Consider the following 57,671-nt stretch of genomic DNA (forward strand, 5'->3'; position numbering starts at 1 on the left):
ATAGGTGGAGCAAAGAGACGAGGAATTGGCAAATGATTAATGAAGTGCTTTTAAATCCGGAAAAATGTAAAACTGAACCCAAGCTGGCGGTAGCTGTGTAAAATTCTAACTTATGCGACAACTACGCTGAAAATCACCGTCCTACTCTCTATTTCGCTTTTGAGAAAATCTAATCTCATGGCATTTGCTTCTATTAAACCCTCTTCTCTCCGATGGCTCTCCCGTGCCGGCTTGATATAAACGCCTAATTTCTCGATGTGAATAAGAGGAAGCTCACCAATACCTTCTTCTCCTCCGAAATCTGCAACAGGCCTTGCCACCATGCAATCATCTAATGGACGTGAAACACGAGTCATTTCAACTCCCTCTGATCCTCTAAGCCGCCCCCCTCTGTTATCCCTATAGAGTTGATTGAGAATGGGATAGCTATCGACACGCATTCCGTTCCGCTCAAGATATGGAATGAACTGACTAGACACAAATGCATTTTGACTCACTTGATCATACCGACTGAGAGCCCATGACAATCCTTTCAGATGATCATCATCTAACGTCACACCCTCTTTGATCAGCTTATGACTCTCTCTTAGAATCTTGGATGCCCCACTGTTCCTATGACAAAAAAGCACCCCTAACCCCCCAATGGCAACACCACTTACCACAGCAGCCCCTGCGTAAGCTCCGGCCAATGCTATGACAGCCATGCCTGCTAAAGGAGCTCCGGGAATGAATACAAGAGCGCTGATCAGAGCAATCGCCGCTATGCCAACGATCGCCACCTTAACCATAGCGCTGCACTCAAACGATCCATAAAAAGGTTTCGTCTTCATTGAATCGATTGCAAATAGAGAACCGGAACTCTCATCTAATGGAGATATCGTCATTGATCCATCCACTAATTAATAGAGCCTTGATTGTCTCCTTTAAGCGGTAGATTCTCTTCAGGAGTCCCTCTATGATTTCTTAAGTGTTCCAATCCCAATGTAGAAGCAGCAACTGCTAATGCAGAAACGGCTACGGTTGGAATACCAAAGTATATAAAAGCCATCGCACCAAACCCGGCCAGTGCCCCTCCCGGAACAAAAGCCATAATAGCGATTATAGCAAAAACCCCAAGTGTTATAGCGCTAACCCTAGCCGCTGTTTTTGCTGCATCTGAGTTTAAGAACTGCTGAAGCTTACCTTTGGGTGCTGAATCCATAATAATGGCTCCCCTTGGAGCCGGACCTGAAATTGCGCTCATAATTAAACCTTAGTTAATTTTTATATTATTTATTATAACATAATTTAACTAAACACACTAAACAAATAATTTTAATTTAAAAAACTGCCTCCATGAATGGAGGCAGTTGCTGCGCTGAAGCGCTATGAATCAATAAGCGAAGTTGCGGTGTGAAAAAAAAAGATTAGACCCCTATCAGGAGCCTAATCCTTTTTTTACAACCCGTCATCTAAATCACTTTCTATTCATGGAAGTACTGCACAGGGCCGACGGTAAAGCGGTCCCATCCCACGGAGAATTCAGTCTTTTCCCTACAGACAGAATCACTCTCCCACATCTTATTAATTCCCCCTAAGATTTCTTTACCTTTGTCTGAATCTTTATCTAAATGGTTTGACACTTTTTCTAACTCATTAAATACTGCTTGGGATGTTTCTCTTTTTAATAGCTTTTCACAATACCCTTCTAGCACCTGAACACACTTAGGATTCCGTGACATACTGCGGCTTATTACACCACCACTCAGCAGACCTCTGAAAGCTTCTTTGATTTTAGGGGAAACATAATCTTTACCTAGGACATCTATCATAATTTCAGGTGACTTCTCTATTACCTTCAATATGACTTGCGGTAGCTCTGTATGATGCACAGCTTTCAAAGCCAACTCGATTATGTCATCGTTGCCTTTCTTCTGAATCTCTAAGAGAACTTCAGGAAACTTATCCATTACCTTCAATAGGACTTTAGGATCCTTTAACATCGATTTAAGATCCAGTTCTAAGCGGGCATTTCCTTTTGATAATTCCTCTTTATTCTCTGCTATAAAACCAACTGCCGCCGATGCATCTCGATCCACCTTTTCAGCGACTTTATATCCGTCTAGCAAGGATGCAGCAATAGCCAAGATTGGAATTCCCGATACTACGACCGCCCCGGCAACGATAAGAGCGGCTAGCGGTGCTCCCGGAGCGAAGGCGATAACAGCTATAGCTGCAATCATAACAATAGCAACAACACGAATTACATTAGCTGTTCTCTGCGCTTTGGGATTTAAAGAATTCTCAGGCGCATATTTAGACCCTTTTGCAGCCGCTGCATCCGAAGGGGATAAAAGGGGCCCGCTCTCATTTACCGACGACCTTAAAGCAACTGAACTCATAATTTAACCTTAATTTAATTTTAATATATATTTATTATAGCATAATTTGATTTATTTTTTTATAATATTATAAAAATAATTTAATTTTTTATCAATTAACAGCGATAATAGTCAAAACTTGAATTTAACTGTATAATATTGAACTTAAGTTGTTTACAACTATAAATCACGTATTCAAAAAGCCGATCACCGATAGCCTACTGCAACCCATTGTCTATAAATTATTTATAACCAACTCACCCTCAATCTATTACGGTTCAGCTATTTTTAGCCGTCTGAAATTCCACTTTTCCATCTCCAAGCTATCAGGCGTATAGCAAAGGTTCATGAGATCCTTAGGGATGAACTGTATATAGCGCCGTTGAGCCTCTGTCATTTCAGCCCCTTTGAAATGAGGAGCAAAAAGTTGGGTCGCAGATATCATCACTTTACTCTTTTCGCTTTCATCCCCTTTAAATCGATCAAGTCGAACCTCTATGTCCCTGATCCGCACTGTAAACTCACCAATAGTCAAAGGTTTCAAGGAATCTAACAAACGATCTGATTCCGCTTCAGAAGGCACCTTAGGGAGGTGCGAGCTAGTAGAATTAATAGAAAAATCCGGCATAAATCCCTCGAATTTTTAATTTACCAAACACCAAAGCTCACTTTCATATTCCATATTTAACTGACACTAAATATGTTGCACAAAAAAATTAAATGATTTCCGGAACTGCATCTGTCTCTTTTATGAATGCTTCTAAAAACGCTTCAGATATCTCCCCTCTTGAAGTGAAGGGGGAGTCAGCAGCTTCTTCTTTTAATTCCAATCTCGAACTGTTTACGTCGCTGATGATTTGTGCAGCTTTTCTCGCAAAATCACACTCCCCTGTCTTTTTAGATCGATCACGCAAGTCATGCTTAACAACAAGTGTGTCACCTTTAAGATTGGCACTCACATCCTCACCTCTAACAATTTGACAGTCATACTCAATACTAAACTCAAGATTGCCTCCGGTAGTAACCAAATTAAACCTTTGGGAATGTTCACCTATAACCTGGTGCATATACAGGTCTTTTTCGCCCAATTTACCGCTTATAAAAATAATCCCCTCCGCAATCGATGCCACATGGGCACACTCTAGAGCATACTCCAATATTTCATTTTGTAGCTCCGGATCTGAAACAACAGCCTTAATAGCCTCTTTGTACTTTTCTCTTAAACATCGATATGCGATTTTACCGTCTTCTATCATTGAACCTGATTCCGCTTCTGTTTCTTCCGGATTTTTTTTCCTAGTAAATTCCGGATCATCAATTTTTTTGCCATTAATATTAAATGCTCTCAGTTCAAAAACCTCTCCCGAGTCATCGTCTTTATGAAAATTTCCACGACCTAATTCACCTAAAAATTCGTTATCAACTATATTTCCATCAACCCTTTGCGAAAGACGGTCTTGATGATAAAACTCCAACTCATCTGGAGAAGCATGATCACTCCCAGCTATTGAAGCACTACCATCTAAGTCATCTCCATCTCTACTAATTCCTTCAGAAAACCCACCAACACTCACTGTCTCATTATCTCCACCGTCGGAAGCACTTAATGTTGAAACAGGGCTTCTTTCCCCGGAATCGGCTATCGATCTAGCATCTAGAGCGGCCTCCACATCACATGCATCCCCCGCAATCGCATCAAAAACTGCGGCCGCCTCTAGGGCTTGGTTAGAGCTTTGGTGCTTTAAATAGAAAGCGCCTAAGATAACTGCAGCGGCTACTCCCGACACGATAGCAGCCACTTTATAAGCTGCAACTGTCAGAACTAAAGCGCCTATGACGGGAAGTGTCACGGGATTTGCAATTAAGAGGGCAACAGCCCCAAAAATAATCGCTGTTGCAACAGTCGAAATGACTGCGGCAAGACGTATATTACGGCTTTCATAAAAAGGCTTTTGCTCGCTAACCGGTGAAGAGGAGCTTGTAGGAGAAGGCAAACTTGACACTGACATAGTTTTTATAACTTTTGTTAATTTTTATTATATTAATTGTAACATATCTATAATTATTTTTTAACTATTTTCCAAATGTAAATTCATTGTGAGATCTATCATATGTCATATAGACTGAGCAACTTACGCCAGTCGGGAAGTTACACCCTATATCTACCTCATCATAAGTGCCTTCCACAGTTATTTTATTATCCATTCGTTCGATATTAAACGCTGTACAAGGGCCTAATTTTCTCCCATACCCACTAAGCATAGGCTCGACCGTCCCGGCTATGTATGTCTCATAGGGAGCTTGCAATTGGGGATATTCACCAAAGCTGAATCCACTCGTATTTGATAGGTCTTTAGAAATATTGGAATCGCTTGAGGCATTTTTCCATGAGAAGACCAAAGTAGCTAAGGCCATGATGCCCCCAATAATACCTAGAAGCGCAGGTTTTGTTAGATAAAATGATCCTATCGCAATCACCGAGGAGGCCGACATGCAAACGGCACATGTGACTAAAGGAATCGCCGTAAGAGCAATGGCTGCTAATGCGATCGCTGAAATAAGTACGGTTTTTTTAAGGAATTGTGACTGTTGAGGTTGCAATGATTTAGTCAAATCAACCCTAGAGAGGGAGTCATTAACCCCAAAAGTTAAATGAGCCATATTTAACGGTCCTTATTATATTATTATGTAATAATTATAAACCGTTGATAATTAAAAAACTATAGTAAGTATTATTTTAATTATGTTGTTTTAGGAAATGGAATGTTCATAATATCTTCAGCAGCGATCGTGTGAGGAAAAATCTTTTGTGCTTCTTCTTCATGCCTCTTCGAATCAGAATAGCGGGCTGAGTAATGTGTTAAAACAAGCTGTTGGACTCCTGCGCTTTGGGCAATTTCAGCCGCTTGAGCGGCTGTGAGATGAAGGTACTCTTCGGCAAGATGCTTATGTTCATTGAGATACGTCGCCTCACAAAGCAATAACTTAGCTCCCTTAGCAATCTCGATTGCCGCTTGACATGGCTTAGTATCAAGCACAATGGCAAAGCTATCCCCTTTACGAATCCGGCTCACCTCTTCAATCAAAACCGTTTGATCTCCAATCGTTATTTTTTTATGTTCGAGAAGCTCTCTCATCGCTATCCCGCGAATGCCTCGAGCTTTGAGCTTTTCCTTATCAAATTTAAGTTCATCGGGCTCAGTCACTCGGTAGGCGATGTTGTGAATGCCATGCTTGAGAAACCGGGCTTCAATGACAAAAGATTGATCTTGATGCACAACACCCTCATGTTCAATAGGATGCTCAATAACCTTAATTGTCTCATGGTAGCTTGTGCTATAGCGGAGGCGATCGAAATACTTTTTTCCACTGGCCGGATAATAACAGTGAATGGGATGTTTTACTTTATCGAGGTTGAGGCGCATTAGCATGGAACCGAGCCCCAAGCAATGATCTCCATGGAAATGACTAATAAAAATGCGGGTAACGCAGGGCGGTGCCACATCGGCAAAGATAAATTGCCGCTGCGTTCCTTCACCCGGATCAAATAAAAGCCCTTCATTATTCCAGCGCAAAAGATACGCCCCATGGTTGCGCTTGCGCGTAGGCTGCTGTGAGGATGTTCCCAATATGATGAGATCTCTAACGCTCATTGAATATCTACTTTGAAAGGATTAATGGGAGGCGCCACTCTCATGCTTTTTGCGAGCAAATAGATTTGTTTTCGCTAAAAGAATCCCAACGATTGCCCCCATAAAATGGGCGGTGTTGGCAATTTGAATCGGAAAGTCGGCAACGTTCATTATTTTTAGCAGAAATGATACCAGTTGGAGGGCTGCAATTCCAAGCACAAAAATAGCTAAAAAAAGAGCCGCCCCTTTCTGCAAGGGGTAGCCTTCCCATGGAGCGACCTTTTGCCGTATCCAAATAAACCCGGCAAAACCACAGATCACCCCGGAAAAACCGAGGAAGGCAGGTCCAACCATCAGATACTGAGCGACATTAGAAACGAGGGCAATGATGAGGATCATCAATACATAGCGCCATTTGCCAAGCCTCTCTTCAATCTGTTTACCGAGAAGCCACACCCACATCATATTAAACAAAATATGTAAAAACCCACCGTGGAGTATAATCGGAGTGAAAAGGCGCCAAACCTGCCCATGAAGAATATCAGTAAATAGCGGTGCGGAAAAAGCCCCCTTCGAAGCGGGCCAATTTAATAGAATATAGTAGAAGCCAACCCAGATATGTTGTTGCTTAGCCTCTTCAATGAGAGCCTCTTGTTCTTTCGGTTCCATCTCGAGCTCTACGTTGATGGGGACGGGCCGATTGAAGAGGAGATAGTTTTCAATGGGGGTGAAAAGAGCGACCGGCTCCTTTTGATCGGGGAGATCCTTAGCGAGCTGATAGCGCTGCCATCCTGAGAGGGCAAATAGGATGACGCACAAGAATATGATTCCCTTCGTAAAAGAAGCTACAATATGAGAATAGAGGGGCTTGGCGCTCAGTTTTTGCCGCATCTCTTGCATGCGCGCAAGAAAAACAGGATCCTCAGAAATTTCCACAGGTTCAGTGGGCTGAGCGATTTGAGCATCATCTGCGATATCAAATTTGGAATCATGAGGAGCTTTATTGAATTCTTCAAGAATGGTTTTGGCTTTATCGATATCTTCTTCTTTGTAAACCCAAACCTGATATTTTTCCCCATCGAGCTCAAAAAGGGCATGAACCCCCTCGCTCGATAGGTGGTAATAATAGCGTCGAGCTTGATCTCTTTCTTCAAAAGTGGCAACTAATCGCATAAAAAGGCCAAAAACCTACTGAATCTTGATATTGCCCAGCATCCCAATTTGCGATAAACTTTGCAAGGATTACAAACTCACCCCCATAAATAGAGGCGATTTTTTGACGGTTAAGAAATATGGGCTACGCGTGGTTAACCACATGAACTCCCCGCTTGGATCCGGGGAGATTACAGCCTAGCCTCCCGCTCACAAGAGACGATTTTTTTGATGATATCGGAAGTAGAGAGGGCCGGGATGCGCGGCGCTAAATGGAGTCTTGCCCCTATTTCTCTGACACATTCTGCTTCGATACAATTTTCAGTATATTCAGCTCCATTAACATGGACATCGGGGCGAATTTTCTTGAGGATCTCACGCGGATCTAGTTCATCAAACCAAGTCACGAGATCAACCACCTCAAGAGCAGCCATCATTTGCATTCTCTCTTTGAGAGAAATGATTGGACGATCGGGTGATTTATATGCTTGAATCGAGGCATCGCTATTGAGGGCAACGCACAGCAGATCTCCTTGACGCTTAGCCTCATAGAGAATAAATAAATGCCCCGCATGGAGCAAATCAAAGGAGCCGTTCAACGTGACAATCCGATGGCCATTGGCCTTTAATCCCCGGACATGCTCTATAATCTTGTCGGGATGGATCACCTTTTGGTCAGTAAAAAAATCAAGCGTCATAACTATAACTTAAAATAGAGGTCATTGAACCGGAACCAGTATATGTCGAAAGATGTTATAACAAAAACCAATTCTTCAATTCTTCAATTTATTTCGGTATAACCTCTTTTAATTTTGCAATTCCTTCAGATGCTATCGTATAGGCTTGATCAACCCGGTTCGGTTTATCAGGATAGCGCAGTCTAAGTAAATCCTTTCTAACCATGGATGTAAGAAATCTGGAGCGCAAGGCATCCGGGTTCCTCTGAAGAATATTTCCTAACTGTTTTCGATTAATCCAGCGCCCTTTACATAGTTTTAAAATCATCTGTTCCATGTCTTCCGAAAACAACTTTTTCATTTCCCTTGCAGTCTGAGCGATTATATACATTTCTTCCTCCTCCAAATGTACGGAGTCAGGGTCCAAATGTACGGAGTCAGGGTCCAAATGTACGGAGTCAGGGTCCAAATGTACGGAGTCAGAGTCCAAATGTACGGAGTGGAATTGGGAAGGAATAGAATATCGAGTCCACCGACCTTTACCATTTTGCCGTAAAAGCCCCCTACTCACGAGATCTTGAAGAAGTCGCGTCATATCCGCAGTATGTTTCCCGGTGATTTCACACATTCTCATGTTATCAACATATCCTTCTACATCTGCTGTCACTAAGGCTTGAATTTCTAATGGTTGAAATTGCTCGAATTCAGACCGATAAATATTTTTAAGTCGAATAAGAGAAGTATCAGGGATTAAGCTAATCATTGGAAGAATCCACAGTATTCGATCGGGCTGCACTTGCTCTCTCATAATAGGTTTACGCCAATGCTGAGATTCCCACCCTTTGCATATTTTGTCTACTCCTGATCCAGCTTTTTCAGCTGCACCAATCATCATAAACATGGTTTGTAAAGCCTTATTTCTACATTCGCTTACATTACCACGCCAAAGTTGATCAATAGATATCAATAGGGCTCCGGGATTAGACAACTCAAAACGATCCGGATATTTTTCAATGATGATACCACCCTGACCGGAATAATCAGCATGAATAAGAGCATTTACTAAGGCCTCTCTAATTGCAATATGAACACCACTTTCTCCCCTGCGAAATAACTCAGCATCAAGTTGAAATGGTATTTTCAAGTCAGCATTTAATTTTTGTATGACCCTAATATAAAATTGGTATAAATTTCCCGACCAGGTTCCATCAAGCGTCAAGCGATCAGTCCAACGAACATGTGGATCATTTGATAATTTTTCTCGAAAATCAACTTGATATTGAGGGATCGCTTCCTTTAAAATTTGCTCCTGACCATACATTAAAAGACCTGCAATAGTAACTCCTTCTTGCTCCGTTTCTCGTGAATATCTATAGGCACCTAATTTAGATAAAAATTTTTTATCATCCTCTTCCAACCATGGATGTGTCGGTTTATGAGAAGCAAATCTCTGTCTGTATTGCCTTATACTGGCTAAATCCAAATCATTTATTGTTGCATATGGAATTATACGTTGATCTGCTGAGTATTCAGAACGATCTGCTAACATGTGAATGATCTCTTGTTGCGTACAATGATAATCCCCATCAAAATTCCGTCGATATGTTCCTAAAAAGGGATTTTGTCCTATAAAAATTGGTTTTTGAAAATATTTAGCACGAGGAATATGGATAGATAATATTAATCCCTTAGCTGTTTCAATAACCCTTAAATGCTCTTGACTTAATAAATTAACGCTAACCTTACCGCGATTATTAATTGTATTCCAAAAATCTTTTTTTATTTGATCAATCTTTGATACGCCACTGATTTGCCCATCATTTTCAACCCCTAATAAAATCATTCCGCCAAATGAATTGGCCATTGCACTATAAGTTTCCCACAAACTTTTAGGCAATCCACCTTTGGCTGATTTAAATTCAATATCTTCTCCCTCTTCTAATAGCAATTGAGATCTAATCTCATTTAGACGGATAGAATTTCTAGATGATACCATGATAAAACCATTCACAAATTTATTAAAATTGTGGATGGAATATATAAAATATTATTTATTTTGTCTTTCTTTTCCTTGGGGACACGGTAGCTTTGATTTTTTCTGCATTGCGAGGAAATGCAATGGCAAAAATTTCATCATAGTGATCGACAAAATGAACTGTGAGCCCCTTTTTGAGATACGCGGGGAGCTTATCGTAATCAGGCTTATTCGTTTTTGGGAAAATGATCGTCTTCACACCTGAGCGGCGTGCAGCGATGAGCTTCTCCTTCACTCCTCCAATGGGTAGTACCTTACCTTTTAGGGTAATTTCACCTGTCATGCTCAAATCTTTGAGTATGGGTTGATCAAGTAAGAGCGATAACAGCGAGGTCACCATTGTCACCCCTGCAGAAGGGCCGTCTTTAGGCGTTGCTCCTTCAGGAATATGGATATGCACTTTATAATTATCAAAAAAATTGCCCTTAGGCGCATAGCGTTTAAACTCGCTATTGAGGTAGGTCCAAGCAATTTCAGAAGACTCCTTCATCACATCGCCGGCTTGCCCTGTGAGCTTCATAGATACTTTATCTGAAGGCGTTTTGACCGACTCGATATAGAGTGTCATTCCTCCAAGTGATGTCCAAGCAAGTCCCATACAAACACCGACCGGAGCACGCTCGTAATATTTTTCCGACATAAAGACGGGTTGTCCGAGATACTCTTCGACTTTATCGTCGGTCACTTTAACGGGAGGGACTTTCTTTTTCCCCTTTTCCTTAGATTCAACGAGATCTTTCGCAACCTTACGCAAAATCTTTTTGATATTATTCTCAAGACCGCGCACACCGGATTCGCGCGCATAATCATTGGCAATTTTGCGAATGCCGCCAATGGTGAAATCGACTTCGTCTTTTTTCAGTCCCATTTCTTTGCGGTTGCGAGGGATGAGATATTTTTTTGCAATTTGCACCTTTTCATCCATGATATAGCCCGAAAGACGCATGATTTCCATCCGATCTCTCAGAGGAGAAGGAATGGTATCGAGCACATTCGCCGTGACGATAAAAAGGACATCCGACAAATCGGTACGAACGTCGAGGAAGTGATCTAAAAAGTCCTTATTTTGTTCGGGATCAAGAACTTCAAGAAGGGCAGATGCGGGATCACCTTGATAGCTTGCTCCCATTTTATCGACCTCATCGAGCATAATGACGGGGTTCATGGTGCCACATGCTTTAAGGGCTTGGATCAATTTTCCGGGCATTGCTCCTACATAAGTGCGGCGATGACCTTTGATCTCCGCTTCATCACGCATTCCCCCAACAGAGAAACGATAAAATTTGCGATTGAGCGATTTTGCTATACTCTTTCCAATACTCGTTTTCCCCACACCCGGCGGTCCAACAAAGCAAATAATACTCCCTTTGACACCACCGCAAAGCTGGCCTACGCTGATAAACTCGAGAATGCGCTCCTTGATGTCTTTGAGGCCATAGTGATCCTTTTCGAGCACTTCTTTGGCTTGTTCGAGGTGATGGGTCTCTTCACTTTTCATACCCCAAGGGATAATAGTCAACCAATCTAGGTAATTGCGGCATACGGCATATTCGGCTGATTGAATATCGAGGACACCCAACTTCTCAACTTCCTCGCTAATCACCTCCATCGCTTCGGGGGGCACGTGTAATTTTTCGATGCGATTTTGAAATTTTTCAACATCGCATGTCTTATCGTCCTTTTCAATCCCGAGTTCTTTTTTGATGGTTTTCAGTTGCTCTCTTAAGAAGAACTCGCGCTGTGTTTTAGAGACCGTTGCTTCGATCTTTTGATTGATACTGCTCTGCAATTTGGAAAGATCAAGCTCTTTCTTCAATAGAGCAAGTGCTTTATCGATCCTCTCCGGAATATCAAATGTCTCAAGGACATCTTGCAGCTCTTCTCTTGATGCTGTTGTCAAAGCAACGGCAAAATCAGCGAGTTTACCCGGTTCGGTAAAATCTGAGTGACCAAGAAAAATCTGAAGCTCTTCTTTAAAAAGGGGATTGAGCTTTAAAAGCTCTTTGATCGTCGTGACAATGCTAATCGAATACGCTTTAAGCATTTTAGAATTTTTATCGGCAGGAGGCTCAAGATGGTATTTGACGGAGGCAGAAAGAGCTTTACCCGAAGAGATCGTTTTCTTAATGATCACCCTTTTTTCCATATTGAGGACGACCTGCGCGCCCCCCTGCTCCATAGGGATAATGCGTAAAATACGAGCGGCTACTCCAACTTGGAAGAGCTCTTTTCCCTTTACTTTATAGATATCGACGTCTTCATTATGGGTGAGAAACAATCCAAGTAACTTGTGCTTTGTCCGCGATACCGTCTTGAGAACTTCATAAAAAGGTCCGGGTTCAATCACAAGCGGCGCTGCCATTCCGGGGAAGAAGGGACGTCTAGTCATCGGCAAGATAAAGAGTTTATCGGGAAGCTCATCCGGTTTTAGCGGTTTTTCCGGTTTTCCAATTAAAGCCTCGCCCTCTTCAATAAACTCAGGCGCTTCGCTCTCTGAATCGGGAATAGGCTCCTGCTCTTCTTTCCGGCGCTGTTTCTTTTTCTTTTTTTTGTCTTTATCGTCTTCGCTGTCTTCCAAATTAATCCCTCAAAAAGATTAGAAGCTAATCTATCAGCTCTAAAAAAAAAGCTCAATACCCCCATTTTGAAAATGAAGAATCAAAGAGCCTCAAAAAATCTTTTTTTTACTTTAGCTCGACTTTGTAACTTATTGTGGGCCCGAAGGCCTCGAGATATTTGTTTTCGGAGGAGTTATTAAAACCGGGAAGGGGGTTTTTACCCCTTCCCGGTTTTAATAATCTCCTAGTTCGACCATAGGTCGAGCGTCCGAGAGCAAAAGATCGAGGCAGGCGGGCCCAACAAGTTGCAAAGTCGAGCTTAGCTCATCCCGCCATGAGATTGCAAGCCAAAGAGCTTCCTCATGACAATACGATTTAGCGCCCAAAAAAATTCTATTACCCTAATCGCCATTTTTTGACGAGAAAGAAACTATCCTTTTGGTTTATAATCATTGCCATGTTCATGCTACTGATTGATACCTCTTCTCAGACACAACACCTTGCCCTCTTTCGAGGTCAAAACCTGATCGCCTATTCGAAGACAACCTCAAAATCTCACCAATTGATTGTGGAAATTGAAAAATTGCTAACGGAATCGCATTGCAAAAAAGAAGAGATTCAAGAGATTGCAATTGGAGTGGGTCCCGGATCTTTTACCGGAACCCGTATCGGTGTGATGGTGGCAAAGACCCTTGCCTTTGGACTCAAAAAACCCCTTATCCCTTTTAATTCCATGATCTTATTTACCCCCTCTCTTCCGACATTTACTCTTGTAAGAGATGCTCGATCTTCTCAATATTATGTGATGAAAGGAAAAAAAGAAGGGGAGCAAACTTTGTTTCACCCCCCCGAACTACTCGATTATTGTCCGGACAATGCCTGTGATACAGATCAAGTCCCGATTCATTTCCCTTTTATCGCAGCATACCTATCTCAAGTTCCCAGGGTGCAATACAATGAAGTGGAAGTTCTCTATTTGAAGAATCCGGGATGATTTATCCAAAGTGTGCTCTTTTCCCAAAAGAACACCAAGAAGATGAACGCGGCGCTTTCATTCTTCCGTCCGACTCTTGGTCCAGTAATTGAGCATAATGTTGTTTTCGCCAAGGATCTAGCCTTTCTTCCATTTGCTTAAAGACTTCTCGCGCTAATGGCCTATCCTTTGCCTTTGCAACTTCTATAGCCTTAAAGATCGAGCTATGGTTAAAGGTTAGATCGCCCCTAACCATAACTTCTCTTGCAACCCTTATTGCAGATTCTTTTACTAAATCTGTTTGAGCACTCACTGCGGCAGTAACCGCATATTCTAAAACCGTTCCGGCATCCAATTCGTCATTACCCAATCCACCATCGTCGTCATCCTCATCCGAATCACTATCTGATTCAACGGCTTCTCCTTCACTCACAGCTGCACCCTTAAAGACACCGAGTCCATACACATGCTGTGCAAAACCCATAATATACTCTTGTATGACAGGAGTTTTTGCTTCGCTTACCGCAAATAACAGGCTTTCTAAAATAGCTTTCCTGTGTATTTCGCTGATGTCTGCTCTCTTAAAAATTGCTGTCGCAAAACTTATTGCCTCTTCCTGTAATCCAACACTTTTAGCTTTAGGTATGAGACGAATAGCACCTTGTAAAATCCAAGTTAATTCACTGTGGCTCTCTTCAGTCACACCTGAAAAAATTTCACGCGCGAAAACTATTGCATCTGATTGTATTTCAGCTGTCTTTGCACTCCTTGCTGTACTAAAAGCCACACCTAGAGAGCTTAATATATTACATTGAGCGTTTTCGCCTCCTGCTAAAATTTCTCTAGCAAAACCAAATACGGCATTGCGGATAGCGGCGCTTTCTATATCTTTGGCAACAGAAGCTGCCTTATTAATAATGTCAAATCGCAACAGCCCAATCACCCCACCATGAAAAATTTCTCTTGCAAACTTGAGTATTTCATCTTGGATGTCTACATTTTCCACAGTTCCCATAGCAGGTATTAGGTTAGCCACAATCTGTTCTCGATATCGTGGATTCTCATGCACGATACTACCGGCTATTTCTCTTGCAAAACCAAATGTTAATGCAATGGAAGGCAGCATTGTTTCTTGTATTGCAATAGGAATGATCCGATCAAGTACGCAAAGTTTAGAGTGTGCACTTATTCTATTCGCGAGCACCATTTCGCGAGCAAAACCCAGTAAGCTACATTTTGTTTCAGGAGCTTCTTCCCTTTTACAAACCTCTAAGACGCCCGGTACAAGCCCTGCAATAAAAAGATTATCCTCATCTCTTGCCCTTAATTCTATTAATTTTGGAGTTTCCATAAATTTCTTTATGAAATCGATTGACATTTCTTTTAGGGCTCTCGGTAAAAATCTCAATTGATCCCGTGGGGGTTTAGAGCTTAGACTTTCCTCTAAAACATCAAATATTTCTGTTGCGAAATCGAACACACCCTGCTTCACTGCAGCTTCTATAGCCCCGCATCGCAACTCATCGTCTACACTCGGAAAATGGATCAATTCCCGAATAATGTTTAATAATCCATATTTATTTGCTAAGGATAGTAGTCGATGTATATCTCTAGGTTCCCTAGTTGGTTTTTTTAATATTCTCAATATTTCATCTTCATTCTCTTTAGTATACGGGCAAGAACCCTCGGGTAATCCTTTATACTCTTTAATAAAGGCAAACAACCGCTCTCGGTAATTCAATGCCATGTCTGCTATGTTGCTAATTCTTTGAACGAGTTGGGCACTATTTATTGGATAAAACTCAAGATAAGCCCCATAGCCAAGTTTAACGGCTTTTATAAAATCCAATCGCCGTGCGTCACTTCTCTCTAAATAAAGGCAAATTGGACCGCTACATAATAGCTTTAACGCGGCTTGGATAGGTAGCTGCTCTAGAATCTGATACCGTTCTCTAGATCTTAAAAATTTAGTTATTCCCGAATCTGGAGGGGGTGAAGACCAACCCAACATTGATGCTATCGTATCCGAAACGCTTGCCATAATTAACCGTTAGTTACTAATTATAATTTTAATTATATCATATTTTTTTATTTAAAAAATAGGAGAAGTATGTTTTTAATAAACCATCAGGTCGTTGACTATAAGGATGTTAACAAGAAAAGAGAGGCACAGAATATTAAAAACTAATAATGAGTATGTTAGCTAAAAACAGATTCTGCAACGTCATTAAACCTAGCCCTGCTTTCTCTAAAAATTTCCATTGCTAATGCCTTATCTTTTTCATCTGCAATACCTATAGCTTCCACTATTGAGGATTCTCCAATGATTACGTCCTCTCTCTTTAAAATGCCCCACGCCAACGCTTCTGCATCTTTTTTTATTTCAACGTGATGTGCACTGACTGCAGCTCTTATAGCAAGTATAAAAACACTTCCACCATCCGATCCACACATGGCTCCAACCCTGAAAACCCCCAATTCATAGATATCCCTAGCAAAATCCATCATATGAGCCTGTATTTTAGAGTTTTTCGCCTTTGCCACTGCAGATAACATAGCGCTTAAAGCATTATTTCGGCTTATTTCATCCGTTTCTGCCCTCTCAAAAAGTGCTCTGGCTAAAACTATTGCATCTGTTTGTATTTCAATATTTTGTGCAGATTCGGCAACACGAATCGCAAGTCGTAAAGAATGCGTTAACTGATCCGGATTATCCGGAGAAAGACTAGACAAAAGCTCCCAAGCAAAATCTAATGCCCTTACTTGTGTTTCAGCTGTTTTTGCCTCTTGTGCTACTTCAAGCACAGCTCTGAGCGGCACTGATAAGACGCCCCCACTGTTTGCTCTACTTCTTAATATGCTCTTTGCCAAATTGAGAATGTCATTTTGGATATCAGCATTTTCTACCTTTTTAATGCCGCCTATTGCAGCAATAAGAGCAGTTTTTCGCCCCGCCTCCTCATCCATCACTTCGCTATTAACAATGGCTTTAGCACAACCCAATATTCCTGCCCTTAAATCAGCTTTTGTTTCTAGACTTGCAAGATGGATTATCTCCACAAAGATTTTTAATTGACCCCCTACGCCTATTTCATTCATTTGCATCATATCGCGTGCAAAATCGATGAGCATGCCTTTTCTCGCACCGCTTGTTTCCTTTTCAATGGCTTCTAAGACGCGTAATATAACACCTGAGATAAAATGATAATAGTGGTCCGGAGCCTGGCTTTTCAATAATGGCAATACCGGATGTTGCATAAATTCCATGACGCGATTGATTGGTTGTTTAAGTAAAACATCGGCTAGAAATATGAGTCGATCTTTTGGAAATGCCTCCATCAGGCCCGAATCAAACATTTTCCATGCGAACTTGGCTGCCTTCTTTTCTATCGCTCCAATTGCAATACGGCTTAAATTACCTTCCGCCCAAGGTATCCGAGCACAAACGTCCTCAACAACACCCCCATGAGCAGGGATAGCCTCAATAAGAATTGAGGCGAGATCATTTCTTTTAATTTTACCTTTGCTGATAATTGTTCTCATAAAATCGATGGCATCTTGTCTTATTGCTGCCGCTATAGCCCCGCATCGCAATGGATGGCTCAGTTCGGGAATATCAATGACCTTTCGAACAATATTTAACAATCCATATTTACTTGCTAAGACCACCAGCTGATTTATAGCCGGCGTATTTATAGATGCGCTAGTGATTGGATCCTTTAATATTCTCAATATTTCATCTTCATTCTCTTTAGTATACGGACAAGAATCCTCGGACAACTCTCTATACTCTTTAATAAAGGCAAATAACCTCTCTCGGTAATCCAATGCCATATCTGCTATGTTACTAATCCTTTCTCGGTCATTCAATGCCATATCTACTATGCCGCTAATCCTTTTTCGGTCATTCAACGCTACATCTGCTATATTGCTAATCCTTTTTATTGGATAAGACTCAAGATGATACGCTCCATTTATTGGATAAGATTCAAGATAAGCCCCATAGCCAAGTTTAACGGCATTTATGAAGTTCAATCGCCGTTCATCTTCGTCTAAATAACGACAAATTAAACCAGCGGATAATAGGTTCAAGGCATCTTGAATAGGCAGAAAACTTGAAACCTGAAGCCATTCTCTTCTTAAGCAACTGAGCTTTAAGGGGGCCGCAGGGGGCGCAGCTGCTTCAGAATGATTAAGCCTTCCTGAACCTGATGTTATATCCAATACACTTGCCATAAGCCACCTTCAACTCGGTTTTTCAAATAAAATAGTTAGTTTTTTAATAAAATTATATCAGAATCTAATAAAAACCAGCACTTAATTATAAGACAACCAAATTAACAAACGCAAATCATTAAAAATCAAGGATATATATAGAGTGGTTTTGCTTGATTGCATAATTCAAAAAACATCAAATCATTGACCGTAAGGGATTTAACAACTAATAATGGCTATGTTAGTTAAAAATGGATTCTGCAAGATGCCAAAATGATTTATCCCCCTCTGTGGGCAGGGGAGAGATTGCTTAACCTATCCAAAAAACTCCTTTTCAAAAAGTAGGCAGCCTGTTTGAATGTCTTCTTTTTTGTGGAGAATTTATTATGCATGCCGTGACGACTCAGAGACCCCATACTCATCTTACCTCCCCTCTTGAGAACATTCATTCGCCTATAGTTGAAATGATGTACACGCATCAAAGCTGCAGAAATGAAGGGGAACTATCCTCGTTAACTTGTGCCGCTTCATGCACACCTGCGACAACTAGGGCTGAAAGCGCTTTATTATCTGCAGATTATGACTTCTTTTTAATGATTCTTTGGTCGGAGATTCCGGAAGAGGAAAAGACTGACCTTCTAAAAAGAGGACTTTCCCAAGGCCATTTAATCTGCGCTTATGAGCTTGCTCTAAGTGAATTTATAATCAATCCCACGGAAGAAACGCTCATTCGAAAATCCCTTCCACTGATTGATGAGGGGAACCTGCGTTTACTATTTGATTTGCAGTGCTATCCATCTGATACGTCAACGCAAATTGTACGCATCCGACTGAATAACTGCTATCGGCAAGCCTTAATTCAGACTGCACTTTCTAAAGGCATCGACTTAGAATACCTGATGGAGTGGAAGAAAGAAGATATCAATGCCGCTAGCAATGAAAAATGCAGATCCTTTTTAGAACAAGTGATTTCGGGTGAAATTTTGCTCGCCTCAGCTCAGTGGCTTTTCCCGGATTATCCTATCCTAACCTATTCAGATTCTCCTAAGGCAAAAGCGCGTTTCGCATCTGATCTACAGTCAAAACTGGAATTCGCCTCATATTAAAAATAGTACTAGAGTTATTAACTCCACAGAGATTTAATCTTGTCGAAAAACGATTTGCGTTGAGGGGAGTTCTTTGGCTCTTCTAAGTCAGCGAATTCCTGCAAAAGCTTTTTTTGTTTCTCATTGAGATTGATAGGCGTTTCGATATGAACCCTGACGAGAAGATCTCCTTTCCCCTGCCCATGAACGTTAGGAAGCCCTTGAGCGCGGACACGGAAAATTTTACCTGACTGGGTCCCTTCAGGGATATTAATGCGATAAGTGCCGTCAAGTGGGGTAGGAATTTCCTTTTTACATCCAATGGCTGCATCAGAAAAGTTAAGAGGCAATTCAATGATCACATCATCACCTTCCCTGACAAAGAAATCATCTTCTAAAACCTGCACGTAAACATAAAGGTCCCCCGGAGGCCCTCCACTTTCACCTGCATCTCCATAACCCGACATTTTCAGGCGCATGCCATTATCGACTCCGGCAGGAATGGGGATTTTGACTTTTTGCTTTTTCTTAATTTTCCCGGCACCATGGCAATCAGGGCATGGTTTTGAGATGATTTTCCCGGCGCCATGGCATTCCGGACATGTGCTTGACATGCTAAAAAACCCTCGGCTATGGTGCACATAGCCTGATCCTTGACATGCATTACAAGTCTTGACATCGCTAGCGGACTTAGCACCGGAGCCTTGGCACGTTTCACAATTGATATGATTAGTAATGAGAAGTTCTTTTTCAACGCCACGCGCAGCTTCGGCAAACGAAATAGTGACTGTGGTCTTTTTAGATGCGCCTTGTTGGGCGTATTGGCGACCTTGCCCTCTGCCGCCCGATTCAAATCCGAAAAAAGAATCAAAGATTGAATCGCTAGAGCCACCGCTTGCTTGGCCTCCGAATGCGCCCATGAATGTACGCAAAGCCTCTTCCATTGAAGAGAATCCACCGGAGCCGCCACCAAATCCTCCAGGGCTTCCATGACGGAAAGCATTCTCGCCATATTGATCATACATGCGACGTTTGCTTTCATCGCTCAGTATCTCATAAGCCTCAGAGATTTTTTTGAATTGCTTTTCAGCTTCCGCATCTCCGGGATTTTTATCCGGATGGAATTTGACAGCTTGTTTGCGATAAGCTCGTTTAATTTCATCGGCAGTTGCATTGCGTGCAATGCCGAGTGTTTCGTAATAATCAGCCATAAATATTAGTTGATTATCTTACTTTTTTTAATTTGTATTTAAGCGCTGCTTTTGATTTAGCGCGACTCTTTACAGAAGGTTTATCATAAAAACGATGCGCTTTAGCGGCTTTCATCACACCCTCTTTATCTAATTTTTTCTTGAGGGCTCTGAGGGCCTTGTCAATTGAATCTCCTGTACGAACCTTAACGTAAGTCATTTATAGTTATTCCTAAAGGTTAAAATTAACTCGTAATGTTTTATTTAGTCAATCAAAGCGCTAGTTTACACGAGAAGAAGATATTCCTCAAGAGAAGGATATATACCACTCATAATTCAAGCGTTGTTTTTTTACAAAGCTAAGAAAATGGGATAGTATTAAACCGAATAGGCCAGTATATATGGATTAAGGGTAAATGATATTTTTGAAGGGATAAATGACACAAGCCATTGATAATCAAAGAGAAGATCATATTGTGATTTCATTGTATATCGGTGACATCAATTGCTCGTCTTGTGTCAACAAAATTCAGCGTAAACTACTGGAAATGAAAGGAGTTCAAAAGGCTCAAATTAATTTTGCTACCCGCATTGCAAAAGTAGCTGTTGATCCTACCCTCATTCATCCTCAGGATGTTATAAAAGCGATTGCATCGATAGGCTATCATGCCCGCATTATCGACAAAAAACTCGAAGATTCCATGGCGCAAGGCCATGTCGATGAGCCTCATCAAGAAAAACTCCTCCGCGTTCAGTTTATCACCTCGCTCATCTGCTCTCTTCCCCTACTCATTCCCATGATATTCTATCTCTTTAAGATTGATATTGAACTTAACCGTTGGGCGCAGCTAGGGCTTGCCTCCATTGTTCAATTTTTTGGCGGACTTCCCTTTTACAGAGGGGCATTTAAAGGTTTAAAAACCTGGTCCATCAATATGGACACCTTAGTTGCAATGGGAACCAGCGCCGCTTATTTGTATAGCATCTATCTCCTATTCACAAGTCAATCCCCGGATGTTTATTTTGAAACAAGTGCCGTGCTTATTACCTTAATTTTACTTGGCCGTATCCTTGAAGATCGAGCGAAAGGAGCGGCTATGCAAGGAATGACCGCTCTTTTTAAACTCCAAGTCAAATCAGCGCGCATCCGCAAAAAAGAGAATTTTGTCGATGTCCCTGTTGAAAAAATTGAAATTGGAGACCTTATCCAAGTGAGACCCGGTGAGAAAATCCCCATCGATGGGGAAGTTGAAGAGGGAACATCACATATTAATGAATCTATGCTTACCGGAGAAAGCGGTCAAATCTATAAACACCGCGGTGACTCTGTTTATTCAGGGACAATCAACGGGAATGGGACTCTACTGATTAAAGCGACTAAACCCCTTTCAAACACCGTCCTCAGCCATATCATTCAACTTGTGAAAGAGGCCCAAGAATCCAAAGCCCCGATTGAAAAATTAGCTGACAAGATTTCATCCTATTTTGTCCCTATTGTCGCCATTATCGGTGTTCTGACCTTTATCATTTGGTGGACTATTTTTAATCAGCCCATTGAAGGTCTAACGAATGCCGTAGCAACACTCGTCATTGCTTGTCCTTGCGCTCTGGGACTTGCCACACCGACCGTCATCATGGTAGCAACGGCTAGAGGAGCGCGCGAGGGGATTTTAATCAAAGATGCGACAGCACTTCAAGTTGCACATAAAATTAAAGCGCTGATTATCGATAAAACGGGAACGGTTACAGAGGGAAAATTAAATGTAATCGATACGCATCACTCTGAGCCGGAATTTTTCCGCATTGCAAAAGCACTGTCGAGTCAGTCAGAACACCCCCTCTCAGATGCGATCTATCAATACACTTCAAGTAAGGTGAAAGAACACATTCCCGTTGATTCTTTTGAATCCCATCCGGGGAAAGGTGTATCCGGCATCATCGATTCCAACCCCTATTATCTTGGATCGATCAACTTCTTCAATGAACTTGCTATCGATATGAGCAATTTTACAGAGCAAATATCACATGAAAAGCGAATCATCGTCTGCATTGGAAGGCAAAAGCAAATGATTGGCTACTTTTCTCTACAAGATAGTATCAAACAGGGATCTAAAGAAGCGATGCAACACATTCATAAGATGGGCATTCAAATGTTTTTGCTCAGCGGTGATCGTAAAAGCGTTGTTGAAAATGTAGCTAAAACATTGGGATTTGATGATTTCAAAGGAGAAGTTTTACCTGAAGATAAGATCCGGTATCTGATAGAAAAGCAACAAAAAGGCCTTATTGTTGGGATGATGGGAGATGGAGTCAATGATGCGCCTGCATTGGCAAAGGCCGATGTGGGATTTGCAGTTGGTAGCGGAACGGATATTGCTATGGAAAATGCCGGCATTGGACTGATGCATAGTGATATCCATAACTTATATGCAGCTCTAAAACTCTCTAAGCTCGCCTTTCATAAGATCCGTCAAAATTTATTTTTTGCCTTCATCTATAATATCTTAGGAATTCCACTGGCTGCCTGTGGGTATCTCAACCCGATGATTGCTGCAACGGCTATGGCTCTCAGTTCGATTTGTGTTGTAACAAATGCCGTGCTACTCAACAAACAATCGATCAAATAAAAAACGCCTCTTTGAGTCAAAGAGGCGTCTTTAGATCTAAGCGATCTAATCTTAAAATTGAGAAAAGCAACTTACGCTGGTTTTTCTGCTTCCGGTGCGGCTTCTGCCGGCTTTGATTCAGCTGTGAAATATGCATGAGCTGAAGCACCTGCTTTCGCTGCACTCCATACTGCACCAACTGCACAAAGTGTTGTTAAGGCAATAGGAGCAACTTTTGCTGCCATTGCATTTTTAGCCACTAAATTGCTCAGAATATTTACGTTAACGCCCATTTTAGCCACGTTAAAATAATGAGCCACTTTAAAAGCGACAACAGTCATGAATGTCATTTCAGCTAGGTTACCTACTGTTTTAATGACGCTCCAAGCTGTATCATTAACGTAATCGTTAGCTAATTCTCTAATTGCAGCTGAACTGTTAACATATTGAGTAGAAAGCCATGAAAGCGCTAGAGAAGTTACTACTGCGAATGTTGTTTTTGCGGCATTGAGATCTACTTTAGGTAAGTATGAAGCCAGTGTTGTTGCTGTTGCTACTGGTCGTGCTTGTTGTACTGCCATAATTTCCTCCTTGAGTCTTGGCAAATTTGAAAAATATTTCGCAAGTTTACCAAATCTTTAAATTAGGGCAAGTAGTATTTAATATTTTAATTAACTTTTTTTGACTCAGCATAGGGAAGAAGCCTCAGACTGCATTGAAAAAAAGTTTCGCTACACGACTAATCAATTGATATAGCGTCGCTCTTAATGGGGTAATCATCACTTGTCGGTAAATAAAAACAGAAGCAGCCCCAATCATTGCACCTGCCGCAATTTTTTGAATGCGCAGCAATAGATTTTCTTCTTGTTTTGCAATAGGAGCGGCATCACTTAGCGGCGTTGATATCTTTGCTTCAGCCTCTGAAGGCTCACTTGAAGACGATTCGGCAGCAAGGGAGTATAAGTCGATTGTGACAAGCAGGGAATGACATGCGATCTCGACAATAGTTGCTTTTCTAAGCAACGCAAGCGAGAGGGGAATCACTTTTAGCGCAGCTTGATAATTAGGTTGGGGACATTTCCAAAGCTCAAATAGTTCAAAAACGACTAAAAGACTCCCCATAGCGGTCAGCGCGGAAGTGGTGACTTTCAATAGGGGTGAATATTGGCATGACAACACGGTAGACGATGTTTCGCAAGCAACCTCGTAATAAAAAGGGACAGATGTAAATGAGACTTTCATAGACTGACAACTATAAAACAAATGACTATGAGGCATTATCGCAAATGCACTAACAGACTTCAATATTAAACTCGACTTTGCAATAGAAGAGATTTTTCGATGCTTAAGACATCCCATCGGCTTTAGCCATGGGAGTGATCAAAAATAACTTTGCATTTGAACAGCTTTGTGCTTTATTATTATTGACTCATCTTATCTCGACTGTGCAACTTATACCGAAACGGAATGAAGAATCGGCTTTTTGACAAAAATAGCTTATTGATAGATCAAGAAATTACCGGTAAAAAAACCGATTCTTCAATTTATTTCGGTGTAGAGTTGTCTTATGAAAAAACATTCCGTTTCAAACTATGTTTCTGAATTTGTTCCTAAATTCTGGCTTAGCCTACGGCAGGGCTATTCATTACACTTTTTTAGACATGATCTTCTTGCCGGAGTAACCGTTGGAATTGTTGCTCTACCGCTATCAATGGCATTTGCCATTGCTTCCGGCCTTTCCCCTATTCAGGGTTTATATACTGCTATTATTGCAGGATTTCTCATCTCATTTCTCGGAGGAAGTTATTTTCAAATTGGGGGGCCAACAGGAGCTTTTGTCGTCATTATTTATGAAATCGTCGCTAAAGTCGGCTATGCGGGACTTGTCATCACAACCCTCATAGGGGGACTCATTTTAATTGTCGCCGGTCTCTCTAAAATGGGAGGTCTCATTAAATATATCCCCTACCCTTTGATCACCGGATTTACCTCAGGGATCGCCATCATTATCTTTTTTTCCCAAATCAAAGATTTTTTTGGGCTGCAAATCGAACATTTGCCCGGAAGCTTTATTCCAAAATGCATTGCCCTTTTTTCTGCTATGCCTACTTGGCAGCCTCATACCCTTTTTCTAGCCCTAGGCACTTTGATATTAATTCTGATCATCCGTCAATTCATTCCTATTATCCCTTGGGGCATTACTTCTATCATCATTGCTACGGCTATTTCTTGGGGCTTTCATCTCCCTGTAGAAACCATTGCCAGCCGTTTTGGTGAACTCCCCCGAACACTTCCAACGCCTTCTTTGCCCGACTTCTCATTTGCAATAAACAATTGGAGCTCCTATATCCCGGATGCCATTACAATCGCTTTTTTAGCCGGGATTGAGTCCCTTCTTTCAGCCGTAGTTGCAGATGGAATGACGGGGCGCCATCACCGCTCTAATTCAGAACTTCTGGCACAAGGAATTGCCAATATCAGTTCCATTATATTTGGGGGCATTCCCGCAACAGGCGCCATTGCCCGCACGGCAACAAATATTAAATCAGGGGCCAAAACACCCATTAGCGGAATTATCCACTCGGTGACGCTTTTACTTATTTTATTATTTTTAGCTCCGGCTGTCAGTCAAATCCCCTTAGCGGCTCTTTCTGCCGTGCTGGTAATGGTTGCGTGGAATATGAGTGAAATTCGCCATTTCAGACACTTATTTAAAGCACCGGCAGGAGATATTATCGTCCTACTCACAACCTTTTTTTTAACGATTGTTGTCGATCTTGTAGTGGCAATTGAAGTGGGAATGATCACAGCAGCTTTTCTATTCATGAAGCGCATGAAAGATCTCTCTAAAATTGCACCGCTCGCAAAAGTTAAAGAAGAAATGATTGAACACGAAGAACTTGATCCTGATTTTATTGAAAATAAACAAATCCCCCCTCATATCGAAGTATATGAAATCACCGGCACCTTTTTCTTTGGTCTCGCAGATAGCCTCAAAAGCGTTTTATCTAACTTAGAATTTTCCCCTAAGGTGTTTATTCTTCGCCTACGTAAAATCGACGTTATGGACGCAAGCGGCCTGCATGCATTAATGGAGTTTTATTACCAATGTGAGCGAAAAAAAACGATTTTAATCCTATCCGGAGTTAGAGCCCCCTTATATCAGTCCCTGAAAAAATTCGGTCTGATTGATCTTATTGGGAAGGAACAAGTGTTATCGCATATTGATCCCTCTTTAAAACACGCTCAGACACTGATCAATGCTATGGAATTAAAGCAATAAGGCGCATCGGAGCCTCCGCAGCTCCTTCAGCATAGAGAGGCAGTGCAATGGCGTAGGCCGCGATGGGAGGAACGCTCGAAATATTGGCAATATTTTCTATGATGTATTTGCCTGCACCTAAAATAATGCGGTGGACCGGAAAATCTGAATGGGGCGCATCAGGCGATAGGGTATCTATTGCAAGTCCTGCAATCCCCCGATCGATCAATAAGGAAGCGGCTTCTTCTGAAAATGAAGGAAAATGCATCACGCCTTTGCCATCGACATTGCGATAAGTAGCGGGATCTCCCCAATACCGATCCCATCCCGTATACCCTACGCAAAGAGCTCTTGCAGGAATACGGCCATATTTTTGCTCATGATATAAGATATCTTCCACTGTAATTTGATAATCTTGGTGAGCTTTTTGTGAAACATCAACGACTCTTAAAGGAACAATACAATCCTTAAGCGCAATCTCTGCAATTGAAGCTCCTTCTTGAAAACGATGTGAAGGAGCATCCATATGCGTTCCAACACCTGCATGCATTTTGATTTTTTGAACGCGAAATACCTCATCATAATCTCTTTTAATCTCAAGACAAAATCCACAAGATCCATTCCAAGAGGGGATTTTTTCCGATAAGGGATGGGTTAAATCGATAACCCTCAAAGAATCAAATATGATTTTCAATTCATCTTCCGTCATATTTTATTGTGGTCCATTTTTTTTCCTTTCTCAATTGCCCGAGCGCCCGGCAGCTAATATACCGAAATAAATTGAAGAATTGGGTTTTATCTTCGCCGGCATCTTCGACTCATTTCGGTATACATTTATCAAACACTATAGCGGGATTTAAAAAATGTTCTAGAAAAAAAGAATCAAATCACAGAGAATCCCCCGAGTATTATACCACTGACATCATGATGCATTGCCTTAGAAAGACGATTGTCACCTATATCCTTTTCACTATATTCACTGCTTTTCAAGCAAGCGCCCAACCATTGTCTTTGATTAATTCGGAATATATACGATCTCATCTCACTTATGAAGCAGATTGGGCAGAGAGTCATGAAGCAGAGGGCGATTATTTGGGTTGTGGGATGCTCTATTATGCCTTAGCTTATGTGAAAAAAGCTAAGCTGAGTGTTTGTTTAGGCTCCGGTGGAGGGTTTGTGCCTCGCATCATGCGCCAAGCTCAAAGAGATCTCAAACTGGTGAAAGCAAGGACCATCCTTATCGATGCAAATACCGGTTCCTATGGCCGACCCCAATGGCTCTCAAACGATCATTTTTTTAAAAAGGCTTTTCCGGATATAGAGATCATAATGGATTTGACATCAAATGTTGCCCATGCCCACCCGGAGTGGAAAATTGATTATCTTCATATCGATGCTGATCACTCTTTTGAAGGCGCTATGAGCGATTTTTATAATTATCTGCCCCTAATGAATGAAGAAAGTATGATCACGTTTCACGACACGAATGGTTTATTACCCTGCTCTAAAGTCATCAAAATTTTAAAAAAAAAGAAATATGAACTAGTAAACTTCAAAGAGTACGGTGCCGGAGTTGCCATTATTCACCTCCATAAGAAACACCCCAAAAGGTAACTTGTGATCATCCTATTTTATCCTGATTTTTTATTTGAGAGTGGGGCATCGAACTGAAGTAATCATAGAATATTGCTCGGGGCGGGACTCGAACCCGCACAGCCTTGCGACCGAGGGATTTTAAGTCCCTTGTGTCTACCATTCCACCACCCGAGCACAGATTGAGTGAGGAGAGACACTTAATTTACTGAAAATGGGCATTTTGAATCAAGGAAAACCATCATTTGAACTTCAGTACTCCTCGGACATAGCACTTTAGCTATGCCCTCCTTCCCAACTTTGTGAGAAATGCGGGCTAGCCCTTGTTTTTGCGTAAAGTCAGTGATCAAAATTAATCTTTACGCCTTTATTTTTTGAAAATGCTATACGCTGAGTTTTGAGTTAGATAAGGGAAAAATCCTATGAACCGGCAGCAGACGCCTACCTGGCATACTCTTGAAATCGACAAGCTATTTGAAATGTTAACATCTTCTGAGAATGGTCTGAGCGAAACAGAGGCAAAAGCTCGCCTCAAACAATATGGTGCAAATCAATTAACAACTAAAAGCCGGATCACTTTTTGGGGGATTTTAGCGCGACAAATTCATAGCCCCATTGTCTATGTCTTAATTGCATCTACAGCATTGGCACTTATCATTCGAGAATGGATGGACGCGTTAGTCGTTTTTTGTGTTGTGGTTTTAAATACACTGATCGGATTTATTCAAGAATATCAGGCTCATCGCACGATTGAGGAGCTAAGTGCAATGCTCCCCCATCTAACGACGGTATTGAGAGATGGGAAAAGAAAAAAAGTCCCTTCTTCACAGCTTGTTCCCGGCGATATAGTTCTTGTAGAAGCAGGAGATAGTCTAGCTGCCGATCTCCGTTTTATTCATACTCGCCATCTAAGCGCTGATGAATCAACTCTCACGGGTGAATCCGTTCCTTGCTCTAAAGAACCGTCAACATGCTCCTCTAACACCCCATTATCGGAAAGACAATGCATGGGCTTTAGCGGTACGCATATCGCATCAGGAACAGGAGTGGGCATCGTCGTCGCAACCGGGATCAAAACCGAATTTGGAAAAATTTCAGAATTAATTGAAAAAACAAAACCATTAGAAACGCCTCTTTCAAAAACACTCAAAGAAATTGCCCACGCCATCACCTGGGGTGTTTTGGCTGCAAGTTGTCTTCTATTTATCATCGCTTATCTCAAAGGACATGTATTTTTTGATGCAGGTCTTGCTGCAATCGCTCTTGCCGTAGCGGCGATTCCCGAAGGGCTTCCGGCTATTATTACCATTGCCTCATCAATTGGCATACGGCGCATGTCTAAAAAAAATGTCATCATCCGTCAATTACCCGCTGTTGAAGCGCTTGGCAGTACCAATGTGATTTGTACGGACAAAACGGGAACCCTCACCTATAATGAAATGACGGTCAGACAAATTTGGACACCATTAGGGTTGGCTCATGTCAGTGAAGGGGCTATTGAATCTCAGTCGCCTTCTCATCAAGATGAAATCCATGTTTTATTCAGAGATGCCATATTATGTAGTGATGCAACGCACCAAGTAGGAGATCCAACGGAAATTGCCCTGATTGTTGCAGGGAAAAAAGCCCATCTCGATGAAGGGCTACTTCGAAAGCAATGGGATAGAATTGATAGCATCCCTTTTGAATCTAAACATCGGATGATGTCTGCTCTTCATCGCTCGAAGGAGGGAGAAACCCTATTAATGATTAAAGGGGCTCCGGAAGAGATCCTCTCTTACTGCTCAGTTCCGTCTGAAAAGGCGGCCATTAATCATACCATAACATCAATGACAAGCCAGGGCATGCGCATCCTGGCTATTGCAGAAAAGCAAAGCCATCAAGGCGATCATATCGACATGCAACAATTTGGGCATGACTTTCGACTTTTAGGTTTTATTGGAATGATCGATCCTCCAAGACAGGGTGTATATCAAGCGATTGAAACCTGTCAAAATGCGGGAATTGTCGTTAAAATGATCACAGGCGATCACCCTCTAACAGCTCAAAAAATCGGACAAGAACTCAATCTGCTCCAAGAAGGCAATGTCATTGCAGAATCGGATATGCAGCATTTTTCCCTATCTGAATGGCAACAAAGTATTCAAAATAACCATATTTTCGCACGCATATCACCGGAACACAAATTGAAACTTGTCGAAATTCTGCAAGAAGGCGGAAATGTCGTTGCAATGACCGGTGATGGTGTTAATGATGCACCTGCATTAAAACGAGCAGATATCGGTATTGCAATGGGAATTAAGGGAACGGCAGTTGCCAAAGAAGCCTCCGATATGGTTCTTGTCAATGATGACTTTGCAGGCATTGAAGCCGCTATAGAAGAAGGGCGGCGCATTTACGATAATCTGGTCAAGTCACTCAGCTTTGTTTTCCCAACAAGCTTGGCTCAAGCTCTGATGGTTATGATCGGGATCATTTTTTTCCCAACAAGCCATTCAACCCTACTTCAGCCCATTTCTCCTATTCAAATCTTATGGGTGAATTTGATCGTTGCAGTAGCTCTTGCTCTTCCCCTTGCCTTTGAGGAAGCGGAACCTAATATTATGCACCGCCCCCCTAGAAAAAAAGATTCGAAACTCTTTGATCGAAATTTTCTCATCTCGATGGGGCTAGTTGCGTTGGTTATGGCGCTGGCAGCAACAGGAGTCTTTCTGTGGAAATATCTCATTGATATTCGACAAGATGTGCCCCATGTCATGGCACTTGCCCACGCACAAACACTTGCAGTGACAACGATTATCCTCTCTCAAATGCTCTATCTATTTCACTGCCGTACTTTGCATCGCGGCGCCTTTCAGTTTGCATTTTCTACCAATCCCATGATCTATATTGGCGTCTTTTTTGTTCTGATTGCTCAACTTTGTTTTATTTACATCCCATGGATGCAAACTGTCTTTCAATCGGGCTATCTTGGTTGGCATGAATGGGGAATTGCTCTATTAGGGACGAGCGTTTTAGTACTATTTATCAAAATGAGTGTGATATTTCAGCGCAAGAAACCTGGAGAATCATAAAAGTAAGGCCCGAATAAATTCGGGCCTTACCTTATTCTTGATCATCACGTTCAGATAAACTATGCAGTGGATTTTCATCTTCTTCAAGACGCTCCTCTGCATGCGTTTTACCGATGGGTTCATCTTCTTCGGGAGAAGAAGCGATTTTTAATGGTTCATTCGATAACGATTCAGGAAGTAGTTCATTATCCTGCTCATCATTATTCGGCATTTCTTCGATCCAAATAGGATCAAGGCTGTCCGTTGGAACTAGTACATCACTCGGTTCATGCTCTCGATGGCCTTCCATCGCAGCTTCAACGGTTTCAGGAAGAATGACTTCATTTGACTCTTCACCAATCGCCTTATAACGGCTTATGGTTTCAGAAATCAGTGTTGTTGGGGGTGGAATCAGAGTTTTGATATGAGATGTGGTTGGAACCATCCCCCCTTCAGGAAGGGCCTTAGACGGCTCAAATTTTTCCTCTTTTTTCTCGTATCCTTTTTTCTTTTTTCCACGTTTTTTTCTTTTATCCCCGCTAGAGGCAGAAGTAAATTGTTCTTCCTTCTCTTCGGGTGTTTTTATAGGCTCTTTTCCTCCTGCAATTTTGATTGTCTTGTCAATAGTAGCGCTTTTTAACATCACTTTCGATTCACGCGCTTCAACGACTTCAAAATCACTGACAGGTAATAAAAAGGCCTTAGGTTTTTCAGTCGAGCGATAAAAAATAGCTCCACCAAATGAGACGATTTCCAGAGCATCAATTGAATACTCTTCAACGTCTTTTCCTTTGCTGTTTCGAACCACGAGTTTGAACCCATCTTTTGGTGTGATGATCGTTTCAATGATTGGTTCTCGTGTAAAATTCACAGTTAGTTCCGGGTTAATAATTAATTTTTAGTTGCCATATGCTTGATCAAATCGCAGACTCGGCTCGCATAGCCTATTTCATTGTCATACCATCCTACAAGCTTAAAAAAGTTTTCATTTAAAGCGATGCCCGCATCTCTATCAAAAATACAAGAAAGAGGACTGCCAATAAAATCAGTGGATACTACAGGCTCATCCGTGTAGCCCATAATCCCTTTTAGCTCTCCATTTGAAGCATTTTGCATGGCTTCACATATTTTATCATATGTCGTTGATTTAGTCAGCCTAACAGTTAAGTCTACGACAGAAACATCGACAACGGGGACTCGAAAAGCCATTCCGGTGAGTTTTCCCTTTATTTCGGGGATACATAGCGCCACTGCTTTAGCAGCACCGGTACTTGCCGGAATAATATTTGACATGGCAGAGCGTCCGCCACGTAAATCTTTTTTTGAGGGAGAATCGACAGTAGGCTGCGTTGCTGTCACAGCGTGAATAGTCGACATCAAGCCCTCTTCAATCCCAAAATGATCGACAAGCACTTTAATCATAGGCGCAATGCAATTTGTCGTGCACGATGCATTGGAGACAATATGATCTTCAGCGGGATTGTATTTTTTGTGATTGACTCCCATGACATAATGAGGAACATCTCCCTTAGCAGGAGCCGAAATAATCACTTTTTTTGCACCGGCTTCCAAATGCTTGGCAGCATCTTCCTTATGGGTAAAAAAACCGGTTGACTCGACGACTACATCAACTTTTTCCTCTTTCCATGGAATCGAGGCCGGATCTTTGTAAGCAAAAATCTGGACTTGTCTTCCATCTACAGTAAAGTGATTTGAATCAGGCCGAATATCTGCCTTAAAAATGCCATGCGTTGAGTCATATTTTAATAGATAAGTGAGATTTTCAGGGGGGACAAGGTCATTCACTGCAACAATTTCTATATCATCTCGGCCATGCAAGAGTCTAAAAATAGAACGTCCTATCCTTCCAAAACCGTTAATTCCTACTCGTATTTTCATAGAATAGTGTCTAGCCTCCCAAATGAATTGATATCCTCTTGCACTATAATCAAGAAAATCGCGATTGTAAAGAAAGATTTTGCAGATCTAACCCGCATTTCTCACAAAGTTGAGCCCTCTTCATCTGCACCTGTCCGGCTATCTTTTCGATAGGACTCATCACCAATATCTTGAGGATATTGGCTCTTCCGCGCTAATGGTATTACAGGGGCCTTTTGAGCGAACGCCTTCGCTTCACTCAAGCCCGCGACTTTGCAAAAAAAAACCCGAAATTAAAATTTCGGGTTTAAATCATTCACAGATAAAAGGAGCGATTAGTCATTGATATACTGAATAATGCATTTTTCAGCACCATCGCCTATACGTGTATTCAAACGTACAATGCGAGTATATCCACCTTGTCTATTTTCAAATCTCTTTCCCAAATCATTAAAAAGCGTATCAATGATTTGACGGTCGACATTTAAAAGCGACTTATTACCCTTTTTAACACTTCTAGCTTCTTTCGAAGAAAGAGGGTTATATCTGAGCATTAGTTCCGATTGAACTCTTCTCTTGCTAGCAAGGGTATTCTTTTTTGCTAATGTGATCATCTGATCAGCATGTCTCTTTAAGATTTTTGCTTTAGCAACAGTTGTTTCAATCTGACCATTAGAAATCAACGACTTGAGCATATTCGCAACAAGACATCTTCTATGACCAATTTCGCGACCTAATTTAAAAGTATTCTTTCCATGTCTCATGATTCTTTCCCCATTTTTTCATTCAAGTATTCACGAATGACATCATGAACATTGTCCTTTGTGACTCCGTATTTTGAAAGATCCATACCTAAGTGAAGGCCCATTTCATCGAGTTTTGCTTTTATCTCATTCAATGATTTTTTACCGAAGTTTCTGAATTTCAACATATCAGATTCCGGCATAATGACGAGTTCAGCAATCGTATCGATGTTTGCTTGTGACAAACAATTTGTCGATCTGACTGAAAGCTCAATCTCATTGATTCTAAGACATAGCTTGTTCATGATGACATCTCGATCAGATGGCGCTTCTTCCTCTTCAGCCTCAAAAATGATGGGTTGGAACTTAAGCTCTTCAAATACGTTCAAGTGCATAATTCCAATCTGTGTGGCAAAAGATAACGCTTCCTGAGCAGTTACACGACCATCCGTCTTAACTTCGAGAACAAGACGATCAAAATCCGTATCTCTTCCTACACGTGTATTTTCAACAAAGTAGTTGACTAAACGTACCGGAGAGAAAGGAGAATCAATTGCGATTTCATCAACAATTTTATCCTCAATAAGATGTCTTTCCGAAGGAACATATCCCCTTCCGATAGCAATCTTAAGATCAACTCGTCTCTTCGTTGGCTTCGTCACCGTAAAAATACGCTGTTTAGGATTGACAATATCATAAACGTTGCCTTCAATAAGATCTTGAAGAGTCACGATATACTGTCCATTGCCTTCCTTAATCATTTCCTCTGTGACGTCAACTGTTTTAACTAAGTGACGCACACGTCTAGATTGCGATTCTTGATCAGAGGGGAGTTTTCTTAGTAAGGCATTTTTAAGATTAAGAATGATATGTGTCATATCTTCAACAATCCCTTCAGAAGCCATGAACTCATGAGCTATCCCCTCGATTTTAACAGAAATAATCGCAGGCGCTTCTAATGAAGTTAGCATGATGCGTCGGAGAGCATTCCCCAATGTATGCCCAAAACCTCTTTCAAGTGGTTCTGCGATAAAACGAGCATATGACTGTCCGTCATCACTCTCTTCTACTTTAATTGAAGTAGGCAATTCAAATTTGCCGTACCTTACTCCCATAATCTATCTCCCGTGAGATTATAAATTCACATTACCTGAAATTGACCCACTGTAAGTTGCATCAATATTCAATGCGCCTTGACCTAAATCGGCCTTTCGCAACTTAATTATACGCGTCTTCTTTTTCTTGGACGACATCCATTATGAGGAATGGGCGTTCTGTCGCGGATCGCCGTAATTGCGAGTCCCGAACCTTGGATCCCCCTCACTGCAGACTCTCGTCCGGCTCCGGGTCCTTTCAAGTTAATTTCGACTTCCTTCATTCCCATTGACATTGCAATTTTAGCGGCATCTTGTGCAGCTACGGTCGCAGCAAATGCAGAGGATTTTCTAGAACCTGAAAAGTTCGATTTTCCTGCAGAGGCCCATGCTACAACATTGCCTGATAAGTCAGTAATAGAAACAATTGTATTGTTGAATGTCGCTTTAACATGAACAATGCCAACCGGGAAAGAGCGAGCACCTTTTTTTCTGGATTTCGCTACGGGCTTTTTAGCCATAGATTTTTTTTCTGCTTGTTTAGCCAAAGTGTCTCTCCTTCAAATTACTTCTTAGCTATCTTTTTATTTGCTATCGTCTTTTTCTTTCCCTTTCTAGTGCGCGCATTGGTCGAGGTTCGCTGTCCGCGAACAGGCAGATTAGAACGATGTCTAGTTCCTCTATAGCAATTGATGCTGACTAATCTCTTAATATTGTTTTGGACTTGTCGTCTTAAATCCCCTTCAACAACGTAGTCGTTTTGAAGAAGAGAGTTAATTCTAGAAATATCTTCCTGTGTCAGCTGACTCGCCCTCATATCCGGATTAAGAGATAATTTCTGAAGAATTTCATTTACAAGGTTGCGTCCAATACCATAAATATATGTTAAGCTTACTGCTAACTTCTTGTTGGGTGGAATATCGATCCCGATCACTCGAGGCATGTTGTTTTTCCTTATCTTTTAACTTTAAGGCTATAAAAATTTAACATATTCCCTTAAAGAAATCAATGTTTAGTGCAAGTGAACTAATTAAAATACCTGTGAAAATATTTTTTATTAGCCATTCAATTAAATTCTTGCTCTTGTTGTCTTCTTCTTGGTCATAAAACCATCATAACGTTTCATAATGAGATGTGACTCAACTTGCTTCATTGTATCGAGGACAACCCCGACTAAGATGAGCAATGAAGTCCCACCAAAAAAATGACTGATTGAAGCATCTACATTTAATACCCTACTCACTAGAGTGGGTAAAACGGCAATGAGTGCTAAAAAAATCGCTCCAATAAAAGTAACGCGATTCATTGTCGATTCTAAATAATCCTGCGTTGGTTTTCCTTGTCGGATCCCCGGAATAAAGGCCCCATTCCTTTTCATATCAGATGCAATCTGCTCAGGATGAAACTGAGTCGCCGTCCAAAAGTAGGTAAAAAATAGAATAAGGAGCATGTAAATGACAGTATAGGTCCAGCTTCCCGGAGTCAAAGCATGAGCAATTTGGCCAATCCAATTCGAAGAACTAAAAAATTGAGCAACGGTTGCCGGGAACATCAATAATGATGACGCAAAAATCACCGGAATTACGCCGGCATAATTAATCTTAAGTGGAATATGAGCATTCCCGCCTTGGACTTCTTGTCGACCAACAACACGTCTTGCATATTGCAGAGGAATGCGTCTTTGCCCTTGGATAATCAAAATTGTTCCCACAATAATCATCGCAAAGACACCAATTAACACAACAAGGGATGTAAAACTCAACTGTCCCGGTTCTTGCGACTCCAAATTGAGCTGGCGAATGATCGATCCTAATGTTCGAGGCAGAGAAGAGACAATCCCAACTGTAATAATCAAGCTGATCCCATTTCCAATGCCTCTCTCAGTGATTTGTTCACCAATCCACATTAACAAGACCGTTCCTGTTGCCATTGTAAACATCATCACAATATAGAAAAGGACAGGCGTGTTAAAAAGAGTTACGTCAAGGAGCTGCTCTAAAATAATACCCGGAGAGGATGCATTAATCGAAACGGCATAGCGGGCATAGACTCCCGATTGGAATAGGGCAAGAAAAACTGTCAAAATGCGCGTCCATTTTCCAACTTTCTTTTTACCCATTTCCGGATTTTCTCTCATATCTCTTTGCAGAGACGGAACGAGAGCCATCATTAATTGTAAAATAATCGATGCCGTGATGTATGGAACGACTCCAAGGGCAATGACAGTCATCTGCGCAAAAGCGCCCCCGGAAAAAATATCAACTAATTGAAAGAGGTTTTGTCCGCCCCCAACAGCTGATCTGAAAGCACGAAGAGCTTCGTCGCCGTTTATTCCCGGAACGGGAATATAAGCCCCAATCCTACAAAGACCAAGCATTAACAGAGTAAAAAGAATCTTTGATTTAAGGTCTTGGAGAGAAAAAATGTGCTTTATCTTATCCAACATCGATCATTCTCGTTGTATTAGTGATTATCGCTAGCCTACTATACTATATTTTAAAGAAAGTTTTTGCAATTCTTCTTCTGCTTTTTTTGACAACGCATTGACATGCACTTCAACTTTCTTATCCAAATTACCGTTCGCAAGGATTTTAATTTGCGCTGTAGTATTTCTTGGAATGATCCTTTTAGCAATAAGTGAATCTCTGTTCACAACTTCTCCATCTTCATAATCATGTGAAATACGAGAGAAGTTTATAGCTATGACTTCTTTTTTGAACTGAGCATTTGAAAAACCTCTATGAGGCAGCTTTCTATAAAGAGGGAGCTGACCACCCTCGTTACCGAGACGTCTTTTGTATCCTGCTCTCGATTTAGCCCCTTTATTTCCACGACCTGATGTTTTTCCCCAGTTTGACCCGATTCCACGACCCACTCTTTTTCTGGAAGCGCGTGGGCGGTGCGTATTTTTTAAATTCGAAAGGACAGACATCTTAGACTACTCCGCGTTGTTGTAATACTTCGTTACGACTTTTAAGACTTAAAAGGGCTTTAATTGTCGCTCTTACTAGGTTAATTGGGTTGCTTGATCCCATGCTCTTCGCCACAACGTCCTTAACCCCGCCTAACTCGAGAACAGAACGGACCTTTGATCCGGCAATAACTCCCGTTCCTTCGCTAGCTGGCTTTAAGAAGACTTTCGCTCCATCCCAACTCATAATCACTTCATGAGGGATTGTTGTGCCTTCCATTTGAAACGAAATGAGATTTTTTCTAGCTGACTCACTCGCTTTTTTAATCGCATCAGCCACTTCATTCGCTTTAGCAAAACCAAGACCAATTTTCCCCTCGCCATTTCCAACTAAAATCAAGGCAGAAAAGCTAAAACGTTTTCCCCCTTTAACAGTTTTCGAACAACGATTAATATGAAGGACTTTTTCTTCCAAATCTGTTTTATTGACATCAGCTTGACGTTGCTTCTTTTTATCTTGAGCCATCTAAAAAAACCCTGTTTTAAAATTTTAGTCCCGCTTCTCGAGCTGCATCAGCAAGCTCTGCAAGCAATCCGTGATACTTATTATGCCCACGATCAAAGACAACTTTTTCAATATTTTTTTGCTTTGCTAATTCAGCAATTTTTCGTCCAATTGCTTGTGCGGCGCTCTTTGATTTTTTGCAATTATCAGAACCCTTTTCTTCTTTTGAAAGCGTTCCATAACTCGCCATCGTCAGTCCGTTTTCATCATCGATCAGTTGTGCAAAAAGATGCTTATTTGATCTATAAACAGAAAGTCTTGGCTTTTGCGCATCTCCTTTAAGTTTTTTTCTAACTCTTAAGGCGCGTTTTTCTCTTAATTTTTTTGATTGTTTGATGTAATTATACATACTTTTTCCCTATCTATTTGCTTTTCGCAGATTTACCGGCTTTTTTACGTACATATTCGTTTTCATAACGAACGCCCTTACCTTTATATGGCTCAGGAGGTCTCTTAGAACGGACATCTGCTGCAAATTGCCCAACAAGCTGCTTGTCACATCCCTCAATTAAAATAGAAGTACTCTTATCCACTGCCACTTTTAATCCTGATGGAATTTTTAAAGAAAGTGGATGTGAAAATCCAAGCTGTAAATCGAGAGCATCGCCCTTAAGAGCAGCTCTGAATCCCACTCCAATTAGAGTAAGCTTCTTTTGGAAGCCCTGTGATACTCCAATGAGTAGATTATTGATCAAAGCACGATAAAGCCCTAAGAATGACTTATCAAACTTCTTTTCATTCACCTCAATCATCACTGCTTCATCTTTGATCTCTAGCTCAATCCCTTCCGGAATATCTAAAGTCAGCGCTCCTTTCGGACCTTTTGCAGTGGCGATTCGATTGTTATAACTTAATTCAGCCCCTTTTGGAAAGGGTAGTGGTTTTTTCGCTAATCTTGACATTGATTTCCCCTAAGTATTACCAAATGCAGCACAATAATTCGCCACCAACTTTTTCATGTTTGGCTTTCGTTCCGCTCATTACGCCTTTTGACGTCGAGAGTATTGAAAGACCAAGACCTTCCATTACATTTGGAATATCTTTATATCCAACATACTTTCTTACGCCCGGCTTTGAATATCTTTTAAGCCCGCTAATGAGACATTCTTTAGACTTTGTGTATTTGAGAAAAATTCTCATACGACCTTTCTCTTCATCAATTAGAAAGTTCTCAACAAAGCCCGCTTCCTTTAAAACCTCAACAACAGATCTTTTCAGCTTACTCAAATAAATATCTACATAGCGGTGTTTTGCTAGTGCAGCATTTCTAATTCTTGTTAGTAGATCAGCTATAGGATCGCTTAGTGACATTTACAAATCCTCTTTTAATAAGTGTTAATGGGCAAATGGCATTCCGAGCTGAGCTAAAAGCTCCAAACACTCTTCATCTTTTTGGGCAGATGTAACAAACGTAATATCCATTCCCTGCGTTCTCTTAACTTTATCCAAATTCAACTCCGGAAAAACCTGTTGATCGTCAAGACCAACAGTGTAGTTGCCCATTCCATCGCCTTTTCTTTTAAATCCTCTAAAGTCTCTGATTCTAGGGCTAACAATGTTGCAAAAACGATCTAAAAAATCATACATGCGCTTGCCGCGAATCGTGACTTTAATTCCGATAGGTTGCTCTTCCCTCAGCTTAAAGTTCGAAATAGCCTTTTTCGCTTTAGTTACAATAGGCTTTTGCCCCGAAAGCATCATCATCTCTTCAACGTGATCTTGCATGACATTTTTATCCTTAACAGCCTCTTTCACTCCCATATTGAGAACGATTTTTTTCAGCTGCGGAATTAAATGCGCATTTTTATAGTTAAATGTACCTTGAAGTTTTGCTTTTACTTCGTTATCATACTTGTCTTGAAGACGCGATCTACCCATATCTTCTTCTTCTATTTTTTAAGTGTTCTAAATAATTTTTCTTCATGTCCGGCGATCAATAATTCTTTCTTTGCGCCATCTCTTTTCACTTTCAATTTGATTCTTTTTCCGCTGTCATCGCAAAGAGCTACATTAGAGATGTGAATCGGTTTTTCAATTTCAACAATTTCAGAAGGTCTATCTTGACTTCGAGACTTCATGTGTTTTTTGCGCACATTCACCCCTTGAATAATGACCTTACTCTCTTTTCTCGCCAGTACGATTCCTGTCAATCCTTTGTCATTTCCGGAAGTAACAAGAACTTTATCGTCTTTTTTTATCCATTTACTCATATTTTTCCCTATCTATATGACTTCAGGAGCCAGTGAACAAATTTTTACAAAACCATTATTTCTCACTTCTCTTGCCACAGGGCCAAAGATGCGAGTTCCCTTTGGATTGAGCTTATCATCGATAATTACACAACTGTTATCGTGGAACTTGAGATAAGAACCATCCTTTCTGCGAATCGAATTTCGAGTACGAACAATCACCGCTTTGATGACCTCTCCCTTTTTGACATTCGCTTTTGGTTCGGATTCTTTTACTGAACAGACAATCACGTCTCCAACTCTTGCATAGCGTCTTCTTGTTCCGCCTAAAACTCTGATACATCTAACGCTTTTTGCGCCTGTATTATCAGCTACATCTAGGTTAGTCTCTTCTTGAATCATTCTTTATACTCGCTTTTTCGCTTTAACTTATACAACCTCAACTACACGCCATCTCTTTAATTTGGAGAGGGGTCTAGTTTCCACAATTTTTACCTTTTGACCAACTTCTAATACCTGATCCGTGTGAGCATAGTATTTCTTAAAACGGGTCACAACTTTACTAAACTGAGGATGGCTAAAAGTACGATCAACTCTTACGACAACAGTCTTATCCATTTTGTTAGATACGACTTGTCCCAATTTCGTTTTTCTGCTTAGTTTTTTTTCCATAGTTTTATTTCCCTGCCTTGATCTTACGATTTAGAACTGTGAGGACTCGAGCTCTATCTCTCTTCTTTTGCGTAAGTTCATGAGGCTTTTCTAAATTGCGGCTCATTTTAAGTTCGCTCCTTAGCTGAAAGATCTCTTTATGGAGATCGATCGCCATTGCTTCTAAGGCCTCAATTGTTTGTGATTCAATTTCTTCCATTTTCATCGTGCCTATACCCCTTTATACTCTTTCGACTCTGTCAACAAATCGCGTCTTTAAGGGAAGCTTGGCAGCAGCTCTAACTAAAGCTTGCTGTGCTTCTTCTCTAGTCACGTTTGCAACTTCAAATAGAATCTTCCCGGGTTTTACTGGAGCGACCCAATGATCAACAGCTCCTTTACCTTTACCCATTCGAGTTTCAGCCGGTTTTTTTGTAATAGGTTTGTCTGGAAAAATACGAATCCAAACTTTACCTTTACGGCTAAAATAACGGCTAATAGCAACCCTACAAGCTTCTATTTGTCTATTTGTGATTTTCCCTCTCTCAAGGACTTGCATTCCAAACTCGCCGAATTCTACAAATTCACCGCCCTTCGTTAGGCCGCGTAAAGAACCCTTCTGTTGCTTTCTGTATTTAGTGCGTGATGGCAGTAACATCTAATTCGACTCCTAAGACTTATTAAATTCTTCACCTTTATTAATCCAAACCTTGATTCCAATTGAACCATAGGTCGTTTCTGCGCGCGCCGTAGCATAGTCAATATTAGCACGCATTGTATGTAGAGGAATTCTACCCTCTTTATACCACTCGGTACGAGCAATTTCAGCACCGCCTATACGGCCGGAAATAGCAACCTTAATTCCTAAAGCTCCTGCATCCATTGAGCTTTGAATCGCCTTTTTTAAAGCTCTTCTGAAAGCAACACGTCTTTCAGTTTGCTTCGCAATTGACTCGGCAACTAGTTTAGCATCAAGATCAGGGCGCTTGATTTCTTCAACTTCGATCCAAACTTCCTTTCCGGTAAAGTTTTTAAGATCTTTCTTTAAAATGTCGATTTCAGCCCCTTTACGACCGATCACTAAACCGGGTCTAGCCGTATGAATCGTGACTTCAATTTTGTCACTCATTCTCTTTACACCGATAAAGGAAGTTCCTTGGCAGCATGGTTTAGCGAGCAAATACTTTCTGATTTTCATATCTTCCTGTATTTGATCCCCAAAGGTTCTTTTGTCTGCAAACCAAACAGATTTCCAATTCTTTCTTATGACTAACCTAAAACCAAATGGTGATGTCTTCTGTCCCATTCCCTTACCTTATATTTGTGTTGTTGGTTCGACGACGACCGTAAAATGGCTCGTTCTTTTCATAACAGGTACTCGTCCACCACGACTTTTTGATTTCGCTCTTTTGATAATGGGTCCCCCATCAATGCGCACTTCCTTCACTTTCAAATCGCGACGTTGTACATTGAGTATATTTTCCGCATTTGCAATTGCACTGTTTAGCGTCTTAAGAAGAAGCCTTCCTCCTCTTATATTTGAAAAAGATAGTTGCAATTGAGCTTCTTCAACCTTCAAACCACGAATGAGGCCTGCCGCTAATCTCGCTTTTCTTGGAGCGATGCGAACAAATTTTGTAATTGCTTTTCCGTATTGCATTTAATCAACCTTCCTTAGTGTGCCTTCTTTGTCCCTGAATGCCCTTTAAATACTCGAGTAGGGGCAAATTCGCCAAGGCGGTGTCCTACCATATTTTCCGAGACAAAAACCGAAAGAAACTTACGTCCATTGTGAACATCAAATGTATGCCCGACCATTTCAGGAATAATCATAGAACGTCGAGACCAAGTCTTTATCACTTTTTTTGTCCCTTCGACGTTTTGCTTCTCTACTTTAGTGAGAAGATGGTGGTCTACAAATGGTCCTTTTTTTAATGATCTACCCATTCAGTGCCTCACTTCCTTCGATCTTTTAAAATCAATTTTTTGCTCTTTTTCGGATTTCTAGTTTTGTATCCTTTTGTCGGTTTAGCCCATGGAGTTTGCGGCAAATAACCATTGTGCTTTCCCTCACCACCACCATGTGGGTGATCAACAGGGTTCATCGCAGTTCCACGTACTGTTGGTCGAAATCCTCTCCAACGCATACGACCTGCTTTTCCCTCAACCCGAAGACTCCATTCAGCGTTAGAAACAACCCCAAATGTCGCTTTACAGGTCTCTTTTACCAATCGCATTTCACCTGATGGCATTTTGAGAGATGCATAGCCATTGCTTCGCGCAGCAAGCTGAGCTGAAAGACCTGCGCTTCGCACAAATTTTCCTCCCCTTCCGGGATAAAGCTCTACATTGTGAACAACCGAACCAATTGGCATGTCCTTTAACTGCATTGCGCAACCTGTTTTAAAAGGCGCATTTGCTCCAGATAATAGAACATCACCTTCCTTTAAACCTTCCGGAGCGATGATATATCTTTTTTCTCCATCAGCATAATTTAAAAGAGCAATAAAAGCAGAGCGGTTCGGGTCATACTCAACCGACGCAACCTTCGCTTGAATCCCATCTTTATCGCGCTTAAAGTCAACCTGACGATAAAACCTCTTATGACCACCTCCACGATGACGACATGTGATATGGCCATGATGGTTGCGCCCATTTGTTCTACGCTTCACACTTAAAAGTGATTTTTCCGGATCTACAGTTGCTCTCTTCCCCTCTTTACGAGTCAATTGCATGTTAGTTGGAAGAACAAGCTTTCTCAAACTCGGAGTAACTGGTCTAAATTTCTTTACCATAAACTATCAATTCCTTTTGCCTAAACTTGATCATCAATCATATCGCCGGCAGCGAGAGTAACAATCGCCTTTTTCTTCATTGCTGTCTTTCCAAGTCGGCCTCTAACGCGACGCGCTTTGGGCTTCACATTGATCGTGTTAACAGCTTTCACTTTAATTTTCTTGTCCTTATAAATCTCTTCAAGAGCCTGAGCTATCTGAGTTTTATTTGCATTTTTATCGACGAGAAACACATATTTTGGCTCATCGCATTTTGCAAGAGACTTATTGCTCTTAGCTGTGTGCAAATTTTGAAGGACATTTGCTTTTTCAGTCATGTAACGTGATTTAATCACTGAGTATGCATTTTTCTTAGTCATCAGCCCTTACGCTCCTAACATTAACATTAAGTCTTGCAATGCTCCATCGAGCACAACAAGCTCAGATCCATCAGCAACATCAAGTCCGCTGATGCTTTGCGCTTGAAGAAATCGAGTTTTTGGAATATTTCGCATGCTTTTAATAAAAAGATCTTGGCGAGCTACTCCTTCAAAAAGCTTTTCGGCATCTTGCTCATCAGCAAAGCTTTCACCTAAGAAAAGCACCTTGCGATCTTGAATCCCGATATTCTTGATGAAACCAGCCACCACTTTTGTCTTTGGAGATTCAATCTGAGCACCTTCCAAGACTCTTAATCGGCCCGCTTTAATTTTTTCAGCGATGAGAAAACGGATCGCTGCCCGCTTTTCCTTTTTATTAATACGCACGTGTTGGTCAAATTTTGGTTTTGGCCCAAAAACAACCCCTCCCCCTTTATACTGAGGAGCAGCAAGCGTTCCTTGCCTTGCACGTCCGGTCCCCTTCTGAGGATGAGGTTTCGCATTAGAATGATTGACTTCAGATCGCCCCTTAGTGCAAGCGGACCACTGTCTTTTATTATTGCGAATTGCCACGAGATAGTCTTTTAACATTTGCGAATTAATCGCAATGTCTAACAAGTCGTCCGCTAACTCAAGCTGACCAACTTCTTTCCCTGTAATGTCATATTTTTTTAATGTTGCCACCTGTCAATCTCCTCGCCTACTTTGAACCTTTAACAGCTTTTTTCATCCAGACGCTTGAACCGCGAGAACCGGGAACAGCACCCTTTAGAAGAATGACTTGTTTTTCAGGATCGATTTTTACAACTTTAAGGTTTTGAACTGTTTTTTGATCACACCCCATATGGCCCGGCATCTTCATCCCTGGGAACGTACGCCCCGGAGTTGTTCTCATCCCTGTGGATCCACCATGTCGGTGAAAACCGGAACCGTGAGCTGCAGGCCCCCCTCTATGACCATGACGCTTAATAACGCCTTGGAAACCTTTACCTTTAGAAATTCCCGTTACATCTAGAAATTCGCCTTCAGCAAAAAAATCAACACCCATCTCCTGTCCAACTTCATACTGAGAAGAATTTTCAACTCTTGACTCAAATAAATGACGACGGGGATCGATATTTATCTTTTCGAAATTTTTTAATTGAGGTTTTGCGAGGCGTCTTTTTTTAGAAGAACTTAATCTATCAGCCCCTAACTGGATTGCTGAATAGCCATCTTTTTCAATAGCTTTAATTTGAGTTACGACATTTGGTTCTGCTGAAATCACCGTACAGACAACAAGATTACCTTCGCCGTCAAAGACACGTGTCATTCCAATTTTTTTTCCCAAAATTCGGATCGAATGCTTAGATTCTGACATAAACTTTTTCCTTAAACTAGTATTCAATTCCCCATCTTAGAGGATTTGGTTCCTACAATCATAAAGAGCTTTATGAAGTGCCAGAGATTGTAGCTTAATTTTCACCAATTTGCAAGTGCAAATTTTTGTGAAACTGCGCTTTCTCTATAATTTCGACTTGATCGCTAGGTATCTTAAACCTATTGCGATTCAGGATTGAAATTAGGCTGACACTGAGCATAATCACTAGGATCACCGCTATTACCAACCACTCTTTTTTATAAAGAGTTCTCATCATTCACATATGAGTAAATTATGAGGGAAAGGTTAACTCTTTAATGAAAAAGAGTCAACCCTTTCTTAAAATTCGCAATTATTTCTTTGGAGCGCCCATAGCCTTGGCAGCAGTAGCGACAGCAGTAGCCGTAAAGAAAATCGGATAAGCAACGGTCAGAACAGCAGGAGCCCTACGCGCTATCAAATTTTGATTTGAAACCCATATCAAACAAACAGTTAACAGAGGCATAATTGTCGCCGCTACTAAAGAAACTAACTTCGCAACATTCACAACATGCTGCACTGCCCCTTTTGAATAAAGAGTACCCCCGGATACCGGCATTTTCTTGGAGCTCTCATCTACCAATATAGGATCGCTATCTTCAGTCAACGCAGTAGTGGGAACTGTCAAAACACTATAACAATAAGCAAGGCTGCTCACCCCTTCATTCCAGATAGATGGGTCACGACGATCCCCCTGTTTTGAAAAAAGGGCAGTTACACATAAATATAGATCAGCATGCGCACTAACCGCTTTTAGCGTCTTAATCGTTCCCAACCCATCAACTGTTAACGACCCCGCAGCGGGAATTAACCCATCCACAGCTACATATGTCTTTGCAAAACCATTGGCAATCTCGACTGCTGAATGGAATAATTTGGAAAACTCCAATTTCCCATGAAGAGCACTATCTTTAGTTGTTTCTTGAAACGACTGAATAATAAAAACAGATGCCGCAGAAAGGACCGAATTTGCCTCAGATAGGGCTTTTTGAAAGTCACTTAATGTAGCAATATGCTTGAGTGCATCACAGACAGGCTTAGCTCCGGCTCCAACCCACCAATTTAAATAATAAGGAACTATTCGCGCCCAAGTATTTTTTGTATCATTAATCAGCGCATGACTACCTTGAGAAACAGCGTCAGAAACAGACATAGGAAACCTCTTATTTTATAAGCTAAATAGGAGGAATTATAATTTGAGAAACATTATATGTAAAGAAATTATTAATTTTTTTAGCTCATTTAGACTAAAAAGATTAATTTTTTTTGAGAAAAGCCGGCATAAAACTGAGGCACATCAACTCTTTTTTTTCCCTCTAATTGGAGCGCTAAAATAGAGAGCGCGCCATGGCCACAAGCTATGATTAAAGATTTTTTTGAAAATTCTAAAATTTTCCCGGGAACTTCTTGAATAAATCGGTCATGGATTTTGGATAAATAAATTTTTATGCGGGTTTTGACCCCATCAATTTCAGCATCTAAATAAGTAGCGGGTTTTGGGGTTAACGCTCGAATCCTATGATGCAAATCAGGCGCTGCCTGTCTTAAATCCAAACGCGAATCCTCAGGCTTAATTTTAGGGGCTTTAGTGACCTCCGTAAGATCTTGAGACCTTGGTTTAAGCGCATCTCGCTTGCACTCCTCAATAACCTTAACAACTTCTGTCTTAGCTAATTGATTAAGCATTCTCTCAATATCGGGAAATGTTAAATCCTCAGAAATATGACATGAACTTTGACTTAAAATCGCCCCGGCATCCATTTCAGGATTCATTTGCATAATTGTAATCCCCATCTGCGCTTCTCCTGCCATAATAGCTCGTTGGATCGGCGCTGCCCCACGGTATTTGGGCAACAAAGACGTATGGATATTAATGGGGTATAAGCGAGGCACCCGAAGCAGCTCCTCACTGAGAATCTCCCCATAACCCACAACAATAAATAGATCGGGATTTAAACTTTTTAAGGCTGAAATCGTCTCCAAAGTCGACGCCTTTTCCGGCTGAAAAAGAGGGATAGGTAGATTTTTTTCTAAATACAGAATTTTAACGGCAGATGGCTGCGGCTGACTAGAACGCCCTTTAGGACGATCCGGCATTGTGACAACAGCCACAATATCAATATTTTTTTCTAATAAATGCAGAAGAATGTCTGCTGAAAAATTAGGGGTTCCAAAAAAAACAACTCTCATCTGATGCAGACCGGGCTAGCGCTTTGTCATATTTAAATTTACGGGTAGATTAGTTTTAGATTTTCGCCTCGCTCTGAATTTTTGGCGACGCGACATAATGGAGTCATTAGCCAAGGAGCCGAAAAGATAGCCAAGATACCCTAAACTCTAATATTGACAGAGCACTAAGTATTTGCCAACTCTTCTTTTAATTCTTCTACTTCGTCTTTGTTTTTTTGGGTAATCCCGGCAAAACCAATCAAACCTCTTTTCGTATTTTCACAAAAATCAATCCAATCTAGTAAATAACGATTGGCCGAACTAAAATTCTTTAGCTGCTCAATCACTTCAGACAATTTAAGCCCTGATCGGTAGGTCACTTTAAAGGCTTTTGTCAATTCCATTCGATCTTCAAGCGCAAAACCTCTACGCTTAAGACCCACTAAATTTAATCCCCCCACTTCATAAGGAGAGCCCGCTCCGATTGTAAAAGGGGGAATATCATGTGTAACGCGGCTAAAACCACCCACCATCGCATAGCGGCCAATGCGAACAAATTGATGAACAGGTGTCATTCCACCAATATTAGCATAATCCCCTACCTCAACATGCCCGGCAAGCATAGAATTATTTGCCATAATAACGTGATTCCCCAAGATGCAATTATGAGCTATATGACAGTAGGCCATAATTAAACAGTGATCTCCAACGACAACTTCTGAATTTTCATTGCAAGACGAATTAATTGTCACAAACTCGCGAATCTCACAATTTTTCCCGATTTTGACAAATGTTTTTTCACCCTTAAATTTAAGATCTTGTGTTTTTGTCCCAATACTTGCACTCGGCCAAATCACAGTACCGCTTCCGATCGTTGTATACCCATCAATATACGCATGAGATTTGATCGTAACATTATCTTCTAGGGTTACCGTCCCTTTAACAATAACATAAGGTTCAATTGTCACATTATTTCCGATTTTAGCACCGGCCTCAATAATCGCTGTTGGGTGTATATTCGACATGCAAATTCATCTTTTATGTTTTAAATTTTTCTATTTTATCCTGCAGGCAAAGCAAGATTTTTATTTATTTTGTCATTTCCTGACTGAGTTGAGAACGTTCAACAAACCCGAATCCAATTTCAACTTCTGCAACAACTCGATCTTGCACACGCGCTTGTGCTTTAACCCTTCCGCCTCTTGAAGCAAAATGAAGCCCTTGCACATGCATAAACAACACATCTCCGGGCAATATCGTTTTGCGAAACTTTGCATTATTTACACTCATTAAAACGGCAATTTTATCATGATATCCTTTCTCATGAATTAAAATACCCCCTGTTTGAGCAAGCGCCTCAGTCACTAAAACCCCGGGCATAATCGGAGCAAAAGGGAAATGTCCATTGAAAAATTGCTCATTCATTGTGATGTTTTTTTGCCCCACAATGTAATTTTTTTCCAAATCTAAATGCACAATGCGATCCACTAATAAAAAAGGATAGCGATGGGGAAGCATTCTCATAATTGCATGATGATCAAAAACAATACGCTCTTTTGAAAACTCATCGTCCATTATTCACACTCAATCTGGTCAAAATATTGTCGTAACTCCCGAGCAAATGCAGCATTCGATGCATGGCCTGAACGCACAGCAAACACGTGGGCAGTAAAGGGAAATCCAACGAGAAATAAATCGCCCACTAAATCGAGAATTTTGTGACGAACCATTTCATTGGGAAAGCGCAATCCCTCCGGATTGAGCACATCCCTTCCTTTAATAATCACCCCGTTATCCAAACTCCCACCTTTGATCAACCCCTTTTCCAACAACGGAGTCACTTCCTCAAAAAGTGAAAATGTTCTGGATGAAGCGATCTGTGCATCAAAGCCTTCAGGAGTGATCGCAAGTGAATAAAATTGAGCATCTAAAAGAGGATGCCCGGGATAACTCAAAGTATAACTAATTCTATATTCCTCACATGGAATCGCCACTAAATGAATCCCCCCCTTAGTCCAATAAATAGGCTTCGTAAGGGGCATAATCTGAACAAGCTCATCTTGGGATCCAATCCCAACTCGCTTAATTTGATCGACAAAATAACGGGCACTCCCATCAGCAGCCGGAATTTCAGGCCCATTAACTTCAATTAACGCATTATCAATATTATGGGCTCTCAATGCCGCTAAAATGTGCTCTACCGTTTGTATATTTGCTCCTTGACAACTCAGTATCGTGCAGCGCGGGGTGTCATCAACATATTCGACAAGCGCAGGAATTGTGGGCTGAGAAGGCAGATCAATTCGTTTAAAGACAATACCATGCCCCGTTTCGGCAGGATATACTGTCATTCTAACGGGAACACCTGTAAATAAGCCGATTCCATCAACAACAAACGAATTAGCAATCGTACATTGATTTCGAGTCGATGGAAGGTGCGCCAGTAATTCAGATGGAGTGTAAGTATATGAGGACAACAAAGAAAACCTCATTCAAGCAACCTTGGTATCGCTTATCTCAAATAACGCGATTATTTTTTAATAAGCATCATCGGATTTATATCTCTAGTTTATTTCCTCCTCCTCATTGGGAAGTGGAACCAAAATTAGAGATTTTTTCTAGGAATTTAACGAACTCTTGTTTTTTTGAGCAAGCCTTATTTTTAAGGAGATCATGTGGATTAAGATAAATGCGATTGATACAATTACGATCAGCCAATCCCCCACTTTGGCATATAAAGTCGGATAGGTATAATCGCGTAGCTCAATCATTGCAATATCTTTGATCATCTTCCCACATTCATCGCGATCCCCCAAAAGAGCTTCCACTCGACCAAAACTGTTGATTGCGCCGCTGAACCCCGTATTTGAAGCTCTAATTTGTGGGATGCCCATTTCAACCGATCGCAAACGGGCGTGATTAAAATGCTGCCGAGGCAATTTTGAGCGAGGAAACCAACCATCATTCGTTAAATTCACAAATAATTCAGCGCCCTTACTCCTATTTTCTCTCATAAGATGGCCAAAACACTCTTCATAACAAATGGATACGCCTATTTTTTTCTTGCCTTCCAAAATAATTGCACCCTCACCGGGAGTAAAAAAATCGCCTATTCCATAGTGACCGGCAATTTTAGCAAAACCTTTGAATGGCAAATATTCGGCAATAGGAACAAGCACACGCTTAATATAACGCTGAATGTTTTCTCGATTCGGCGAAAAAAGAAATGCGGCATTATAATGCTGATTCAGCTTCGCGTCACTGTCATCAAATCCCATAATAATATCTGCCGAGAAAAAATTAGACAGCCACTGCCCAATGAAAGCGTTTGAAACATATTGATCTGAATCAAACATCTTTGCAAAACGCTGATCCTCCATTGACGGAAGAGCGTCTAAAACCCTTTCACCAAAATTTTTAACCATCAAATGACCGATCTCATCTAGCAAATAAACGGATGAAAATAAGTCAAAAAGACTAACCGACTCCGGGAAAACAATCATATCTACAGGAGACTTTATTCGCTTGCTTAGCAATTGAAAATGCGCATCCCATTGAAGAATAGGATGCATAAAAGAGTCGGGATACAGGCCAAAAGGCATTTTTTCTTCGACGCCAAGCCCTGTTTGAACTGCTGCAAGACGAATGGACGGCGATTTTTTTTGTTGTATCTCATGGGTAACCCAATGGAGTGTTCCCACTAAAAAAGGAAGAAACGCCGCAATAGACCACAAATAAAATCGCTTTAATGAAAGGCTCTTTAAAAACCTAAAAAAAAGCAAATTAATCGCCATGACAAGGAATGACAACCCATAGACCCCCGCGTAAGACGCAAGCTGAAGAAGCGAAACACTCCATGTCATAGAAAGACCAACGGGATTCCATACATACCCGGCCATAAAAAACAATCGAGCCCACTCAAAAAGCGTCCACATCCCGGCCAGCGCAAGCAACTTGGGCCACCGCATAGGCCCTTTGACAACAAGGGCAAAAAGACCAAATTGGGAACTGATTAAACCGAGTAAAATGAAATAGGCAACGACAATAAAGGGGCCATGAAAGGTTGTCGTAGCAAACCAAGAAAATAAAATGGCTTGCGATAAAGCATACCAACCAAATGCAGCCCAAAATGTCGTTTTTCGACTAAAGCTCTCTATTTGTGAAAAAAATAAACCGTATAAAAAAATTGAAGAGCAAAAAGATAAAAAAGGAGACTGTATTGGGTCGGAAAAACCAATGAGCAAGGCAGAGGAAATACTGATAAAAGTCCTTTTGACTCTATCGTGCGTTGAATCGCTAATCCTCGTTTGTAGCTGCTGTTTGCAAAAAGTCCAGATGTTCACGATTTAAAATTCTTTTTATTTTTTGCAGTGCGACAATCAATAATATTCCACCTATTATTGATAAACTTTGCATAAATTGCTCTAACAAAATTTCTTTCCGGTATCCCTCAGCCATCCAAAAATAATGTGTAAAAAAATTATTTATCAATAAATAGATTGATAAAATAGAAACCGCCAGACGATCTTTCCATGAAATTAATAACATGAAACCACATACGAGCTGCAAAACTATACCTAAAATAATTAGCTGCATCGTGAAAGGCAATATCGATTCGGCAATGCGGTCTAATCCGGGAACATCCGATACAAAGACATGCCAATTAATGACATCACCTATGAAATTTTTTTCCGTCATTGACCAGTTTATTATCTGATTCCCCCCTCTCCAAATAAAAAAAACTGCAATCAACGCTTTCCCCATTAATTCGAGTAGTTTATCAAAGCGATGCATTCCCTATCTCCTTTTCCATATCGTTATTTCATTTATAACCTAAATAACGGGTTTATACACAAATGAATTTAAACTCGACTTTGCAACTTTTTAGGCCCGCCTGCCTCATCTATTTGCTCTCGGGCGTTCGACCTATGGTCAAACTGGGAGATTATTAAAACCGGGAAGGGGTAAAAAACCCCTTCCCGGTTTTAATAACTCCCCCGAAAACAAATATCTCGAGGCCTTCGGGCCCAAAAAGTTGCAAAGTCGAGTTAAATATTTACTCTATAGACAGAGGGCATCATTTATGCTATATTACTCCCCTATTCACGTCTGAATTTAGATATTGGGAATATACCGACTCCCTAAAGCTTAAGTTCATCTGTGTTATCCTATAGGGGGAAGCATGAATCCATTTAGAAAGCATCACGCACTAGCCATCTTAAATGAATATGCCCTTGAAAAGGGGCCCCTTGATCTTTTTTTAATGCAATATTTCAAAAACCACCGTGCAATAGGCTCCAAAGACCGTAAAGAAATTTTTTCAACTATTTACCACCTCTACCGCCATCTTTCTCTTATCGACTACCGCATTGACGATCGCCCCATCACTTGGGAAAAACGCCTTGAGGCTCTATCAAGCGAAACCCTCTCCTCAGAATCAACCCCTGCACACATTAAAGCCAGCTTTCCAAAAGAACTCTTCCAGCTTTTAGAAAAGGGCTACGGGACTCAAAAGGCAAGCGATATTTGCAGCGTTTTAAATGAACAAGCACCCATCACTTTGAGAGCTAACCTACTTAAAACGAATCGAGAAGATCTAATTCAAGCGCTTTCTAAGTCCATGCCCTTATCACCCTGTCTTTATTCTAAAGCAGGCATTCACTTAAAGGAGCGCGCGCTTTTATTTAGTCTCAAAGAATTCAAACAAGGTCTTTTTGAAGTCCAAGATGAGGCCTCACAACTCGCAGCAGAATTGGCTGCAGTCCAACCGGGTGAACATGTTTTGGATTATTGCGCCGGCGCAGGAGGAAAAACCCTGGCAATGGCCCCCAACATGAAAGGCAAGGGACAGCTTTATCTCTATGACGTGCGAAAAGAAGCCCTGGCTCAAGCTAAAAAACGCCTTAAAAGAGCCGGAATTCAAAATGCACAAATCATCCCGCCCCAATCTAAGCGATTAAATTCATTGAAGGGCAATATGGATTGCGTCTTTGTGGATGCACCTTGTTCCGGGACAGGAACCCTGCGAAGAAATCCGGAGCAAAAATGGAAGTTTTCTTCCCAAATGCTCCAAGAATTGATGACCAAACAACAGGATATATTTGAAGAAGCCCTTAAGTTTTTAAAACCCAAGGGCCGTATTATTTATGCGACCTGCAGCATTTTAAAAGAAGAAAATGAACAGCAAGCCGCTTTTTTTATGGAAAAATATGGCTTAAAAACGATAGCAACTCCATTTCAAGTCCTACCTAAATCCGATAAAATGGATGGCTTTTATGCGATTGCTTTCAGCTATAAATAAATATTCACAGCACCCCCTACTTGCTTAAGAAAGAACTATTTTGTTAAACTGACCGCAATTTATACATGGATTCTTGAGATAACACATGAAAAATTTAGTGACGCTTCTTGCTTTTTGCTTATTAACCACTTGGCCTCTTGCGGCTACATCTCCCAATTCGCGCTCGTTTCTCAGCATGAGTGAGGAGAGTCAAATTATTATTAATAACAGGCCCCTTGCCAGGGTCAATGGCAAAACATTTTCTCTAATGGATGTGGTCACTAAAATGAATATCTTTTTAGAAACCAACTATCCTCAGATTTTTGAAGATAAAATGGCCCTTTTTCAATTCTACAAGAATAATTGGGAATCACAACTCAAGGAACTTGTTGAAAATGAACTGATTCTAGCTGATGCAGATGAAAAAATTGAAGTGACGGAAGCGGAAATTCGACAAGAAATGCAAGAACGATATGGAACGAACATGCTCGCTCACTTAGACGCACTTAATATGACTTTAGAAGATGCTAAGGAGCGTATTAAAAACGAAGTTATTATCCGCAAAATGACTTGGTTTAAAGCTTACTCTAAAGCTGTTCAACAAATTACTCCGGGCCTTATTAAAGAATCATATCAATCCCATCTCAGCCAATTCCAAGGCAAAGAAAATTGGATATATGATGTTTTAACGCTCCGAGGAAAAAATGAGTCGGCGATGGAAGAGCTCGCTAACCTTGCACATACGCTGCTAGATGAGTCTCATCTTTCCTTAGATGACGTGGTCAAACAAATTAATTCAACAGCTCAAGAAAAGCAGTGTGATATTATTGCTTCCGTTTCCTTAGATAACAATGGGGAATCAAAAAAAATTGCACAACAACACCTCGATATTCTATCGCAACTCAATATCGGTGCCGTTAGCCAGCCGGTAAAACAAGGCACGCGATCGGGAGGAATGGTCCAACGCATCTTTAAATTAAAATCACATGAAAAAGATGTCCCGGAACCTTTTGAAAAACTCGCTTCTCACTTCCACGATCGTTTAACGGAGTTTCAGGCGAGCAAAGAGCGCTCTACCTACATTGAAAACTTGAAAGCCAAATTTCATTACGCTGAAGATGAAGAGCATTTCAAATTACCGGATTCATATGAGCCTTTTATACTTCTATGAACGCACCGGCCCCTTTTGCAAAACGCGCACTCTCACAGAATTTTTTGATTGATTCCAATATCATTCATAAAATCATTAGGGCCGTTGATTTGCAAGCAGCTGACCATATCCTTGAAATTGGCCCGGGACGGGGTGCCCTAACCTTCAAAATTGCACCTGCGGTTCAGCATTTCACCGCTATTGAAAAAGATTCAACCCTTATTCAACAGCTCGATTATAAAGCGAATATGGACCTGATCGAAGCGGATTTTTTAACCTTTGATTTAACCTTATTGACTGAAAAAGCCCCCCTTAAACTCATCTCCAACCTCCCCTATAATATCTCGACGAAAGCCGTTAAAAAGATAGCGCTTTACAAACATCTTTTTAGCTCCGTTTATTTAATGGTTCAGAATGAATTTGCAGATAAACTCATCTCAAAGCCCTCTTCATCTCTATCAGCACTTGCACAGTATCATTTTGATATCCATAAACTCTTCACAATCTCACCTTATTGTTTTTGTCCCAAACCAAACGTCACTTCTGCCTTCATCTCTCTTATTCCCAACCGGCGCTCTATTAGCGAATCACAATGCCTTTTTTTCACCCACTGTTTTGAAGGGAAAAGAAAGCAGCTCTTTAATATTCTCAAAACTCATTATTCAGAGAAACTCCTCCATAGAGCCTGGCTTGAATTAAATTTACCGACTCAGATTAGAATCGAAGAACTCACTCCTCTACAAATCCAAAGCCTTTACGCCATCGTATCCACCCACCCATCAGAAATAGAGCCATCACACTAATAACCCAAAAATCAATCCTTTCATAAACAACTTTGTTGATCCGCCTCACAGCATAAAGCGGAACTTCACGCTCAATCTGATCTGCAATAATCACTTGGAGTACCCCTACCTCTTGATGAAGTCGAATGGGTAATTTTAATTTCTTATTGAGCTTTAGTTGAAATGAAATTTCAGGTGATTCCGACAAATAATATTCAATTTCAATATCTTCTTTTGGCAAGAACTCAAGGCGTTTCGTTTTATAAAAATTTTTTATAAACAGAGGGTCCGAATGAGCGTTAAACAAGACCCTTTTCAGAGGTTTTTCTTCAAAGGCCCTTGAAAACATCTCTATGGCATCGTGATAGCGAAAATTATGTTCTTTGGAAGCATATAAACTCGCAATTAAATGACGCCCTCCCTCCGTAGCTGAAGCGAGAAGACAATATTGACCTCCGGATGTATACCCTGTTTTCAGACCAATTGCCTTAGCATACTGCAAACGGCCATCAGCAATCAGCTTATTCCCCTGCGCAACCCGCATCACACCCTGCTTATTCGTTTTGGGGCGCTCATACTCCTTCTTTGCCACAATCTCTCGAATCAACGGATTTTGCATTGCCTTTCGAGCGACTACGGCCATATCATAAGCCGTAGTGATTTGACTGGGATGATGAAGACCATGAGGATTGCATAAATGGGTATGTCGGCAACCGATCTTTTTCAAAAAAATATTCATTTCCTCCATAAATTTAGAAATGCTCTCACCCCCTAAATGATAAGCCATCACATTTGCCGCATCATTTCCCGAGGAGAGAAGTAATCCATGCAAAAGCATTCGATAGGAAAGTTCCTCATTCGGAAGAATAAAGAAATGCGTCCCATCTGTTTGTAAAATATAAGGAGGGAGTTCATTCAAATGAGCAAATTTATAGGAGGGACTTACTTTTTTTAAAACTTCGGAAGGGGCACAAATCATTTTATCTAAGCTTTGATCTTGTAATTTTTCCAATACAAATAAGGCCGTTGCAATTTTAATTGTCGAACCGGGGTACATTGACTCATGGGCTCTTTTTTGGTATAGAATACACCCATTATCCGCATTCATTAAGACGGCATAGCGCGATTGAATATTTAAAGGAAGTGTTTGACCACATAAACTATTCAAAAAAATAAAAGAAAAAAACAAAAACGAATAAAGCCACATTCTAATCCCCATCGGCACTCTCCTATTTAAACTCGACTTTGCAACTTGGCCCCCGCTCATTATTTTTCAAAAAATAAAAAAAAAACAAAAGTAGAATTTCTCTAGGAATCCAAGGCTTTTGAACAAATTTCCCACTTAAAAATCAACAAAACCTCTTTGAAAAAAAAATAGGCGTTATTATTAAGGGGATTTAACCCGCTTTTCCTAAAAGAGCCTAGGCTAATAAAGAGATTTCGGTTTTCAAATCATTAGATGCCCTAATATCTTTAAAACCAAGTGCTCCGGAAGAAAAAGCTTTTATATTGTCACTAACCTCTTATTCTTAGATTGATAGAACAAAAATATAGTTATAATCAAAGTCTTTTAAGATAAGAAAGGGGTTTTTGGCAATATCATCAATTAGGTATTTAGCAGACTTGATCAAAGGAACTTAGATGATTAATCCCACTAAACTCGAACAAGCTTATGAAGAGTTCATGAAAGATCTATCTAAATGGGCCCCGGATGGAATTATAGACGTTGATATATTCTTGTTAAAGCAACTCGGTTTGTTACATCATAACGATGATGATGAAAAAATACTGCAAAGTCAATTCCCTTTTTATTTTCACGTCATCGAAACCGATGATAAAGTCACACTTTTCAACAATCAGTTTGTCGTATGGATTGTGCCCCAAATGGTCGATGAGGTCCCTATTACTCTGACATTAATTGCACTCATCGGAAATAATGAAAAGCCCCATTTGGAAATGTTATTTTCTACTTCCGGTATCTATAATACTCCCAAGTGCGTTCTAAAAGTTCTCCGCTATTACTTAACTGAAGTTATTGACACTGAACAAGTCATTGACTCTATCGGCAATAACAGCGAAGAACTCTAGCTCGATTTTGTAAGTGGGGATATTTTTTAATCACTCCCGGTACAACAACTCAATTTCCGGCCATATTCTTACGCAAAATGAGATGATTTTCCATACCTAATCTCTCATATCTAACTTCATCCATGATCCGATTCGTTAAATAAATCCCTAATCCTCCCTCCTCAATTTCTTCAATCTTATCCGATGTGGGCTCTCTTGGCATCAACATGGTAGGATCAAATTTATCA

At 40.8% G+C, this 57,671-nt stretch carries 62 protein-coding genes and 1 tRNA gene (1 of these 63 running past the window's edge); 10 read left to right on the forward strand and 53 right to left on the reverse strand.

Annotated features, from left to right (window positions below; genetic code table 11):
- Positions 1-110: 110 nt before the first annotated feature.
- The 11 genes from K9M07_01240 to lon all read right to left on the reverse strand — a co-directional run bounded on the left by K9M07_01240 (position 111) and on the right by lon (position 12,245).
- Entirely contained in the window at positions 111-884 is a 774-nt protein-coding gene (locus tag K9M07_01240) for a hypothetical protein (GenBank protein ID MCF7851846.1), read from the reverse strand.
- 11 nt (positions 885-895) lie between these two features.
- Positions 896-1,243, reverse strand: coding sequence for a hypothetical protein (locus K9M07_01245; protein ID MCF7851847.1), 348 nt, complete (start codon positions 1,241-1,243; stop codon positions 896-898).
- A gap of 220 nt (positions 1,244-1,463) precedes the next feature.
- Positions 1,464-2,381 carry a hypothetical protein gene (locus K9M07_01250; protein MCF7851848.1) on the reverse strand — a complete coding sequence of 306 codons (918 nt, stop codon included), beginning with the start codon at positions 2,379-2,381 and terminating at the stop codon, positions 1,464-1,466.
- A gap of 250 nt (positions 2,382-2,631) precedes the next feature.
- Positions 2,632-2,988, reverse strand: a complete 357-nt coding sequence (locus tag K9M07_01255; GenBank protein MCF7851849.1) for a hypothetical protein — start codon at positions 2,986-2,988, stop codon at positions 2,632-2,634.
- An 88-nt stretch (positions 2,989-3,076) separates the two neighbouring features.
- Entirely contained in the window at positions 3,077-4,369 is a 1,293-nt protein-coding gene (locus tag K9M07_01260) for a hypothetical protein (GenBank protein MCF7851850.1), read from the reverse strand.
- A gap of 64 nt (positions 4,370-4,433) precedes the next feature.
- Positions 4,434-5,021, reverse strand: a complete 588-nt coding sequence (locus K9M07_01265; GenBank protein ID MCF7851851.1) for a hypothetical protein — start codon at positions 5,019-5,021, stop codon at positions 4,434-4,436.
- An 80-nt stretch (positions 5,022-5,101) separates the two neighbouring features.
- The gene (locus K9M07_01270; protein ID MCF7851852.1) at positions 5,102-6,013 is read right to left on the reverse strand and encodes a ribonuclease Z; all 912 of its coding nucleotides are present in this window, start codon (positions 6,011-6,013) and stop codon (positions 5,102-5,104) included.
- Positions 6,014-6,034: 21 nt separating this feature from the next.
- A complete protein-coding gene (locus tag K9M07_01275; GenBank protein MCF7851853.1) occupies positions 6,035-7,165 on the reverse strand; it encodes a rhomboid family intramembrane serine protease in 1,131 nt (376 codons plus the stop codon).
- A gap of 170 nt (positions 7,166-7,335) precedes the next feature.
- Positions 7,336-7,842 carry an adenylyltransferase/cytidyltransferase family protein gene (locus K9M07_01280; protein ID MCF7851854.1) on the reverse strand — a complete coding sequence of 169 codons (507 nt, stop codon included), beginning with the start codon at positions 7,840-7,842 and terminating at the stop codon, positions 7,336-7,338.
- Between the two features lie 88 nt (positions 7,843-7,930).
- Entirely contained in the window at positions 7,931-9,817 is a 1,887-nt protein-coding gene (locus K9M07_01285; GenBank protein MCF7851855.1) for a putative DNA binding domain-containing protein, read from the reverse strand.
- Positions 9,818-9,872: 55 nt separating this feature from the next.
- Complete coding sequence (gene lon, locus K9M07_01290; GenBank protein MCF7851856.1) at positions 9,873-12,245, reverse strand: endopeptidase La; 2,373 nt, start codon at positions 12,243-12,245, stop codon at positions 9,873-9,875.
- Positions 12,246-12,877: 632 nt separating this feature from the next.
- Here lon and tsaB point away from each other — a divergent pair.
- Complete coding sequence (gene tsaB, locus K9M07_01295; GenBank protein ID MCF7851857.1) at positions 12,878-13,408, forward strand: tRNA (adenosine(37)-N6)-threonylcarbamoyltransferase complex dimerization subunit type 1 TsaB; 531 nt, start codon at positions 12,878-12,880, stop codon at positions 13,406-13,408.
- A gap of 1 nt (position 13,409) precedes the next feature.
- Here the strand turns inward: tsaB and K9M07_01300 are convergent, their stop codons facing one another.
- A complete protein-coding gene (locus K9M07_01300; protein MCF7851858.1) occupies positions 13,410-15,236 on the reverse strand; it encodes a hypothetical protein in 1,827 nt (608 codons plus the stop codon).
- Between the two features lie 350 nt (positions 15,237-15,586).
- Positions 15,587-17,623, reverse strand: coding sequence for a hypothetical protein (locus K9M07_01305; GenBank protein ID MCF7851859.1), 2,037 nt, complete (start codon positions 17,621-17,623; stop codon positions 15,587-15,589).
- Positions 17,624-17,988: 365 nt separating this feature from the next.
- Here K9M07_01305 and K9M07_01310 point away from each other — a divergent pair, with 365 nt between their 5' ends.
- Positions 17,989-18,708 (forward strand): hypothetical protein, encoded by a 720-nt coding sequence (locus K9M07_01310; protein ID MCF7851860.1) that lies wholly within the window; start codon positions 17,989-17,991, stop codon positions 18,706-18,708.
- Between the two features lie 17 nt (positions 18,709-18,725).
- Here the strand turns inward: K9M07_01310 and dnaJ are convergent, their stop codons facing one another.
- Together dnaJ and rpsU are read right to left on the reverse strand one after the other, a co-directional pair.
- Positions 18,726-19,898 carry a molecular chaperone DnaJ gene (gene dnaJ / locus K9M07_01315; GenBank protein ID MCF7851861.1) on the reverse strand — a complete coding sequence of 391 codons (1,173 nt, stop codon included), beginning with the start codon at positions 19,896-19,898 and terminating at the stop codon, positions 18,726-18,728.
- A 13-nt stretch (positions 19,899-19,911) separates the two neighbouring features.
- Positions 19,912-20,097 (reverse strand): 30S ribosomal protein S21, encoded by a 186-nt coding sequence (gene rpsU, locus K9M07_01320; protein ID MCF7851862.1) that lies wholly within the window; start codon positions 20,095-20,097, stop codon positions 19,912-19,914.
- A gap of 217 nt (positions 20,098-20,314) precedes the next feature.
- Between rpsU and K9M07_01325 the strand changes: the two genes are divergently transcribed.
- Entirely contained in the window at positions 20,315-22,504 is a 2,190-nt protein-coding gene (locus tag K9M07_01325; protein ID MCF7851863.1) for a heavy metal translocating P-type ATPase, read from the forward strand.
- A gap of 71 nt (positions 22,505-22,575) precedes the next feature.
- On the opposite strand, the gene K9M07_01330 is transcribed toward K9M07_01325, so the two are convergent.
- On the reverse strand, positions 22,576-23,064 hold the full coding sequence (locus tag K9M07_01330; protein MCF7851864.1) for a hypothetical protein: 489 nt from the start codon (positions 23,062-23,064) through the stop codon (positions 22,576-22,578).
- A gap of 124 nt (positions 23,065-23,188) precedes the next feature.
- Positions 23,189-23,725, reverse strand: a complete 537-nt coding sequence (locus K9M07_01335; protein MCF7851865.1) for a hypothetical protein — start codon at positions 23,723-23,725, stop codon at positions 23,189-23,191.
- Between the two features lie 325 nt (positions 23,726-24,050).
- Here K9M07_01335 and sulP point away from each other — a divergent pair, with 325 nt between their 5' ends.
- Positions 24,051-25,766: a sulfate permease gene (gene sulP, locus K9M07_01340; protein ID MCF7851866.1), complete on the forward strand. Its 1,716-nt coding sequence runs from the start codon at positions 24,051-24,053 to the stop codon at positions 25,764-25,766.
- Here the strand turns inward: sulP and K9M07_01345 are convergent.
- On the reverse strand, positions 25,747-26,454 hold the full coding sequence (locus K9M07_01345) for a cyclase family protein (protein ID MCF7851867.1): 708 nt from the start codon (positions 26,452-26,454) through the stop codon (positions 25,747-25,749). The genes sulP and K9M07_01345 overlap by 20 nt on opposite strands.
- Before the next feature lie 215 nt (positions 26,455-26,669).
- Between K9M07_01345 and K9M07_01350 the strand changes: the two genes are divergently transcribed.
- Positions 26,670-27,359, forward strand: coding sequence for a class I SAM-dependent methyltransferase (locus tag K9M07_01350; protein ID MCF7851868.1), 690 nt, complete (start codon positions 26,670-26,672; stop codon positions 27,357-27,359).
- 73 nt (positions 27,360-27,432) lie between these two features.
- On the opposite strand, the gene K9M07_01355 is transcribed toward K9M07_01350, so the two are convergent.
- A tRNA-Leu gene (locus tag K9M07_01355) sits at positions 27,433-27,515 on the reverse strand.
- A 245-nt stretch (positions 27,516-27,760) separates the two neighbouring features.
- Here K9M07_01355 and K9M07_01360 point away from each other — a divergent pair.
- A complete protein-coding gene (locus K9M07_01360) occupies positions 27,761-30,412 on the forward strand; it encodes an HAD-IC family P-type ATPase (protein ID MCF7851869.1) in 2,652 nt (883 codons plus the stop codon).
- Between the two features lie 31 nt (positions 30,413-30,443).
- Here the strand turns inward: K9M07_01360 and K9M07_01365 are convergent, their stop codons facing one another.
- The 32 genes from K9M07_01365 to K9M07_01520 all read right to left on the reverse strand — a co-directional run bounded on the left by K9M07_01365 (position 30,444) and on the right by K9M07_01520 (position 51,938).
- The gene (locus tag K9M07_01365; protein ID MCF7851870.1) at positions 30,444-31,262 is read right to left on the reverse strand and encodes a hypothetical protein; all 819 of its coding nucleotides are present in this window, start codon (positions 31,260-31,262) and stop codon (positions 30,444-30,446) included.
- Between the two features lie 20 nt (positions 31,263-31,282).
- Positions 31,283-32,290, reverse strand: coding sequence for a type I glyceraldehyde-3-phosphate dehydrogenase (gene gap, locus K9M07_01370; GenBank protein ID MCF7851871.1), 1,008 nt, complete (start codon positions 32,288-32,290; stop codon positions 31,283-31,285).
- A gap of 314 nt (positions 32,291-32,604) precedes the next feature.
- Positions 32,605-33,033 (reverse strand): 50S ribosomal protein L17, encoded by a 429-nt coding sequence (gene rplQ, locus K9M07_01375; GenBank protein ID MCF7851872.1) that lies wholly within the window; start codon positions 33,031-33,033, stop codon positions 32,605-32,607.
- Entirely contained in the window at positions 33,030-34,127 is a 1,098-nt protein-coding gene (locus K9M07_01380; GenBank protein ID MCF7851873.1) for a DNA-directed RNA polymerase subunit alpha, read from the reverse strand. The genes rplQ and K9M07_01380 overlap by 4 nt, the downstream gene beginning before the upstream one ends.
- A 107-nt stretch (positions 34,128-34,234) precedes the next feature.
- On the reverse strand, positions 34,235-34,627 hold the full coding sequence (gene rpsK / locus K9M07_01385; protein MCF7851874.1) for a 30S ribosomal protein S11: 393 nt from the start codon (positions 34,625-34,627) through the stop codon (positions 34,235-34,237).
- A 44-nt stretch (positions 34,628-34,671) separates the two neighbouring features.
- On the reverse strand, positions 34,672-35,049 hold the full coding sequence (gene rpsM / locus K9M07_01390) for a 30S ribosomal protein S13 (GenBank protein MCF7851875.1): 378 nt from the start codon (positions 35,047-35,049) through the stop codon (positions 34,672-34,674).
- 126 nt (positions 35,050-35,175) lie between these two features.
- Positions 35,176-36,552 carry a preprotein translocase subunit SecY gene (secY, locus tag K9M07_01395; GenBank protein MCF7851876.1) on the reverse strand — a complete coding sequence of 459 codons (1,377 nt, stop codon included), beginning with the start codon at positions 36,550-36,552 and terminating at the stop codon, positions 35,176-35,178.
- A gap of 30 nt (positions 36,553-36,582) precedes the next feature.
- Positions 36,583-37,038, reverse strand: a complete 456-nt coding sequence (rplO, locus tag K9M07_01400) for a 50S ribosomal protein L15 (protein ID MCF7851877.1) — start codon at positions 37,036-37,038, stop codon at positions 36,583-36,585.
- A 1-nt stretch (position 37,039) separates the two neighbouring features.
- The gene (gene rpsE, locus K9M07_01405) at positions 37,040-37,543 is read right to left on the reverse strand and encodes a 30S ribosomal protein S5 (protein ID MCF7851878.1); all 504 of its coding nucleotides are present in this window, start codon (positions 37,541-37,543) and stop codon (positions 37,040-37,042) included.
- 16 nt (positions 37,544-37,559) lie between these two features.
- On the reverse strand, positions 37,560-37,931 hold the full coding sequence (rplR, locus tag K9M07_01410; protein MCF7851879.1) for a 50S ribosomal protein L18: 372 nt from the start codon (positions 37,929-37,931) through the stop codon (positions 37,560-37,562).
- Between the two features lie 13 nt (positions 37,932-37,944).
- On the reverse strand, positions 37,945-38,484 hold the full coding sequence (rplF, locus tag K9M07_01415; GenBank protein MCF7851880.1) for a 50S ribosomal protein L6: 540 nt from the start codon (positions 38,482-38,484) through the stop codon (positions 37,945-37,947).
- 16 nt (positions 38,485-38,500) lie between these two features.
- On the reverse strand, positions 38,501-38,893 hold the full coding sequence (rpsH, locus tag K9M07_01420) for a 30S ribosomal protein S8 (GenBank protein MCF7851881.1): 393 nt from the start codon (positions 38,891-38,893) through the stop codon (positions 38,501-38,503).
- Between the two features lie 24 nt (positions 38,894-38,917).
- On the reverse strand, positions 38,918-39,460 hold the full coding sequence (gene rplE / locus K9M07_01425) for a 50S ribosomal protein L5 (GenBank protein MCF7851882.1): 543 nt from the start codon (positions 39,458-39,460) through the stop codon (positions 38,918-38,920).
- 11 nt (positions 39,461-39,471) lie between these two features.
- Positions 39,472-39,792, reverse strand: a complete 321-nt coding sequence (gene rplX / locus K9M07_01430; protein ID MCF7851883.1) for a 50S ribosomal protein L24 — start codon at positions 39,790-39,792, stop codon at positions 39,472-39,474.
- A 12-nt stretch (positions 39,793-39,804) separates the two neighbouring features.
- On the reverse strand, positions 39,805-40,173 hold the full coding sequence (gene rplN / locus K9M07_01435; GenBank protein MCF7851884.1) for a 50S ribosomal protein L14: 369 nt from the start codon (positions 40,171-40,173) through the stop codon (positions 39,805-39,807).
- A 27-nt stretch (positions 40,174-40,200) separates the two neighbouring features.
- On the reverse strand, positions 40,201-40,443 hold the full coding sequence (gene rpsQ, locus K9M07_01440) for a 30S ribosomal protein S17 (GenBank protein ID MCF7851885.1): 243 nt from the start codon (positions 40,441-40,443) through the stop codon (positions 40,201-40,203).
- Positions 40,444-40,447: 4 nt separating this feature from the next.
- Positions 40,448-40,648 (reverse strand): 50S ribosomal protein L29, encoded by a 201-nt coding sequence (gene rpmC, locus K9M07_01445; protein ID MCF7851886.1) that lies wholly within the window; start codon positions 40,646-40,648, stop codon positions 40,448-40,450.
- A 15-nt stretch (positions 40,649-40,663) separates the two neighbouring features.
- Positions 40,664-41,080, reverse strand: coding sequence for a 50S ribosomal protein L16 (gene rplP, locus K9M07_01450; GenBank protein MCF7851887.1), 417 nt, complete (start codon positions 41,078-41,080; stop codon positions 40,664-40,666).
- A 12-nt stretch (positions 41,081-41,092) separates the two neighbouring features.
- On the reverse strand, positions 41,093-41,728 hold the full coding sequence (gene rpsC, locus K9M07_01455; GenBank protein ID MCF7851888.1) for a 30S ribosomal protein S3: 636 nt from the start codon (positions 41,726-41,728) through the stop codon (positions 41,093-41,095).
- Between the two features lie 9 nt (positions 41,729-41,737).
- A complete protein-coding gene (gene rplV / locus K9M07_01460; GenBank protein ID MCF7851889.1) occupies positions 41,738-42,082 on the reverse strand; it encodes a 50S ribosomal protein L22 in 345 nt (114 codons plus the stop codon).
- Between the two features lie 14 nt (positions 42,083-42,096).
- Entirely contained in the window at positions 42,097-42,369 is a 273-nt protein-coding gene (gene rpsS, locus K9M07_01465; protein MCF7851890.1) for a 30S ribosomal protein S19, read from the reverse strand.
- 8 nt (positions 42,370-42,377) lie between these two features.
- A complete protein-coding gene (rplB, locus tag K9M07_01470) occupies positions 42,378-43,217 on the reverse strand; it encodes a 50S ribosomal protein L2 (protein MCF7851891.1) in 840 nt (279 codons plus the stop codon).
- A 20-nt stretch (positions 43,218-43,237) separates the two neighbouring features.
- Positions 43,238-43,576 carry a 50S ribosomal protein L23 gene (gene rplW / locus K9M07_01475; GenBank protein MCF7851892.1) on the reverse strand — a complete coding sequence of 113 codons (339 nt, stop codon included), beginning with the start codon at positions 43,574-43,576 and terminating at the stop codon, positions 43,238-43,240.
- Positions 43,577-43,582: 6 nt separating this feature from the next.
- Positions 43,583-44,260: a 50S ribosomal protein L4 gene (gene rplD / locus K9M07_01480; protein ID MCF7851893.1), complete on the reverse strand. Its 678-nt coding sequence runs from the start codon at positions 44,258-44,260 to the stop codon at positions 43,583-43,585.
- A 16-nt stretch (positions 44,261-44,276) separates the two neighbouring features.
- Positions 44,277-44,936 (reverse strand): 50S ribosomal protein L3, encoded by a 660-nt coding sequence (gene rplC, locus K9M07_01485; GenBank protein ID MCF7851894.1) that lies wholly within the window; start codon positions 44,934-44,936, stop codon positions 44,277-44,279.
- Positions 44,937-45,288: 352 nt separating this feature from the next.
- On the reverse strand, positions 45,289-46,128 hold the full coding sequence (locus K9M07_01490) for a hypothetical protein (protein ID MCF7851895.1): 840 nt from the start codon (positions 46,126-46,128) through the stop codon (positions 45,289-45,291).
- 89 nt (positions 46,129-46,217) lie between these two features.
- Positions 46,218-47,165 (reverse strand): methionyl-tRNA formyltransferase, encoded by a 948-nt coding sequence (fmt, locus tag K9M07_01495; protein MCF7851896.1) that lies wholly within the window; start codon positions 47,163-47,165, stop codon positions 46,218-46,220.
- A gap of 164 nt (positions 47,166-47,329) precedes the next feature.
- Complete coding sequence (gene lpxA / locus K9M07_01500) at positions 47,330-48,169, reverse strand: acyl-ACP--UDP-N-acetylglucosamine O-acyltransferase (GenBank protein MCF7851897.1); 840 nt, start codon at positions 48,167-48,169, stop codon at positions 47,330-47,332.
- Positions 48,170-48,233: 64 nt separating this feature from the next.
- A complete protein-coding gene (gene fabZ / locus K9M07_01505) occupies positions 48,234-48,719 on the reverse strand; it encodes a 3-hydroxyacyl-ACP dehydratase FabZ (protein MCF7851898.1) in 486 nt (161 codons plus the stop codon).
- Complete coding sequence (gene lpxC, locus K9M07_01510; GenBank protein MCF7851899.1) at positions 48,719-49,636, reverse strand: UDP-3-O-acyl-N-acetylglucosamine deacetylase; 918 nt, start codon at positions 49,634-49,636, stop codon at positions 48,719-48,721. The genes fabZ and lpxC overlap by 1 nt, the downstream gene beginning before the upstream one ends.
- 126 nt (positions 49,637-49,762) lie before the next feature.
- Complete coding sequence (gene lnt / locus K9M07_01515; protein MCF7851900.1) at positions 49,763-51,487, reverse strand: apolipoprotein N-acyltransferase; 1,725 nt, start codon at positions 51,485-51,487, stop codon at positions 49,763-49,765.
- A complete protein-coding gene (locus K9M07_01520) occupies positions 51,441-51,938 on the reverse strand; it encodes a hypothetical protein (GenBank protein ID MCF7851901.1) in 498 nt (165 codons plus the stop codon). Before K9M07_01520 ends, lnt begins: the two co-directional genes overlap by 47 nt.
- Positions 51,939-52,326: 388 nt before the next feature.
- On the opposite strand from K9M07_01520, the gene K9M07_01525 reads away from it, so the two are divergent.
- From K9M07_01525 to rsmA, 3 genes are all read left to right on the forward strand, one after another.
- On the forward strand, positions 52,327-53,445 hold the full coding sequence (locus K9M07_01525) for an RsmB/NOP family class I SAM-dependent RNA methyltransferase (protein MCF7851902.1): 1,119 nt from the start codon (positions 52,327-52,329) through the stop codon (positions 53,443-53,445).
- A gap of 85 nt (positions 53,446-53,530) precedes the next feature.
- Positions 53,531-54,595, forward strand: coding sequence for a hypothetical protein (locus K9M07_01530; protein MCF7851903.1), 1,065 nt, complete (start codon positions 53,531-53,533; stop codon positions 54,593-54,595).
- The gene (rsmA, locus tag K9M07_01535) at positions 54,592-55,377 is read left to right on the forward strand and encodes a 16S rRNA (adenine(1518)-N(6)/adenine(1519)-N(6))-dimethyltransferase RsmA (protein ID MCF7851904.1); all 786 of its coding nucleotides are present in this window, start codon (positions 54,592-54,594) and stop codon (positions 55,375-55,377) included. The genes K9M07_01530 and rsmA overlap by 4 nt, the downstream gene beginning before the upstream one ends.
- On the opposite strand, the gene K9M07_01540 is transcribed toward rsmA, so the two are convergent.
- Positions 55,304-56,563, reverse strand: a complete 1,260-nt coding sequence (locus tag K9M07_01540; GenBank protein MCF7851905.1) for a serine hydrolase — start codon at positions 56,561-56,563, stop codon at positions 55,304-55,306. The genes rsmA and K9M07_01540 overlap by 74 nt on opposite strands.
- 434 nt (positions 56,564-56,997) lie before the next feature.
- On the opposite strand from K9M07_01540, the gene K9M07_01545 reads away from it, so the two are divergent.
- Positions 56,998-57,444, forward strand: a complete 447-nt coding sequence (locus K9M07_01545) for a hypothetical protein (GenBank protein ID MCF7851906.1) — start codon at positions 56,998-57,000, stop codon at positions 57,442-57,444.
- Between the two features lie 49 nt (positions 57,445-57,493).
- Here the strand turns inward: K9M07_01545 and K9M07_01550 are convergent, their stop codons facing one another.
- Positions 57,494-57,671 carry the 3' end of an ATP-binding protein gene (locus K9M07_01550; protein MCF7851907.1) on the reverse strand. It continues 251 nt past the right edge of the window, so only the last 178 of its 429 coding nucleotides appear in the window; its start codon lies beyond the right edge, outside the window; the stop codon is at positions 57,494-57,496.

The sequence above is a fragment of the Simkaniaceae bacterium genome (genome assembly GCA_021734805.1).
Lineage (GTDB): Bacteria > Chlamydiota > Chlamydiia > Chlamydiales > JACRBE01 > Amphritriteisimkania.

What these genes read in the sequence shown, in the direction of transcription:
- K9M07_01250 (MCF7851848.1), bottom strand. Translation starts at nt 2,381, where the DNA reads ATGAGTTCAGTTGCTTTAAGGTCGTCGGTAAATGAGAGCGGGCCCCTT.
- dnaJ (MCF7851861.1), bottom strand. Translation starts at nt 19,898, where the DNA reads ATGGCTGATTATTACGAAACACTCGGCATTGCACGCAATGCAACTGCC.
- fmt (MCF7851896.1), bottom strand. Translation starts at nt 47,165, where the DNA reads ATGAGAGTTGTTTTTTTTGGAACCCCTAATTTTTCAGCAGACATTCTT.
- lon (MCF7851856.1), bottom strand. Translation starts at nt 12,245, where the DNA reads ATGACTAGACGTCCCTTCTTCCCCGGAATGGCAGCGCCGCTTGTGATT.
- K9M07_01330 (MCF7851864.1), bottom strand. Translation starts at nt 23,064, where the DNA reads ATGGCAGTACAACAAGCACGACCAGTAGCAACAGCAACAACACTGGCT.
- K9M07_01255 (MCF7851849.1), bottom strand. Translation starts at nt 2,988, where the DNA reads ATGCCGGATTTTTCTATTAATTCTACTAGCTCGCACCTCCCTAAGGTG.
- K9M07_01335 (MCF7851865.1), bottom strand. Translation starts at nt 23,725, where the DNA reads ATGAAAGTCTCATTTACATCTGTCCCTTTTTATTACGAGGTTGCTTGC.
- K9M07_01540 (MCF7851905.1), bottom strand. Translation starts at nt 56,563, where the DNA reads ATGTGGCTTTATTCGTTTTTGTTTTTTTCTTTTATTTTTTTGAATAGT.
- K9M07_01490 (MCF7851895.1), bottom strand. Translation starts at nt 46,128, where the DNA reads ATGTCTGTTTCTGACGCTGTTTCTCAAGGTAGTCATGCGCTGATTAAT.
- K9M07_01285 (MCF7851855.1), bottom strand. Translation starts at nt 9,817, where the DNA reads ATGGTATCATCTAGAAATTCTATCCGTCTAAATGAGATTAGATCTCAA.
- rpsH (MCF7851881.1), bottom strand. Translation starts at nt 38,893, where the DNA reads ATGTCACTAAGCGATCCTATAGCTGATCTACTAACAAGAATTAGAAAT.
- K9M07_01275 (MCF7851853.1), bottom strand. Translation starts at nt 7,165, where the DNA reads ATGCGATTAGTTGCCACTTTTGAAGAAAGAGATCAAGCTCGACGCTAT.
- rpsU (MCF7851862.1), bottom strand. Translation starts at nt 20,097, where the DNA reads ATGACTTACGTTAAGGTTCGTACAGGAGATTCAATTGACAAGGCCCTC.
- K9M07_01265 (MCF7851851.1), bottom strand. Translation starts at nt 5,021, where the DNA reads ATGGCTCATTTAACTTTTGGGGTTAATGACTCCCTCTCTAGGGTTGAT.
- K9M07_01270 (MCF7851852.1), bottom strand. Translation starts at nt 6,013, where the DNA reads ATGAGCGTTAGAGATCTCATCATATTGGGAACATCCTCACAGCAGCCT.
- rplB (MCF7851891.1), bottom strand. Translation starts at nt 43,217, where the DNA reads ATGGTAAAGAAATTTAGACCAGTTACTCCGAGTTTGAGAAAGCTTGTT.
- K9M07_01360 (MCF7851869.1), top strand. Translation starts at nt 27,761, where the DNA reads ATGAACCGGCAGCAGACGCCTACCTGGCATACTCTTGAAATCGACAAG.
- rpsQ (MCF7851885.1), bottom strand. Translation starts at nt 40,443, where the DNA reads ATGGAAAAAAAACTAAGCAGAAAAACGAAATTGGGACAAGTCGTATCT.
- rplP (MCF7851887.1), bottom strand. Translation starts at nt 41,080, where the DNA reads ATGTTACTGCCATCACGCACTAAATACAGAAAGCAACAGAAGGGTTCT.
- rplF (MCF7851880.1), bottom strand. Translation starts at nt 38,484, where the DNA reads ATGTCAAGATTAGCGAAAAAACCACTACCCTTTCCAAAAGGGGCTGAA.
- rsmA (MCF7851904.1), top strand. Translation starts at nt 54,592, where the DNA reads ATGAACGCACCGGCCCCTTTTGCAAAACGCGCACTCTCACAGAATTTT.
- gap (MCF7851871.1), bottom strand. Translation starts at nt 32,290, where the DNA reads ATGAAAATACGAGTAGGAATTAACGGTTTTGGAAGGATAGGACGTTCT.
- K9M07_01325 (MCF7851863.1), top strand. Translation starts at nt 20,315, where the DNA reads ATGACACAAGCCATTGATAATCAAAGAGAAGATCATATTGTGATTTCA.
- tsaB (MCF7851857.1), top strand. Translation starts at nt 12,878, where the DNA reads ATGCTACTGATTGATACCTCTTCTCAGACACAACACCTTGCCCTCTTT.
- K9M07_01530 (MCF7851903.1), top strand. Translation starts at nt 53,531, where the DNA reads ATGAAAAATTTAGTGACGCTTCTTGCTTTTTGCTTATTAACCACTTGG.
- rpsE (MCF7851878.1), bottom strand. Translation starts at nt 37,543, where the DNA reads ATGGCTCAAGATAAAAAGAAGCAACGTCAAGCTGATGTCAATAAAACA.
- rplC (MCF7851894.1), bottom strand. Translation starts at nt 44,936, where the DNA reads ATGTCAGAATCTAAGCATTCGATCCGAATTTTGGGAAAAAAAATTGGA.
- sulP (MCF7851866.1), top strand. Translation starts at nt 24,051, where the DNA reads ATGAAAAAACATTCCGTTTCAAACTATGTTTCTGAATTTGTTCCTAAA.
- rpmC (MCF7851886.1), bottom strand. Translation starts at nt 40,648, where the DNA reads ATGAAAATGGAAGAAATTGAATCACAAACAATTGAGGCCTTAGAAGCA.
- rplQ (MCF7851872.1), bottom strand. Translation starts at nt 33,033, where the DNA reads ATGAGACATGGAAAGAATACTTTTAAATTAGGTCGCGAAATTGGTCAT.
- K9M07_01525 (MCF7851902.1), top strand. Translation starts at nt 52,327, where the DNA reads ATGAATCCATTTAGAAAGCATCACGCACTAGCCATCTTAAATGAATAT.
- K9M07_01520 (MCF7851901.1), bottom strand. Translation starts at nt 51,938, where the DNA reads ATGCATCGCTTTGATAAACTACTCGAATTAATGGGGAAAGCGTTGATT.
- rplN (MCF7851884.1), bottom strand. Translation starts at nt 40,173, where the DNA reads ATGATTCAAGAAGAGACTAACCTAGATGTAGCTGATAATACAGGCGCA.
- rplO (MCF7851877.1), bottom strand. Translation starts at nt 37,038, where the DNA reads ATGTCTGTCCTTTCGAATTTAAAAAATACGCACCGCCCACGCGCTTCC.
- rplE (MCF7851882.1), bottom strand. Translation starts at nt 39,460, where the DNA reads ATGGGTAGATCGCGTCTTCAAGACAAGTATGATAACGAAGTAAAAGCA.
- K9M07_01545 (MCF7851906.1), top strand. Translation starts at nt 56,998, where the DNA reads ATGATTAATCCCACTAAACTCGAACAAGCTTATGAAGAGTTCATGAAA.
- rpsM (MCF7851875.1), bottom strand. Translation starts at nt 35,049, where the DNA reads ATGCCTCGAGTGATCGGGATCGATATTCCACCCAACAAGAAGTTAGCA.
- rplR (MCF7851879.1), bottom strand. Translation starts at nt 37,931, where the DNA reads ATGTATAATTACATCAAACAATCAAAAAAATTAAGAGAAAAACGCGCC.
- rplV (MCF7851889.1), bottom strand. Translation starts at nt 42,082, where the DNA reads ATGCAATACGGAAAAGCAATTACAAAATTTGTTCGCATCGCTCCAAGA.
- K9M07_01240 (MCF7851846.1), bottom strand. Translation starts at nt 884, where the DNA reads ATGACGATATCTCCATTAGATGAGAGTTCCGGTTCTCTATTTGCAATC.
- K9M07_01260 (MCF7851850.1), bottom strand. Translation starts at nt 4,369, where the DNA reads ATGTCAGTGTCAAGTTTGCCTTCTCCTACAAGCTCCTCTTCACCGGTT.
- rpsC (MCF7851888.1), bottom strand. Translation starts at nt 41,728, where the DNA reads ATGGGACAGAAGACATCACCATTTGGTTTTAGGTTAGTCATAAGAAAG.
- rpsK (MCF7851874.1), bottom strand. Translation starts at nt 34,627, where the DNA reads ATGGCTAAAAAGCCCGTAGCGAAATCCAGAAAAAAAGGTGCTCGCTCT.
- K9M07_01245 (MCF7851847.1), bottom strand. Translation starts at nt 1,243, where the DNA reads ATGAGCGCAATTTCAGGTCCGGCTCCAAGGGGAGCCATTATTATGGAT.
- K9M07_01345 (MCF7851867.1), bottom strand. Translation starts at nt 26,454, where the DNA reads ATGACGGAAGATGAATTGAAAATCATATTTGATTCTTTGAGGGTTATC.
- K9M07_01350 (MCF7851868.1), top strand. Translation starts at nt 26,670, where the DNA reads ATGATGCATTGCCTTAGAAAGACGATTGTCACCTATATCCTTTTCACT.
- rpsS (MCF7851890.1), bottom strand. Translation starts at nt 42,369, where the DNA reads ATGGGTAGATCATTAAAAAAAGGACCATTTGTAGACCACCATCTTCTC.
- lpxA (MCF7851897.1), bottom strand. Translation starts at nt 48,169, where the DNA reads ATGTCGAATATACACCCAACAGCGATTATTGAGGCCGGTGCTAAAATC.
- K9M07_01280 (MCF7851854.1), bottom strand. Translation starts at nt 7,842, where the DNA reads ATGACGCTTGATTTTTTTACTGACCAAAAGGTGATCCATCCCGACAAG.
- K9M07_01380 (MCF7851873.1), bottom strand. Translation starts at nt 34,127, where the DNA reads ATGGGAGTAAGGTACGGCAAATTTGAATTGCCTACTTCAATTAAAGTA.
- rplX (MCF7851883.1), bottom strand. Translation starts at nt 39,792, where the DNA reads ATGAGTAAATGGATAAAAAAAGACGATAAAGTTCTTGTTACTTCCGGA.
- secY (MCF7851876.1), bottom strand. Translation starts at nt 36,552, where the DNA reads ATGTTGGATAAGATAAAGCACATTTTTTCTCTCCAAGACCTTAAATCA.
- K9M07_01310 (MCF7851860.1), top strand. Translation starts at nt 17,989, where the DNA reads ATGCATGCCGTGACGACTCAGAGACCCCATACTCATCTTACCTCCCCT.
- lpxC (MCF7851899.1), bottom strand. Translation starts at nt 49,636, where the DNA reads ATGAGGTTTTCTTTGTTGTCCTCATATACTTACACTCCATCTGAATTA.
- K9M07_01305 (MCF7851859.1), bottom strand. Translation starts at nt 17,623, where the DNA reads ATGGCAAGTGTATTGGATATAACATCAGGTTCAGGAAGGCTTAATCAT.
- fabZ (MCF7851898.1), bottom strand. Translation starts at nt 48,719, where the DNA reads ATGGACGATGAGTTTTCAAAAGAGCGTATTGTTTTTGATCATCATGCA.
- rplW (MCF7851892.1), bottom strand. Translation starts at nt 43,576, where the DNA reads ATGACTAAGAAAAATGCATACTCAGTGATTAAATCACGTTACATGACT.